Annotated in this window: 56 protein-coding genes (2 of these 56 running past the window's edge); 36 read left to right on the forward strand and 20 right to left on the reverse strand. The window is 73.5% G+C overall.

What is annotated here, in order from left to right:
- The 5 genes in view from IE172_RS24320 to IE172_RS24340 are tightly spaced (at most 57 nt apart) and all read left to right on the forward strand, a layout consistent with a single transcriptional unit that may run on beyond the window.
- Positions 1-447, forward strand: partial view of a sensor histidine kinase gene (locus IE172_RS24320; RefSeq protein WP_190099437.1) — the final stretch only. 1,164 nt of this gene lie to the left of the window's left edge; 447 of the gene's 1,611 nt are visible here — the last part of the coding sequence; its start codon lies off the left edge, out of view; the stop codon is at positions 445-447.
- Positions 444-851, forward strand: a complete 408-nt coding sequence (locus tag IE172_RS24325) for a roadblock/LC7 domain-containing protein (protein WP_190099438.1) — start codon at positions 444-446, stop codon at positions 849-851. The genes IE172_RS24320 and IE172_RS24325 overlap by 4 nt, the downstream gene beginning before the upstream one ends.
- Positions 848-1,258 (forward strand): DUF742 domain-containing protein, encoded by a 411-nt coding sequence (locus tag IE172_RS24330; RefSeq protein ID WP_190099439.1) that lies wholly within the window; start codon positions 848-850, stop codon positions 1,256-1,258. The genes IE172_RS24325 and IE172_RS24330 overlap by 4 nt, the downstream gene beginning before the upstream one ends.
- Complete coding sequence (locus IE172_RS24335) at positions 1,239-1,859, forward strand: GTP-binding protein (RefSeq protein WP_190099440.1); 621 nt, start codon at positions 1,239-1,241, stop codon at positions 1,857-1,859. Before IE172_RS24330 ends, IE172_RS24335 begins: the two co-directional genes overlap by 20 nt.
- A 57-nt stretch (positions 1,860-1,916) precedes the next feature.
- Positions 1,917-3,425: a cytochrome P450 gene (locus tag IE172_RS24340; protein WP_190099441.1), complete on the forward strand. Its 1,509-nt coding sequence runs from the start codon at positions 1,917-1,919 to the stop codon at positions 3,423-3,425.
- Here IE172_RS24340 and IE172_RS24345 read toward each other — a convergent pair.
- The 4 genes from IE172_RS24345 to IE172_RS24360 form a co-directional block, all read right to left on the reverse strand.
- Positions 3,419-4,369, reverse strand: coding sequence for an RluA family pseudouridine synthase (locus IE172_RS24345; protein WP_190099442.1), 951 nt, complete (start codon positions 4,367-4,369; stop codon positions 3,419-3,421). The two genes, IE172_RS24340 and IE172_RS24345, sit on opposite strands and share 7 nt — an antisense overlap.
- A 61-nt stretch (positions 4,370-4,430) precedes the next feature.
- Entirely contained in the window at positions 4,431-4,718 is a 288-nt protein-coding gene (locus tag IE172_RS24350; RefSeq protein WP_190099443.1) for a hypothetical protein, read from the reverse strand.
- Between the two features lie 92 nt (positions 4,719-4,810).
- A complete protein-coding gene (locus IE172_RS24355) occupies positions 4,811-5,656 on the reverse strand; it encodes a siderophore-interacting protein (protein ID WP_190099444.1) in 846 nt (281 codons plus the stop codon).
- Positions 5,657-5,758: 102 nt separating this feature from the next.
- The gene (locus IE172_RS24360) at positions 5,759-6,688 is read right to left on the reverse strand and encodes a 5'-3' exonuclease (RefSeq protein ID WP_229886325.1); all 930 of its coding nucleotides are present in this window, start codon (positions 6,686-6,688) and stop codon (positions 5,759-5,761) included.
- A 230-nt stretch (positions 6,689-6,918) separates the two neighbouring features.
- Between IE172_RS24360 and IE172_RS24365 the strand changes: the two genes are divergently transcribed.
- The 5 genes from IE172_RS24365 to IE172_RS24385 all read left to right on the forward strand — a co-directional run bounded on the left by IE172_RS24365 (position 6,919) and on the right by IE172_RS24385 (position 13,306).
- Entirely contained in the window at positions 6,919-8,010 is a 1,092-nt protein-coding gene (locus tag IE172_RS24365) for a quaternary amine ABC transporter ATP-binding protein (protein ID WP_190099446.1), read from the forward strand.
- Positions 8,003-10,621 (forward strand): ABC transporter permease/substrate binding protein, encoded by a 2,619-nt coding sequence (locus tag IE172_RS24370; RefSeq protein ID WP_190099447.1) that lies wholly within the window; start codon positions 8,003-8,005, stop codon positions 10,619-10,621. The genes IE172_RS24365 and IE172_RS24370 overlap by 8 nt, the downstream gene beginning before the upstream one ends.
- A gap of 442 nt (positions 10,622-11,063) precedes the next feature.
- Positions 11,064-11,633: a helix-turn-helix domain-containing protein gene (locus IE172_RS24375; protein ID WP_190099493.1), complete on the forward strand. Its 570-nt coding sequence runs from the start codon at positions 11,064-11,066 to the stop codon at positions 11,631-11,633.
- Positions 11,630-12,361 carry a helical backbone metal receptor gene (locus IE172_RS24380; protein ID WP_190099448.1) on the forward strand — a complete coding sequence of 244 codons (732 nt, stop codon included), beginning with the start codon at positions 11,630-11,632 and terminating at the stop codon, positions 12,359-12,361. Before IE172_RS24375 ends, IE172_RS24380 begins: the two co-directional genes overlap by 4 nt.
- Positions 12,362-12,370: 9 nt before the next feature.
- Positions 12,371-13,306, forward strand: coding sequence for a LysR family transcriptional regulator (locus tag IE172_RS24385; protein ID WP_190099449.1), 936 nt, complete (start codon positions 12,371-12,373; stop codon positions 13,304-13,306).
- Positions 13,307-13,372: 66 nt separating this feature from the next.
- Here the strand turns inward: IE172_RS24385 and IE172_RS24390 are convergent, their stop codons facing one another.
- The 3 genes from IE172_RS24390 to IE172_RS24400 all read right to left on the reverse strand — a co-directional run bounded on the left by IE172_RS24390 (position 13,373) and on the right by IE172_RS24400 (position 16,407).
- The gene (locus IE172_RS24390) at positions 13,373-14,059 is read right to left on the reverse strand and encodes a gamma-glutamyl-gamma-aminobutyrate hydrolase family protein (protein ID WP_190099450.1); all 687 of its coding nucleotides are present in this window, start codon (positions 14,057-14,059) and stop codon (positions 13,373-13,375) included.
- A gap of 5 nt (positions 14,060-14,064) precedes the next feature.
- Positions 14,065-15,525 (reverse strand): ethanolamine permease, encoded by a 1,461-nt coding sequence (gene eat / locus IE172_RS24395; RefSeq protein ID WP_190099451.1) that lies wholly within the window; start codon positions 15,523-15,525, stop codon positions 14,065-14,067.
- A 147-nt stretch (positions 15,526-15,672) separates the two neighbouring features.
- Positions 15,673-16,407, reverse strand: a complete 735-nt coding sequence (locus tag IE172_RS24400) for a FadR/GntR family transcriptional regulator (protein WP_190099452.1) — start codon at positions 16,405-16,407, stop codon at positions 15,673-15,675.
- An 85-nt stretch (positions 16,408-16,492) separates the two neighbouring features.
- Between IE172_RS24400 and IE172_RS24405 the strand changes: the two genes are divergently transcribed.
- The 4 genes from IE172_RS24405 to IE172_RS24420 are packed head-to-tail and all read left to right on the forward strand — an operon-like array spanning position 16,493 to position 20,967.
- Positions 16,493-17,863 (forward strand): glutamine synthetase family protein, encoded by a 1,371-nt coding sequence (locus IE172_RS24405; RefSeq protein ID WP_190099453.1) that lies wholly within the window; start codon positions 16,493-16,495, stop codon positions 17,861-17,863.
- A gap of 8 nt (positions 17,864-17,871) precedes the next feature.
- The gene (locus IE172_RS24410; RefSeq protein ID WP_190099454.1) at positions 17,872-19,245 is read left to right on the forward strand and encodes an aldehyde dehydrogenase family protein; all 1,374 of its coding nucleotides are present in this window, start codon (positions 17,872-17,874) and stop codon (positions 19,243-19,245) included.
- Between the two features lie 6 nt (positions 19,246-19,251).
- Positions 19,252-20,034, forward strand: coding sequence for a 3-oxoacyl-ACP reductase (locus IE172_RS24415; protein WP_190099455.1), 783 nt, complete (start codon positions 19,252-19,254; stop codon positions 20,032-20,034).
- A 27-nt stretch (positions 20,035-20,061) separates the two neighbouring features.
- Positions 20,062-20,967 carry a DUF2510 domain-containing protein gene (locus tag IE172_RS24420; RefSeq protein WP_190099494.1) on the forward strand — a complete coding sequence of 302 codons (906 nt, stop codon included), beginning with the start codon at positions 20,062-20,064 and terminating at the stop codon, positions 20,965-20,967.
- Positions 20,968-20,971: 4 nt separating this feature from the next.
- Here the strand turns inward: IE172_RS24420 and IE172_RS24425 are convergent, their stop codons facing one another.
- Positions 20,972-22,174, reverse strand: a complete 1,203-nt coding sequence (locus tag IE172_RS24425) for an amino acid deaminase/aldolase (protein ID WP_190099456.1) — start codon at positions 22,172-22,174, stop codon at positions 20,972-20,974.
- Between the two features lie 1,199 nt (positions 22,175-23,373).
- Here IE172_RS24425 and IE172_RS24430 point away from each other — a divergent pair.
- Positions 23,374-24,228: a hypothetical protein gene (locus tag IE172_RS24430; protein WP_229886321.1), complete on the forward strand. Its 855-nt coding sequence runs from the start codon at positions 23,374-23,376 to the stop codon at positions 24,226-24,228.
- The gene (mycP, locus tag IE172_RS24435; protein ID WP_190099457.1) at positions 24,225-25,406 is read left to right on the forward strand and encodes a type VII secretion-associated serine protease mycosin; all 1,182 of its coding nucleotides are present in this window, start codon (positions 24,225-24,227) and stop codon (positions 25,404-25,406) included. The genes IE172_RS24430 and mycP overlap by 4 nt, the downstream gene beginning before the upstream one ends.
- Before the next feature lie 134 nt (positions 25,407-25,540).
- Here the strand turns inward: mycP and IE172_RS24440 are convergent, their stop codons facing one another.
- Positions 25,541-26,263: a serine hydrolase gene (locus IE172_RS24440; RefSeq protein WP_190099458.1), complete on the reverse strand. Its 723-nt coding sequence runs from the start codon at positions 26,261-26,263 to the stop codon at positions 25,541-25,543.
- Between the two features lie 70 nt (positions 26,264-26,333).
- Here IE172_RS24440 and IE172_RS24445 point away from each other — a divergent pair, with 70 nt between their 5' ends.
- On the forward strand, positions 26,334-27,065 hold the full coding sequence (locus IE172_RS24445; protein WP_190099459.1) for an SseB family protein: 732 nt from the start codon (positions 26,334-26,336) through the stop codon (positions 27,063-27,065).
- 27 nt (positions 27,066-27,092) lie between these two features.
- On the opposite strand, the gene IE172_RS24450 is transcribed toward IE172_RS24445, so the two are convergent.
- A complete protein-coding gene (locus IE172_RS24450; RefSeq protein ID WP_190099460.1) occupies positions 27,093-27,470 on the reverse strand; it encodes a DUF1844 domain-containing protein in 378 nt (125 codons plus the stop codon).
- Positions 27,471-27,865: 395 nt separating this feature from the next.
- On the opposite strand from IE172_RS24450, the gene infC reads away from it, so the two are divergent.
- The 9 genes from infC to IE172_RS24495 all read left to right on the forward strand — a co-directional run bounded on the left by infC (position 27,866) and on the right by IE172_RS24495 (position 38,299).
- Positions 27,866-28,528: a translation initiation factor IF-3 gene (infC, locus tag IE172_RS24455; RefSeq protein WP_190099496.1), complete on the forward strand. Its 663-nt coding sequence runs from the start codon at positions 27,866-27,868 to the stop codon at positions 28,526-28,528.
- Positions 28,529-28,639: 111 nt separating this feature from the next.
- Positions 28,640-28,834 carry a 50S ribosomal protein L35 gene (gene rpmI, locus IE172_RS24460; protein ID WP_003977225.1) on the forward strand — a complete coding sequence of 65 codons (195 nt, stop codon included), beginning with the start codon at positions 28,640-28,642 and terminating at the stop codon, positions 28,832-28,834.
- 96 nt (positions 28,835-28,930) lie between these two features.
- Positions 28,931-29,314: a 50S ribosomal protein L20 gene (gene rplT, locus IE172_RS24465; protein ID WP_004933571.1), complete on the forward strand. Its 384-nt coding sequence runs from the start codon at positions 28,931-28,933 to the stop codon at positions 29,312-29,314.
- Positions 29,315-29,560: 246 nt separating this feature from the next.
- Complete coding sequence (locus tag IE172_RS24470) at positions 29,561-30,421, forward strand: TrmH family RNA methyltransferase (protein WP_190099461.1); 861 nt, start codon at positions 29,561-29,563, stop codon at positions 30,419-30,421.
- Positions 30,422-30,513: 92 nt separating this feature from the next.
- Complete coding sequence (locus tag IE172_RS24475) at positions 30,514-31,650, forward strand: sensor histidine kinase (RefSeq protein WP_190099462.1); 1,137 nt, start codon at positions 30,514-30,516, stop codon at positions 31,648-31,650.
- 167 nt (positions 31,651-31,817) lie between these two features.
- Positions 31,818-32,939: a phenylalanine--tRNA ligase subunit alpha gene (gene pheS, locus IE172_RS24480; RefSeq protein ID WP_190099463.1), complete on the forward strand. Its 1,122-nt coding sequence runs from the start codon at positions 31,818-31,820 to the stop codon at positions 32,937-32,939.
- The gene (pheT, locus tag IE172_RS24485) at positions 32,939-35,452 is read left to right on the forward strand and encodes a phenylalanine--tRNA ligase subunit beta (protein ID WP_190099464.1); all 2,514 of its coding nucleotides are present in this window, start codon (positions 32,939-32,941) and stop codon (positions 35,450-35,452) included. The genes pheS and pheT overlap by 1 nt, the downstream gene beginning before the upstream one ends.
- Before the next feature lie 198 nt (positions 35,453-35,650).
- Complete coding sequence (locus tag IE172_RS24490) at positions 35,651-36,703, forward strand: PP2C family protein-serine/threonine phosphatase (RefSeq protein ID WP_190099465.1); 1,053 nt, start codon at positions 35,651-35,653, stop codon at positions 36,701-36,703.
- A 255-nt stretch (positions 36,704-36,958) separates the two neighbouring features.
- Complete coding sequence (locus IE172_RS24495; protein WP_190099466.1) at positions 36,959-38,299, forward strand: NsdA family TPR-like regulatory protein; 1,341 nt, start codon at positions 36,959-36,961, stop codon at positions 38,297-38,299.
- 1 nt (position 38,300) lies between these two features.
- On the opposite strand, the gene IE172_RS24500 is transcribed toward IE172_RS24495, so the two are convergent.
- Positions 38,301-39,350 (reverse strand): porin PorA family protein, encoded by a 1,050-nt coding sequence (locus tag IE172_RS24500; protein WP_190099467.1) that lies wholly within the window; start codon positions 39,348-39,350, stop codon positions 38,301-38,303.
- Between the two features lie 340 nt (positions 39,351-39,690).
- Between IE172_RS24500 and IE172_RS24505 the strand changes: the two genes are divergently transcribed.
- Positions 39,691-40,236 carry an NUDIX hydrolase gene (locus IE172_RS24505; RefSeq protein WP_190099468.1) on the forward strand — a complete coding sequence of 182 codons (546 nt, stop codon included), beginning with the start codon at positions 39,691-39,693 and terminating at the stop codon, positions 40,234-40,236.
- A 54-nt stretch (positions 40,237-40,290) separates the two neighbouring features.
- Here IE172_RS24505 and IE172_RS24510 read toward each other — a convergent pair whose 3' ends face one another.
- Positions 40,291-41,151, reverse strand: a complete 861-nt coding sequence (locus tag IE172_RS24510) for a 3-hydroxybutyryl-CoA dehydrogenase (RefSeq protein WP_190099469.1) — start codon at positions 41,149-41,151, stop codon at positions 40,291-40,293.
- A 167-nt stretch (positions 41,152-41,318) separates the two neighbouring features.
- Here IE172_RS24510 and IE172_RS24515 point away from each other — a divergent pair, with 167 nt between their 5' ends.
- On the forward strand, positions 41,319-42,578 hold the full coding sequence (locus IE172_RS24515) for a glycoside hydrolase family 10-like protein (RefSeq protein WP_190099470.1): 1,260 nt from the start codon (positions 41,319-41,321) through the stop codon (positions 42,576-42,578).
- A 33-nt stretch (positions 42,579-42,611) separates the two neighbouring features.
- On the opposite strand, the gene IE172_RS24520 is transcribed toward IE172_RS24515, so the two are convergent.
- Both IE172_RS24520 and IE172_RS24525 read right to left on the reverse strand, forming a co-directional pair.
- A complete protein-coding gene (locus IE172_RS24520; protein WP_190099471.1) occupies positions 42,612-42,815 on the reverse strand; it encodes a DUF1918 domain-containing protein in 204 nt (67 codons plus the stop codon).
- A gap of 12 nt (positions 42,816-42,827) precedes the next feature.
- On the reverse strand, positions 42,828-43,745 hold the full coding sequence (locus tag IE172_RS24525) for a DMT family transporter (RefSeq protein WP_190099472.1): 918 nt from the start codon (positions 43,743-43,745) through the stop codon (positions 42,828-42,830).
- On the opposite strand from IE172_RS24525, the gene IE172_RS24530 reads away from it, so the two are divergent.
- The 3 genes from IE172_RS24530 to IE172_RS24540 all read left to right on the forward strand — a co-directional run bounded on the left by IE172_RS24530 (position 43,744) and on the right by IE172_RS24540 (position 46,385).
- Positions 43,744-45,180, forward strand: a complete 1,437-nt coding sequence (locus tag IE172_RS24530; RefSeq protein ID WP_190099473.1) for an aminotransferase-like domain-containing protein — start codon at positions 43,744-43,746, stop codon at positions 45,178-45,180. The genes IE172_RS24525 and IE172_RS24530 overlap by 2 nt on opposite strands.
- 40 nt (positions 45,181-45,220) lie before the next feature.
- Entirely contained in the window at positions 45,221-45,658 is a 438-nt protein-coding gene (locus IE172_RS24535; RefSeq protein ID WP_190099474.1) for a GNAT family N-acetyltransferase, read from the forward strand.
- Positions 45,659-45,791: 133 nt separating this feature from the next.
- On the forward strand, positions 45,792-46,385 hold the full coding sequence (locus tag IE172_RS24540; protein WP_190099475.1) for a histidine phosphatase family protein: 594 nt from the start codon (positions 45,792-45,794) through the stop codon (positions 46,383-46,385).
- Here the strand turns inward: IE172_RS24540 and IE172_RS24545 are convergent.
- Positions 46,367-46,807 carry a DUF6314 family protein gene (locus tag IE172_RS24545; RefSeq protein WP_190099476.1) on the reverse strand — a complete coding sequence of 147 codons (441 nt, stop codon included), beginning with the start codon at positions 46,805-46,807 and terminating at the stop codon, positions 46,367-46,369. The genes IE172_RS24540 and IE172_RS24545 overlap by 19 nt on opposite strands.
- Before the next feature lie 297 nt (positions 46,808-47,104).
- A complete protein-coding gene (locus IE172_RS24550; RefSeq protein ID WP_190099477.1) occupies positions 47,105-47,656 on the reverse strand; it encodes a DoxX family protein in 552 nt (183 codons plus the stop codon).
- Positions 47,657-47,864: 208 nt separating this feature from the next.
- On the opposite strand from IE172_RS24550, the gene argC reads away from it, so the two are divergent.
- From argC to IE172_RS24575, 5 genes are read left to right on the forward strand one after another with little or no spacing between them, the layout of a single operon-like run.
- On the forward strand, positions 47,865-48,893 hold the full coding sequence (gene argC, locus IE172_RS24555) for an N-acetyl-gamma-glutamyl-phosphate reductase (RefSeq protein WP_190099478.1): 1,029 nt from the start codon (positions 47,865-47,867) through the stop codon (positions 48,891-48,893).
- Complete coding sequence (argJ, locus tag IE172_RS24560; protein ID WP_190099479.1) at positions 48,890-50,041, forward strand: bifunctional glutamate N-acetyltransferase/amino-acid acetyltransferase ArgJ; 1,152 nt, start codon at positions 48,890-48,892, stop codon at positions 50,039-50,041. The genes argC and argJ overlap by 4 nt, the downstream gene beginning before the upstream one ends.
- Positions 50,038-50,940: an acetylglutamate kinase gene (gene argB, locus IE172_RS24565; protein WP_190099480.1), complete on the forward strand. Its 903-nt coding sequence runs from the start codon at positions 50,038-50,040 to the stop codon at positions 50,938-50,940. The genes argJ and argB overlap by 4 nt, the downstream gene beginning before the upstream one ends.
- 8 nt (positions 50,941-50,948) lie before the next feature.
- Positions 50,949-52,157 (forward strand): acetylornithine transaminase, encoded by a 1,209-nt coding sequence (locus IE172_RS24570; RefSeq protein ID WP_190099497.1) that lies wholly within the window; start codon positions 50,949-50,951, stop codon positions 52,155-52,157.
- Between the two features lie 7 nt (positions 52,158-52,164).
- Positions 52,165-52,716 (forward strand): arginine repressor, encoded by a 552-nt coding sequence (locus IE172_RS24575; RefSeq protein ID WP_190099481.1) that lies wholly within the window; start codon positions 52,165-52,167, stop codon positions 52,714-52,716.
- Positions 52,717-52,861: 145 nt separating this feature from the next.
- Here the strand turns inward: IE172_RS24575 and IE172_RS24580 are convergent, their stop codons facing one another.
- The 4 genes from IE172_RS24580 to IE172_RS24595 form a co-directional block, all read right to left on the reverse strand.
- Positions 52,862-53,599 carry an FAD:protein FMN transferase gene (locus IE172_RS24580; RefSeq protein WP_190099498.1) on the reverse strand — a complete coding sequence of 246 codons (738 nt, stop codon included), beginning with the start codon at positions 53,597-53,599 and terminating at the stop codon, positions 52,862-52,864.
- A 55-nt stretch (positions 53,600-53,654) separates the two neighbouring features.
- Positions 53,655-54,446 (reverse strand): FMN-binding protein, encoded by a 792-nt coding sequence (locus IE172_RS24585; protein ID WP_190099482.1) that lies wholly within the window; start codon positions 54,444-54,446, stop codon positions 53,655-53,657.
- 52 nt (positions 54,447-54,498) lie between these two features.
- The gene (locus IE172_RS24590; RefSeq protein ID WP_190099483.1) at positions 54,499-55,881 is read right to left on the reverse strand and encodes a ferredoxin reductase family protein; all 1,383 of its coding nucleotides are present in this window, start codon (positions 55,879-55,881) and stop codon (positions 54,499-54,501) included.
- A gap of 76 nt (positions 55,882-55,957) precedes the next feature.
- Positions 55,958-55,989 carry the 3' end of a L,D-transpeptidase family protein gene (locus IE172_RS24595; RefSeq protein WP_190099484.1) on the reverse strand. The gene runs 673 nt beyond the window's last position, so only the last 32 of its 705 coding nucleotides appear in the window; its start codon lies beyond the right edge, outside the window; its stop codon occupies positions 55,958-55,960.

The following is a 55,989-nucleotide window of genomic DNA, read 5'->3' on the forward strand; positions in this document are numbered from 1 at the left end:
CGTCCCGTCGACGCCCTCCCCGGCCCGGAGCGCGCCCCCAAGAGGCGCCGTCCCACCAGCCCCCGCATCCCCGCCACGGTCCCGCTGGAGGACGACGTCCCCGAGGTCACCGAGTGGACCGCGGGCGGACTGCCGCAGCGCCGCAGCCGGGTGAAGACCCCGCTCGCCCAGCGGTACGCCGAGCAGGCCGCCGTCGAACGGGCGAAGCGGGAGGCCAGGGAGCGGGGTGAGGAGTACCACGACATCTGGGCCACTCCCGAGCCCGAGAAGAGGAAGCGCGACGACCGCGAGCCCGGGCTGTGGGTCGACGCCTTCTGGGAGGGCCTGAAGAAGGACCTCGACCCGGGCGTCCACCCCACCGACTTCACCCGCAACCCGACCGCCTACCTGCATCTCATCAACGAACCGGCCCGCACCGAGGCCGACGACGAGGGGGACCTCAAGTGATCCAGCAACGGGCCAACTTCGACTGGATGCTCAAGGAGCTCGCCGACGGCGTACCGGGCGTCGAGATGATCGTGGTGCTCTCCGCCGACGGCCTGCGCATCGCCCGCTACGGCGGTGAGCCCGACGCCGCCGACCGGGTCGCCGCGGCCTGTGCGGGCGTACAGAGCCTCGCCGGGGCCGTCGCACAGGAACTCCCGCACGGCGACGGCGAGATGAAGATGGTGCTCATCGAGATCGACGAGGGCTACTTCTACCTCATGGCGGCCGGCGCCAACGCCTATCTCGCGGTGCTGTCCGACATGACGTGCGAACCCGGCCGGATGGGCGGCATGATGCGCGACCTCGTCGTCCGCATCGGCGCCCATCTCACCAGTCCGCCGCGACGCGACGGGCAGACCGTATGACTCCTCCGCGACGCCACAGGCGCACCCCCCAGGACGGCCCGCCTCCCCGTCCGGCCGCACCGGCCGGGAAGCAGGGAGCGGGCGGCAACCCCGAGCGGCTGTACGTGGTCGCCGGTCCGGACGGCGAGCGGGCGGACATCGACCTGGTGACGCTGATCGTCGCCCGCTCCCCGGACCCTCCGCCCTCCGCCACCCCCGAGCAGGCGGCGCTGCTCCGGCTCTGCGCCGCCCCCCTGTCCGTGGCCGAACTGTCGGCCTACCTCAGCCTGCCGTTCGGCGTGGTGACCGTGCTGCTCACCGAGATGCTGACGGCGGAACTGGTCCAGGCGCGCTCCTCTGCCGTCCGCGAGGCGCTGCCCGACCGTTCCCTTCTCGAAGCGGTGATGCATGGACTTCAAAGGCTCTGAGACCGTCCCCGGACCCCGGGCCGAGGACCGGTTGCCGCACACGGCCGAAGCCGCGGTGAAGATCGTCGTCGTGGGCGGTTTCGGGGTCGGCAAGACGACCATGGTCGGCTCGGTCAGCGAGATCAAACCGCTGACCACCGAGGAGACCATGACGCAGGCCGGCATCGGGGTCGACGACGACTTCGGCTCGGCGTCCAAGACGGCCACCACCGTGGCCATGGACTTCGGCCGCATCAAGATCACGGACCAGCTGGTGCTGTACCTGTTCGGCACCCCGGGCCAGGAGCGGTTCTGGTTCCTGTGGAACGGGCTGTTCGAGGGGGCACTCGGCGCGGTCGTCCTGGTCGACACCCGTCGCCTCGAAGTCAGCTTCGACGTCATGGGGCGCCTGGAGGAACGCGGCGTGCCGTTCGTCGTCGCCGTCAACTCCTTCCCGGACGGACCGCGTTACCCCATCGCCGACCTGCGGTCCGCCCTCGACCTGTCCGAGCGCGTCCCCATCGTGGAGTGCGACGTGCGCCGCCGGGCCTCCAGCCGGGACGTCCTGATGACCCTGATGCGGTTCCTGCACTCCCTCGCCATGACGGGCTCGCGCACCTGAACCCCAGGACCCCTGCCGCCCCCCAGCCTCCTGCCGCATCCCTCCGGAGCGACCACTGTGACGCCTGAACCCCACTCCCTGACGGAAGAATCCCCGACCGGCCCGGACGGCTCCCGGCCGGAGCCGCCCCCCGGCTGTCCCGCGCACGGGCCGGGCCCCGGCGGTCTCGCCCGGCTGCACGAGTCGCGGGACCTGCGGAAGCTGTACGAGGACCTGCGCGCCGAACACGGTCCGGTGGCGCCCGTCCTGCTCCACGACGACGTGCCGATGTGGGTGGTCCTCGGACATGCCGAGAGCCAGCACCTGGTGCGCACCCCCGCGCAGTACTGCAAGGACAGCCGCATCTGGTCCCCGCTCGGTGCGGGCCTGGTCAAGCCCGACCACCCGCTGATGCCGCACATCGCCTGGCAGCCGATGTGCGCGCACGCCGAGGGCGACGAGCACAAGCGGCTGCGCGGCGCCATCGACGCCGCCGTGGCGGCGACCGACTTCCGCGGACTGCGCCGGCACGTCAACCGCAGCGTCCAGCGGGTCGTCAACCGCTTCTGCGAGGCGGGCGAGGCCGACCTGGTGAGCCAGTACGCCGAGCACCTGCCGATGGCCGTCATGTGTCACGTCCTCGGCATGCCCGACGAGTACAACGACCGGATCGTCGAGGCCGCCCGCGACATGCTCAGGGGCACCGAGACCGCCATCGCCAGCAACGCGTACATCATGGGGGCCCTGGAACGCCTCACCGCCCGGCGCCGTGCCGAGCCGCTGGACGACTTCACCGGCCGTCTCATCGCCCACCCGGCCGGGCTGACCGACGAGGAGGTCAGCCAGCACCTCAGAGTGGTGCTGATCGCCGCCTGCGAGGCCACCGCCAACCTCCTCGCCAACGTGCTGCGCCAGGTGCTGATCGACCCGCGCTTCCGCTCCCAGCTCAACGGCGGCCAGATGACCGTCCCCCAGGCGGTGGAGCAACTGCTCTGGGACGAGCCCCCGTTCAGCACCATCTTCGCCTACTTCGCCAAACAGGAGACGGAGCTCGGCGGCCGGCGCATCCGCAAGGGAGACGGACTGCTGTTCGCGCCCGCGCCGGCCAACGTCGATCCACGCGTACGCCCCGACCCGACCGCCGACATGCGGGGCAACCGCTCGCACCTCGCCTTCGGCGGCGGCCCGCACGAGTGCCCCGGCCAGGACATCGGCCGGACCATCGCCGAAGTCGGCGTCGACGCCCTGCTCATGCGGCTGCCCGACGTGGAACTCAGCGTCGGTGAGGAGGAGCTGGCCTTCACCGAGTCCATCGCGTCGCGCCATCTCGTGGCCCTGCCCGTCCACTTCACGCCCCGGCCGCAGCAGGAGGTGACGCGAAGGCCGAGCCACGAGAACGACGCGCCCCCGCAGCAGGACTGGCACATCGGCGGGGGCCGGCCGAGGACGCCGGCGGTCGCCGGGCCGGAGCCCGCCGCGACACCCGTGGAGCCGCCCGTGCCGGTGCCGCCGCCCCCGCCGGTACCCGAGCCCACCCCGCCGCGGAACGCGTGGCAGCGCTTCCTGCGCTGGTGGCACGGCTACTGACCGGCCGCCCACTCCTCCGGCGAGGTCCAGGCGGCGAGGCTCCGGCCGCTGGTGAACCGGTGCTCCACGCCCGTCACCGGATCGGTGAACTCCAGTGCCCGCGCGAGGAGCTGCAGCGGGCGCCGGAAGTCACCCGCCGGGACCGGGCCGGTCACCACGGGATAGAGCGGATCACCGAGGATCGGCACACCGAGGGCGTTCATGTGGACCCGCAGCTGGTGGGTCTGCCCGGTGAGGGGCACCAGCCGGTACCGGCCGAGACCGTCCGGGCGGTGGCCGGCCGGCTCGACGCGGGTCACCGCGTTCGGTTCGCCCTCGACCTCCTCGGCGGTCAGCACCCCGCGTTCCTTCACGATCCTGCTGCGCACGGTCCGGGGGAGTTCCAGCGCCGGGTCGTACGGGGCGACGGCCTCGTACTCCTTGTGCACCCGCCGGTCGCGGAACAGCGTCTGGTAGGCGCCGCGCTCCGCGGGCCGCACCGTGAACAGCACCAGACCCGCGGTGAGCCGGTCGAGGCGGTGCGCGGCGCCCAGCTCCGGGACGCCCAGCTCATGGCGGAGCCGTGCGAGCGCGGTCTGGGCGACATGGCTGCCGCGCGGTGTGGTGGCCAGGAAGTGGGGCTTGTCGACGACGACGATGTGCTCGTCCCGGTGGACGACCTCCAGCGGGAAGGGCACCGGCACCTCGTCGGGCAGCTCCCGGTGGAACCAGAGGAACATGCCGGGCACGTACGGCGTCCCGGCGGACACGGGACGCCCGTCCGCGCCCACGATCAGCCCCGCGGCGAACATCTCGTCGACCACGCCGGGACCGGCCGTCAGCCGCTGCACCAGATGCTCCCCCACGGTGGCCCACTGCTCCCCGGCGGGCAGCCGCAGCCGCACGGGGTCCACCCCGTGGCGCTGCGGCAACGGAGGGGGCGGCACCGACCGTCTGCGTCTCACACCGGCCAAGCCTACGGTCGCCGGGCGACGCGGACGCCCCCCGGTTCCCGCCGCGGTCGCCTCAGCCGTCCGCCTCACCCTCCTCCTCGAGGCGTACCGCCCGGGTCAGTTCCGCCTCGATCTCGAGGAGCGGCCGGCCCTGGGCGCGGGCGTAGTCGGTCACCGCGACGCGGACGTCACGGGCGAGGTCGCGCCACGCCCGCCAGGCCGTCTCCCACGTCGCCCGCTGCTGCGCGCTCCACTGGGCGCGCGTGCGCGGGTCGTAGGCCTCCCGCAGGTGCCGTACCCGGTTGTGTGCCTCGTCCGCCGCGCGCTGCTTGGCCACGAGTTCGTCGAAGGTGTGTGCCACGCGCCCGGATCCTGGGCCAGTGACCCGCCTCCCGGCCGGTCGCCACGCCGCCCGGGGCCGCGCGGCACGCCCCGGTTCACCCGGCCGGAGGGTCAGGCGGAGGCGCGGGCGCTTTCCTGCTCCGCCTCGATGCGCGCGTTCCAGTCCTGCTTGGAGGCCTGCCAGCCGTCCTCGTTGTGGCCGAGCCGCCAGTACCCGGAGATCGAGAGGTCCTCGCGCGCGATCCCGCGCTCCACCCGCAGCAGCCCGCGCAGTTCCTTCACGAAGTGGGCCTCGCCGTGCACGAAGGCGTGCACCCGGCCCTCGGGGAAGTCGAGGGCGCGCACCGCCTCCACCAGCGCCTCGCCGACCCGGCGGCCACCGCGGTGCAGCCACCGCACCTCCACGTCGGAGTCGATCTTCTGCTCCTCCTCGGGGCCGGAGACCTCCACGAAGGCGAAGGCCCTGGCCCCGCGCGGCAGCGACTCCAGCGAGCGGGCGATCGCGGGCAGCGCGCTCTCGTCACCGACGAGGAGATGCCAGTCGGCGGCCGGATCCGGGGCGTAGGCGCCGCCGGGGCCGAGGAACCGCACCGGCTCGCCCGGCCGGACGGCCGTCGCCCAGGGGCCCGCGAGTCCCGCGTCGCCGTGGACGACGAAGTCGAGGGTGATCTGCCGGTGCTCGGCGTCCCACTGCCGCACGGTGTACGTGCGGGTCACCGGCCACTGGTCGCGCGGGAACTCCTCGCGGATGCGCTCGAGGTCGAAGGGCTCCGGGTAGGTCACTCCCGCGGGCGGGAAGAGCAGCTTGACGTAGTGATCGGTGCAGGTGTCCGCCGCGAGGCCGGCGAGGCCCTCACCGCCGAGCACCACGCGCTGCATGTGCGGGGTCAGCCGCTCGGTGCGGATCACCTCGGCGGTGCGCGGGGTGCGGGTCGCGCGTACCGGTCGCTCTGCCATGAGGTGCCTCCCAGCTTCCACGGTTAGGTAAACCTAAGTTAACACCTTGATCGGGGTCGGCGGAGGGAACGGGTCACCGCACGGCCCGGCCCGGTGTGCGCCTCACGACGACAGCGTCGTCAGCAGCCGCTGCAGCGAGCCGCCCAGCCCCCAGCGGGCGGCCAGCGACTCCACCGCGGCCGGGTCGCGCGGCGCGCGCGGAAGGGCCGTGTCGACGTCCGGCAACGGGACGTCGTCGGCGACCCGGACCACCTTGGGAGCGACCGCCAGGTACGGCCGCGCCGCGTCGAGGCGCCCCCGCTGTGTCGGTGTCAGCCTGGTCCGCGGGTCGTCCACGGCCGCCAGGATCCCGGACAGGTCGCCGAACTGGGCCAGCAGCTTGGCCGCCGTCTTCTCCCCGACACCCGGCACGCCCGGCAGTCCGTCGCTCGGATCGCCGCGCAGCAGCGCCAGATCCGCGTACCCCTTGCCGTCCACCCCATACTTCTCGCGCAGCGTCGCCTCGTCGGTGATCTGGAGCGTGCCCACGCCCTTCAGCGGATACAGCACCCGCACCCCGCGCGCGTCGTCCACGAGCTGGTACAGGTCGCGGTCACCGGTGACGATGTCGACCGGTCCGCCCGCCCGGGCGGCGAACGTCCCGATCACGTCGTCCGCCTCGTACCCCGCGACCCCCACCCGGGCGATGCCCACCGCGTCGAGCACGGCCTCGATGACCGGCACCTGCGGCGACAGCGTGTCGGGTACCTCCTCCTCGTCCGGACCCTGGGCGCGCTCCTCGGCGACCCGGTGCGCCTTGTAGGAGGGGATCAGCTCCACCCGCCACTGCGGACGCCAGTCGGCGTCCATGCAGGCCACCAGGTGATCCGGCCGGTGGTCCTTCACCAGGCGGTCGATGAAGTCGAGCAGTCCGCGCACGGCGTTCACCGGCGAGCCGTCCGGAGCCCGCACGGACTCCGGGACGCCGAAGAAGGCACGGAAGTACAGGGAGGCGGTGTCGAGGAGCATCAGTCGTCCGGTCACGTCCCGCATCATGCCGCACCCCACCGACAGCGACCGGCAGGAAGCGTGTCCGTGCGCGATGCGCAACGGGTTGCGTCCTGCGCTCCAGGTGTGAAGCAGCACACGAAGGTGTTTGCCCCGGACGAAAGCGGGGAGGCGCGGGCCCGGAGCGATACCGGTTACAGATTCAACTGTCAGGGCCGCGTGAGCCGCCCGCCGGGCATCGCTCCTGTCCTTTGCCGTCGAGACAAGAGGTACGCGTGTCATCAAGGCTTGAGGCCGAGCATCTGTTCAAGGTGTTCGGCAGACGACCGGACCAGGCGGTCGAACGACTGCGCCAGAGAGAAGCCGACCGGGAGGAGCTGCGCGCCGACGGCGTCACCGCGGCCGTCATCGACGCCTCGTTCACGGTGGAGCCGGGCGAGATCTTCGTCGTCATGGGCCTGTCCGGCTCGGGCAAGTCCACCCTCCTGCGGATGCTGAACGGCCTGCTGGAGCCGACCGCCGGACACGTACGTTTCGACGGCCAGGACCTGACCGCGCTGCCCGACCGGGAACTGCGCCAGGTCCGCTCCAGGAAGATCAGCATGGTCTTCCAGCACTTCGCGCTGTTCCCGCACCGCAGCGTCCGCGACAACGCCGCCTACGGTCTTGAAGTGCAGGGCGTGCCCCGCGCCGAGCGCGAACGCCGCGCCGACGAGGCGCTCGCCCTGTGCGGCCTGGCCGGCTGGGAGAAGTCGTGGCCCGACGAGCTGTCCGGCGGTATGCAGCAGCGCGTGGGCCTGGCCCGCGCCCTCGCCACCGACGCCGACCTGCTGCTGATGGACGAGTCCTTCAGCGCCCTCGACCCGCTGATCCGCCGCGACATGCAGGACCAGCTGATCGAACTGCAGAAGAAGCTGAAGAAGACGATCGTCTTCATCACCCACGACCTCAACGAGGCCATGCGCCTGGGCGACCGGATCGCGGTGATGCGTGACGGCCGCATCGTGCAGATCGGCACCGCGCAGGACATCCTGATCCGCCCCGCCAACGACTACGTCGCCTCCTTCACCCAGGACGTCGACCGCTCCCGCGTCCTGACCGCCGGGGCCGTGATGGACCGCGAGGTGCGGGGCGACGAGGCCGACTGCGGCTGCGAGACCGCCAGGCCCGACACGCCGTTCACCGACCTGTGCGCGATCAGCGCGCGCGTCCCCCACCCGGTGGCGGTGCTCGACCGGGAGGACGCCCTCGTCGGCGTCGTGCCCAGACAGCGCCTCGTCGGGTTCCTGGGCGACGAGGAGTCCGACCCCGGCGTCTGCGACACCCCCCGGGACAAGGGCGGCGAGAAGGTGATGGCCCGTGCCTAGGATTCCGCTCGGCGACTGGGTCAACAGCACCGTCGACTGGCTGCTCGACAACGTCACCTGGCTGTTCGACTTCTTCAAGGCCGTCTTCACCGGCGCCTACGACGGGGTCAACGCCGTCCTGCAGGCGCCCGAACCGCTGATCCTCTGCGGCATCTTCGCGGTGATCGCCTTCTGGCTGCGCGGCACCTTCGCCGGTGTCCTCACCTTCGTGGGCTTCGCCTTCCTCGACTCCATGGAGTTGTGGGAGGACTCGATGGTGACGCTGGCCCTGGTCATCGTCGCCACCGTGATCGCCCTGGTCATATCGGTGCCGGTGGGCATCTGGGCGGCCCGCTCCGACCGGGTCAGCGCCTTCGTCCGGCCGATCCTCGACTTCATGCAGACGCTCCCGGCGATGATCTACCTCATCCCGGCGATCCTGTTCTTCGGGACCGGCCCCGCCCCGGGCATCGTCGCCACCCTGATCTTCGCGCTCGCCCCGGGCGTGCGCATGACCGAGCTGGGCATCCGCCAGGTCGACAAGGAACTGGTCGAGGCCGCCGAGGCGTTCGGCACCACGCCCCGCAACACCCTGATGCGCGTCCAGCTGCCGCTGGCCCTGCCCACGGTGATGGCGGGCGTCAACCAGGTCATCATGCTCGGGCTGTCCATGGCGGCGATCGCCGGCATGGTCGGTACCGGCGGCCTCGGCGGCGCCGTGATCGAGGCCATCGGCCAGCTGAACATCGGCCTGGGCGCCGAGTCCGGTCTCGCCATCGTCATCCTGGCGATCTACCTGGACCGCATGACCAGCGCCCTGGGCACGCACGTCTCCCCGCTCGGCCGGCGCGCCGCCGCCAAGGCGCGGGCCGCGCAGGGACTGAGGATCTGGTCCTACCGGCCCCGTCCGCAGGTCGCCGTGATCGGCATCGTCGTCCTCGCCCTGGTCGGCGGCGGCATGGGACTGTTCGGCGGCGGCGCCGGCTCCACCGGTACCACCGCCGGCGACCGGAAGGTCGGCGACGGCAAGAAGATCAGCATCGGCTACATCCCCTGGGACGAGGGCGTCGCCTCCACCTTCCTGTGGAAGGAGATCCTCGAACAGCGCGGCTTCGAGGTCGAGGCCAAGCAGCTCGACGCCGGGCCGCTCTACACCGCGCTCGCCCAGGGCGACGTCGACTTCCAGACCGACGCCTGGCTGCCCACCACGCACGCGGAGTACTGGAAGAAGTACGGCAAGCAGCTCGAGGACCTCGGCACCTGGTACGAGGAGACGACGCTGGAGCTGTCCGTTCCGGCGTACATGGAGGACATCGACTCGCTGGAGGACCTGAAGGGCAAGGCCTCCACCTTCGGCGGGAAGATCACCGGCATCGAGTCCAGCGCCGGCATGATGGGCCTGCTGAAGAGCAAGGTCCTCGGGGACTACGGCCTGGACAAGGAGTACAAGGTCGTCGACAGCTCCACCCCGGCGATGCTGGCCGAGCTCAAGCGCGCCTACAGCAAGAAGGAACCGGTCGTCGTCACGCTCTGGTCGCCGCACTGGGCGTACAGCGACTACGAGCTGAAGAAGCTGAAGGACCCCAAGGGTTCCTGGGGCGAGGGCGACGCCGTGCACCTGGTGTCCCGCAAGGGCTTCGCCGGTGAGAACCCGGTCGTCGGCCAGTGGCTGAAGGACTTCTCGATGACCGAGAAGGAACTCACCGGCCTGGAGGCCGAGATCAACAAGGCGGGCAAGGGCCGGCAGCAGGACGCCGTCCGCGCCTGGCTCGCGGAGAACCCGGGCGTCGTCGACAGGCTGGCGCCGGTCGGCTCCGGTTCCGGGGACACCCCCGCCGAGGCGAAGCGGGCCCTGGACGTGGCGTGGTTCCCCTGGGAGGAGGACGTCGCCATCACCTACCTGTGGAAGAACGTCCTGGAGCGGCGCGGCTACAAGCTGAACCTCAAGCAGATGGAGGTCGGCCCGGTCTACACCGGCCTCGCCTCCGGGGACCTCGACCTCAACTTCGACGCCTGGCTCCCGCACTCGCAGAAGAACTTCTACGAGCCGAACAAGGACAAGCTCACCGACCTCGGCACGTGGTACGAACCGGTCTCGCTGGAGATCTCCGTGCCCTCCTACGTCAAGGACGTCAAGTCCCTGGCGGACCTCAAGGGCAAGGCCGACCTGTTCGACGGGCGGATCATCGGCATCGAACCGGGCACCGGCCAGATGGACATCCTCAAGAACAAGGTCCTGCCGGCCTACGGACTGGACGAGGAGTACGAGGTCGTCGACGGTTCCTCGCCGGCGATGCTGGCCGAGCTCAAGCGGGCCTACGCCAAGAAGGAGCCCGTCGCGGTCACCCTCTGGTCGCCGCACTGGTCGTACAGCGAGTACGAGCTGACCAAGCTCGAGGACCCGAAGCGCGCCTGGGGCGAGAACAACACCATCCACACCATCGCGAGCAAGAAGTTCCCCGAGCAGTACCCGCAGCTCACGAAGTGGATCAAGGGCTTCACGATGAGCGAGGACGAGCTCGGCACCCTGGAGAAGGAGATCAAGGACCGGGGCCAGGGCAAGGAGGAGGAAGCCGTCGCCGCCTGGCTCGAGGAGCACCCGGACGTCGTGGGGCGGATGACCCCGCGATAGCCGACCGCGACGCGGGGGACGCGCGCCCCCGTGGTCACCCGCCGTACCGGCCGCCCCGGGGGGCGGGCCCGGATCCGCCCCCGACGGAGCGGCCGGGCCCGCCCCTCGGGCGTGCCCGGACCGCCGTGACGACGGTAGGAATCCGGCCAACCGCAGAGCGTGACGCCCTCCCCGGACCTTCCGGGCCCTCCTGGTGACCTTCCGCCGGGCGCGGGTGACAATGGCGGGGAACACCCCCATTTCGTGTACACGGGGAACCGAGGGGCCCGCCGGGCGGCTGGCGCGAACTGTGAGGTCGGCACCGGCCGCGCGGGACGCCGACGCGACAGGCGCCTGAAACGGTTCGCCGAACATGCGTAGGGTGCAGACAACTCACCAGGAGGAGTGCGCCGCGACGGTGGCGCACGGGTGCGGGACGATCGGCGAGGAGGGAGCCGGAGCGATGGGCGACCACAAAGAACAGCCGTTGCGGGTGGGCGCGGCCGTACGGCGCCGCCGCCGCACGCTGGAGCTCACCCTCGCCGTCGTGGCCGAGCGCAGCGGCCTGTCGGTCCCGTTCCTGAGCCAGATCGAGAACGAGCGGGCCCGTCCCAGCCAGAGCTCCCTGGAGAAGGTCGCCGACGCCCTGCGCACCACCGCGGTGGAACTCCTCGCCGCCGCCGACCCGGCCTGCAGCGTGGACGTGGTCCGCGCCGAGGGTGCCGTGCCGTGGGTGGAACCCCGGGTGCGGTCCCTGGTGCGCGGTCACCATCAGATGCACGCCTCGGAGTTCACCGGCGACCATGACGCGGGCCGTGAACTGCAGTACCGCAACGACCAGTTGATGTACGTGGCCGACGGCGCCGTGGAGATCGAGGCGGAGGGCCGCGCCTACCGTCTGGGCCGCGGCGACACCCTGTACCTGACCGGAGGCGTCCGGCACCGCTGGCGGGCCACGGTCCCGGAGACCCGGCTGCTGGTCGTCGCGGTCGCCGAGGACATCGAGGCGCTGCGGGACAAGCCGCAGCGATGAGCCGTCCCCGGGTCGTCTCCCTGGTCCCCTCGCTCACGGAGGCGGTGGCGCGCTCCGCCCCCGGCTCGCTGGTCGGCGCCACCGACTGGTGCACGCACCCGGCCGGACTGGACGTCGTGCGCGTCGGCGGCACGAAGAACCCGCGGGTGGACCGGATCGCCGCCCTCGCCCCCGACCTGGTGATCGCCAACGAGGAGGAGAACCGCGAGCCGGACCTGGCGGCCTTGCGGGCGGCCGGCCTCGACGTGCTGGTGACGGAGGTGCGGACGCTGCCGGGGGCCTTCGGCGAGCTGGACCGGGTGCTCACCGCGTGCGGGGTGCCGGCACGGCCCCGGTGGCTGGACGAGGCGGAGGCCGCCTGGGACGCCCTGCCCCCGCCCCGGGAGCACCTGACGGCGGTCGTGCCGATCTGGCGGCGCCCGTGGATGGTGCTGGGCCGGGACACCTTCGCCGGCGACGTGCTCGCCAGGCTCGGCGTCCGCTCTCTGCACGCCACCCACCCCGAGCGCTACCCGCGCGTCCCGCTCGACGCACTGCGCGCGGCACGGCCCGACCTCGTCGTGCTCCCCGACGAGCCGTACCGCTTCACCGCCGACGACGGCCCCGAGGCCTTCCCCGGACTGCCCTGCGCGCTCGTCGGCGGCCGGCACCTCACCTGGTACGGGCCGTCACTGGCCGAGGCGCCGACCGCGCTGAACCGGGCCCTGAAGGCGGCGCACACCCCATAAGCTGGTCTTATGAGCGGCACGCACGACCACACCGACGATCGTCACAGGAGCGCCGGATCCCTGGCCCACCGGGTACCGGACCTCGGAGGACTGGAGCTGCTGCTGGCGGTGGCGCGGCTGGGAAGCCTGGGCGGTGCCGCGCGGGAGCTGGGCATCACCCAGCCCGCGGCGAGCAGCCGCGTGCGGTCGATGGAACGGCAGCTGGGGGTGGCCCTGGTCGACCGCTCGCCGAGGGGATCACGGCTGACCGACGCCGGCGCGCTGGTCACCGACTGGGCGCGGCGGATCGTCGAGGCGGCGGAGGCGTTCGACGCGGGCGCGCAGGCGCTGCGGGACCGCCGGGACTCACGGCTGCGGGTGGCGGCCAGCATGACGATCGCCGAGTACCTGCTGCCGGGGTGGCTGCTCGCGCTGCGCGCGGAGCGGCCGGACACGGCGGTGTCGCTGCTCGCGGGGAACTCGGCGGCGGTGGCGGAGCGGCTGGTGTCGGGAGAGGCCGACATTGGGTTCGTGGAGGGACTGACGGTACCGGCGGGGCTGGACTCCGCGGTGATCGCCCACGACCGGTTGATCGTGGTCGCGGCGCCGTCGCACGCGTGGGCCCGCAGGCGTCGGCCGCTGGCCGCGGAGGAGCTGGCGGCCACCCCGCTGATCCTGCGCGAGGAGGGGTCGGGGACGCGGCAGGTGCTGGACGCGGCGCTGGGCGGGCTGGCGCGACCGCTGATCGAGGTGTCCTCGACGACCGCGGTGAAGGCGGCGGTGGTGGGCGGGGCGGGACCCGCGGTGCTGAGCGAGCTGGCGGTGGGGGAGGAGCTGGCGATGCGGCGGCTGGTGCGGATCCCCGTGGACGGGGCGGCGCTGACCCGCGATCTGCGGGCGGTGTGGCGGGCGGGGCACCTGCCCGCCGGGCCGGCGCGGGATCTGCTGTCGCTGACACGGGGGTGAGGGCCGCGGCCCCGCGGAGGCACACCCGCGCACGGTGGCGGAGACCGGGGAAGGGGCCGGCAGCGGTCACGCGGCCGCCGAGGCGATCAGGGCCCGCACGACACGGAGGTCCTCCGCCATCTCCGGGTGCCACTGGACGCCCAGGGTCCAGGGCCCCGTGGTGAGTTCGACGGCCTCGATCGTGCCGTCCTCCGCGTAGGCCGAGGGGATCAGGTTCCGGCCCAGGCGGTCGACCGCCTGGTGGTGGTAGGCCGGTACGTCGGTCTGCTCCGGGACGGCGGCGGCGTAGAGCGTGCCGGGGACCGGCTTCACCGGATGGCGGCCGAAGGTGCCCGGCACCCCCGTGTGCCCCTCGACGTGCTGGACGAGCGTGCCGCCGAGGGCGACGTTCAGCAGCTGCATGCCCCGGCAGATGCCCAGCAGCGGGATCCCCCGCTCCAGCGCCGCCCCGATCAGGGCCAGCTCCCAGGCGTCCCGGGCCCGGTCGGGCGGCCCGGTGCGCGGGTCGGGGACGGCACCGTAGTGCACGGGCTCCACGTCCGGGCCGCCCGAGACGACCAGGCCGTCGAGCCGCGCCACGGTGTCCGCCGCCCGCTCCGGCGCGTCCGGCGGGAGCATCACGGCCAGTCCGCCCGCCCGTTGCACCAGCAGCGGGTAGCCGGCCGGCAGCAGCGCGGCGTCGAGCCGCCACACCCCCCAGGCCACACCGGCCTCCGCGTACGTGCTGATGCCGATGAAGGGGCGGGCCGCCATGGGGGTCACCTTTCCTCGATCCGTTCCCGGGACAACTCTGCCTCGGCCGCCGCCAGCGCCGCGAACTCCTCCTCCGGCGCCTTCGCCACCAGATGCCTGCGGCTGTACAGGCCGAAGTACGCCAGCGCCACGACGTACACCGCCAGCGCGATGAAGGCGGCCGTCACATCCACCAGGAACGTCGCCACCAGTGCCGCGCAGGCCAGCACCAGGGCCACCGACGAGGTGAGCACACCGCCGGGCGTCCGGTACGGCCGCTCCAGCTCCGGCTCCCGGCGGCGCAGCACGATGTGGGACAGCGACATCAGCGCGTACGAGATCGTCGCGCCGAAGACGGCGATGTTCAGCATGCGGGCCCCGTCGCCGGTCCCGGCGGCCAGCGCGAAGCCGATCGCTCCCGGCACGAGCAGACCGAGGTACGGTGCCCGGCGGCTGCTGGTGAGGGACAGGAACCTCGGCAGGTAGCCCGCGCGGGACAGGGCGAACAGCTGGCGCGAACCGGCGTAGATCAGCGAGAAGAACGACGCGACCAGCCCCGCGAGGCCCGCGTAGTTCACGATCCGGCTCAGCACCGTCGCCTCGCCGTCCGGCTGGAGGGCCTCCACCAGCGGATTGCCCGCGTCCTGGACGGCGGCCGAACCCCGCGCACCGGCCGCCGCGAAGAAGGTCACCACGGCCAGCACCACCAGGATGCCCATCGACCAGCGGATCGCCTTCGGCAGCGTACGGGCCGGCTCCCTGGTCTCCTCGGCGGCCAGCGGCACGCCCTCCACGCCCAGGAAGAACCACATGCCGAACGGGAACGCCGCCCAGATGCCCAGCAGCCCCATCGGCAGCCACGAACTCGCGCCGAACGCCGAGGAGTCCACCGGGATGTCGTCGAGGGACGAGGCGTCGAACTCGGGCAGCGCGGCCAGCGCGAAGACCACCAGCGCCGCCACCGCGATGCCCGTGACGACGAAGCTGAACCGCAGCGCCTCGCCCACGCCCCACAGATGGATGCCGATGAAGACGGCGAAGCACGCCAGGTACACCGGCCAGCCGGACTCCAGGCCGAACAGGCCCAGCGACTCGACGTAGTCGCCGATGAAGATGGAGATCGCGGCGGGCGCGAGGACGTACTCGATGAGGATCGCGGTCCCGGTGAGGAACCCGCCCCACGGTCCGAGCGCCCGGCGGGCGAAGCCGTAGCCGCCGCCCGCCGTGGGCAGGATCGAGGACAGCTCGGCGAGGGCGAAGACCATGCAGGCGTACATGGCGCCCATCAGCACCATGGCGATCGCCAGGCCGCCGAAGCCGCCCTCGGCCAGACCGAAGTTCCAGCCCGAGTAGTCGCCGGAGACGACGTAGGCGACACCGAGGCCGGTCAGCAGCAGCCAGCCCGCGCTGCCGCGGCGCAGCCTCCTGCGCTCCAGGTAGTCGTCCGCCTCACCGGCGGTCTCACGGGACGAAGACGGAAGGCTCACGGTGCGGCTCCCCAGGGGCGAGGGCGAGGAAGGCGGGCAATGGAACACATCCAGACCTTTGTGGGCCCATACCTTCGTGGCGCGAGCACCGTGAGCGCAACCCCCGTGCGTCAAGCCCCGGTAAACCGTCCGCCCGGGGTCACGGCCTCACGCCAGGAACCCGCGCAGCAGTGCCGCCGTCCCCTCGCAGTGCTCGCGCATCACGTCCCGCGCCCCGTCCGCGTCCCCCTCCAGCACCGCCTCGACCAGCGCCGCGTGCTGGCGCTGTGAGTGCTCCAGATTGCGCACCAGCAGCGGGATGCAGTCCAGCAGGTCGTTCACCGAGGCCCGGACGGCCGCGTACTGCGCGGTCAGCGTCGGTGACCCGCACAGCTCCGCCAGCGTGAGGTGGAACAGCGTGTCGAGGCGCCGGTAGTCGGCCAGCGGGGCCTCCTGCGTGCCGGCCAGCGCCTCGCGCAGCCGCCTCGCCCGCCCGTCCGTCAGCCCGTGCGCCGCGCACAGGCCGGCCGCGCCCACCTCCAGCACCTCCCGGAACCGCAGCACGTCCTCGATGTCCACCCCGGCGATCCGCCGCCGCAACTCCTCCTCGCCCGTGTCGGTGGGGCGGGGCAGCACGAACGTGCCGCCGTACCGGCCGCGCCGCGACTCCACCAGGCCCTGCTCCTGGAGCACCTTCAGCACCTCTCGCAGCGTCACCCGGCTGATCCCCAGCCGCTCCGCCAGCTCCCGCTCGGCAGGCAGTCGCTCCCCGCCCGCCACCAGGCCCAGCCGCACCACCTGGAGGATCTGCTCCAGCGCCTCCTCGAAACCGTTGCCCGCGCGGACCTGCCGCAACACCGGCGCCAGCCGGTCCCCGACCGCGCCGACCACATCCTCGGACATCCCGCCGCGCCCCCTTCCCAAGCAATGGTCCTCAGCAATACCTTATGGCTCCCGGCTCGACCGCAGAAGCCCGAGGAGGCCCTCCGTGGCAGACCGCACACCCCCGCTCGCCGTCGAGGAGCTGCACACCCTCGTCGCCGCCGGCGAGATCGACACCGTCGTGCTCGCCTTCCCCGACATGCAGGGGCGGCTCCAGGGCAAGCGCTTCGCGGCGCGCTTCTTCCTCGACGAGGTGCTCCGGCACGGCACCGAGGGCTGCAACTACCTGCTCGCCGTCGACGCCGACATGAACACCGTCGACGGCTACGCCATGTCCTCCTGGGAGAGCGGCTACGGCGACTTCGCCATGTACCCCGACCTCGACACCCTGCGCCGGGTGCCCTGGAACGAGGGCACCGCCCTGGTCGTCGCCGACCTCGCCTGGGCCGACGGCACCCCGGTCGCCGCCGCCCCCCGGCAGATCCTGCGCCGCCAGCTGGACCGTCTCGCCGCCCTCGGCTACACCGCGCAGGCCGGCACCGAGCTGGAGTTCATCGTCTTCAAGGACACCTACGAACAGGCCTGGGACGCCGGCTACCGCCAACTCACCCCCGCCAACCAGTACAACGTCGACTACTCGGTGCTCGGCACCGGCCGCGTCGAGCCCCTGCTGCGCCGCATCCGCAACGAGATGGCCGCCGCCGGACTCACCGTCGAGTCCGCCAAGGGCGAGTGCAACCCCGGCCAGCACGAGATCGTTTTCCGCTACGACGAGGCCCTGGTCACCTGCGACCAGCACGCCGTCTACAAGACCGGCGCCAAGGAGATCGCCGCCCAGGAGGGCGTCTCCCTCACCTTCATGGCCAAGTACGACGAGCGCGAGGGCAATTCCTGCCACATCCACCTCTCCCTCGCCGACGCCGCGGGCGACAGCGCCATGCCGGGCTCCGCCGAGGAACCGGACTCCATGTCCGCGGTGATGCGCCACTTCCTCGCCGGGCAACTCGCCGCGCTCCGCGAGTTCTCCCTCCTCTACGCCCCGCACATCAACTCCTACAAGCGGTTCCAGCCCGGCTCCTTCGCCCCGACCGCCGTCGCCTGGGGCCGCGACAACCGCACCTGCGCCCTGCGCGTGGTGGGCCACGGCCGCTCCCTGCGCTTCGAGAACCGGCTGCCCGGAGGCGACGTCAACCCGCACCTCGCCGTCGCCGGCATGGTCGCCGCCGGCCTGTACGGCATCGACCAGAAGCTGGAACTGCCCGAGCCCTGCACCGGCAACGCCTACACGGCCGACTACGAGCACGTCCCCACCACCCTGCGCGAGGCCGCCGAACTGTGGGAGACCAGCGCCATCGCGAAGGCCGCCTTCGGCGAGGAGGTCGTCGCGCACTACCGCAACATGGCGCGCGTCGAGACCGACGCATTCGACGCCGCGGTCACCGACTGGGAACTGCGCCGCTCCTTCGAACGCATGTGAGGCACTCCGTGTCCGACCGGCCCACCGAGCTCCAGGTCCGCAACCCCGCCACCGAGGAGGTCATCGCCACCGTCCCGGCCGCAGGCCCCGCCGACGTCGACGCCGCCGTCAGGCGCGCCGCCCGCGCGCAGACGCGATGGGCAGCCCTCGCACCCGGTGACCGAGCCCGCCTGCTGCGCCGGTTCGCCGCCACGGTCGACGGACACCTGGAGGAACTGGCCCGTCTGGAGGTCCGCGAGGCCGGCCACACCCTCGGCAACGCCCGCTGGGAGGCCGGCAACGTCCGCGACCTGCTCGACTACGCGGCCGGGGGAGTGGAACGGCTGACCGGCCGCCAGATCCCGGTCCCGGGCGGGATCGACGTCACCTTCCTCGAACCCCTCGGCGTCGTCGGCGTCATCGCGCCCTGGAACTTCCCGATGCCGATCGCGGCCTGGGGCGCCGCCCCCGCCCTCGCCGCGGGCAACGCGGTGCTCCTCAAACCCGCCGAGACCACCCCCCTCACCGCCCTGCGCCTGGCCGGACTGGCCCTGACGGCGGGCCTGCCCGAGGGTCTCTTCCAGGTGCTCCCCGGACACGGCCCCGTCACCGGGAACGCCCTCGTCGAGCACCCCGGCGTCGCCAAGATCGTGTTCACCGGATCGACGGCCGTCGGCAAGCAGGTGTGGGCCAGGGGCGCGGACCGCCTCGCACGCGTCACCCTGGAACTCGGCGGCAAGAGCCCCAACATCGTCTTCGCCGACGCCGACCTGGAGGCCGCCGCGGCCGCCACCCCCATGTCCTTCCTCGACAACGCCGGACAGGACTGCTGCGCCCGCACCCGCATCCTCGTCGAGCGCTCCGTCCACGACCGGTTCCTGGAACTGCTCGCCCCCGCGATCGAGGCGGTCCGGGTGGGCGACCCGGCCGACGAGAGCGTGGACATGGGCCCGCTGATCTCCCGCGCCCAGCTGGACCGCGTCCGCTCCTACGGCACCGACGCCCTCGACGGCATCCGCGGCAAGGCACCCGGGGGCCCCGGCCACTGGTTCCCGCCGACCGTCCTCACCGGCGTGGACCCCCGGGCGCGGGTCGCCGTCGAGGAGGTCTTCGGCCCCGTCGCCGTCGTCCTCCCCTTCGACGACGAGGCCGACGCCGTACGCCTGGCCAACGCCACCGAGTACGGCCTCTCCGGCTCCCTGTGGACCCGTGACGTCGGCCGTGCCCTGCGCGTCTCCCGGGCCGTCCGCGCCGGGAACCTGTCGGTCAACTCCCACTCCAGCGTCCGCTACTGGACCCCCTTCGGCGGCTTCAAGCAGTCCGGTGTCGGCCGCGAGCTCGGCCCGGACGCGCTGGCCGCCTTCACCGAGACCAAGAACGTCTTCATCAGCACGGAGGCCTGAGCGCACATGAGCGAAGAGAACATCTGCCGCCGGCTGACCGGCCGCACCGCCGTCGTCACCGGGGCCGGCAGCGGCATCGGCCTCGCCACGGCCCGCCGGCTCGCCGCCGAGGGCGCCCACGTCGTCTGCGGCGACGTGGACGAGACCCGCGGGAAGGCCGCCGCCGAGGAGACCGGCGGCATCTTCGTCGCCGTCGACGTCACCGACCCCGAGCAGGTCGAGGCCCTCTTCCGGACCGCCCACGACACCTACGGCAGCGTCGACATCGCCTTCAACAACGCCGGGATCTCCCCGCCCGACGACGACTCCATCCTGGAGACCGGCCTCGACGCCTGGAAACGCGTCCAGGAGGTCAACCTCACCTCCGTCTACCTGTGCTGCAAGGCCGCCATCCCGTACATGCGGCGCCAGGGCAAGGGCTCCATCATCAACACCGCGTCCTTCGTGGCCCGGATGGGCGCGGCGACCTCGCAGATCTCCTACACCGCCTCCAAGGGCGGCGTTCTCGCCATGTCCCGCGAACTCGGCGTGCAGTTCGCCCGCGAGGGCATCCGCGTCAACGCCCTGTGCCCCGGGCCGGTCAACACCCCGCTGCTGCGCGAGCTGTTCGCCAAGGACCCCGAGCGCGCGGCCCGCCGTCTCGTCCACGTCCCGCTCGGCCGCTTCGCCGAGGCCGAGGAGATCGCCGCCGCCGTCGCCTTCCTGGCCAGCGACGACTCCTCCTTCGTCAACGCCACCGACTTCCTGGTGGACGGCGGGATCTCGGGGGCGTACGTCACGCCCCTCTAGCGAGAGCCCTACAGTGCCGGGATGAGCATGACGCCCCCGCCCGGCTGGTACCGCGATCCGCATGCCCCGCACCTGGAACGCTGGTGGGACGGCACGGCCTGGACCGGGCACCGGCGTACGCCCGGGGCTCCCGCCGCGCCGCCGGCCCCGTCCGCGGGCGGCACGGGCGGTACCGGCCGGTCCAGGGCGGTCGCCCTGACCACCGCGGGGGCCGTGCTCGTCGCCGCCGTCGTCACCGGCGCGGTGGTCCTCGGCGGGCAGGACGACGACGGCCCGGGAACGCGAACCGCCCCCACCACCGGCACCGCCGCCCCGGCCGGCCCGCCCTCCCCGTCTCCGTCCACGCCGCAGCCGCCGGCCGACCCGAACGTGGTCGAGGACGAGCTCAACGGCATCACCTTCCCGCTCCTCGACGGCTGGGTCAGACCCCGGCACGTCGCCGACGAGGACGTCGTCATGACCACCGACGGCACCTACGACTGCCCCGGCGAGGGCTCCGTCTGCCGCCACGGCCTCGTCCTCTCCCGCACCGTGACCGAGCGCGACACGGCCTCGCCCGAGGCGCTCGCCGAAGAGGACATCTCCGACGCGGCCGACGCCGCCTTCGACGAGGACGCCCTCGGCCGGCGCCCGTACGGGGGCCTGGAGTCCCACGAGGTCGTGAAGTCCGGCCCGGTCGCGGTGGCGGGCCGCGCCGGATACCTGGTGCGCTGGCGCGTCACCACCGCCGAGGGCCCCGGCGGCTACGTGCAGTCGATGGTGTTCCCCTCCAGCGTGGGCACCGAGGCACCCGTCCTCGTCCGGTACGTCTTCGACGCGGGGGAGGACGGCCCGCCGCCGGCCGACATGGACCGCATCACCAAGGGCATCCGCCCGGTCACCGACGGGGCCGCCGGCGGCGGGGTCGGCAGCAGCATCGGCCCGCCGGACTGAACCGTCACAGGAACGTGTGACCCTCACCCCGGTACGTCGGCACCGTCGACGTCACCGCGTCGCCCTCCACCAGGTGCAGCGCGTCGAACCGCTCGCACAGCTCGCCCGCCTTGGCGTGCCGGAACCACACCCGGTCGCCGATCAGCAGGTCGTCGGCGGGGGAGCCCAGCAGCGGGGTCTGCACCTCGCCGGGCCCCTCCCGGGCGTCGTAGCGCAGACCCTCGGGCAGATACGGCACCGGCAGCCGGTCGGCGCCGGGAGCGCCGGACGCCGGATAGCCCCCGCCGAGCACCGTCACCACGCCGACGCCCGGCCGCCGCACGACGGGCAGGGCGAAGAGCGCCGCCGGACGCCCGCTGAACGACGTGTAGTTGTCGAACAGCCGCGGCACGTACAGCCCCGAACCGGCCGCGATCTCCGTGACCGCGTCCTCCGCGGCGGTGTGCTGCACACTGCCCGTGCCGCCGCCGTTGACGAACTCCAGATCCGGCACGACCTCACGGACCGCCCGCACCACCGCCGCCCGCCGCTCGGCGAGCTCCCGGCGGGCGGCGGACTGCATCAGCCGCACCACCCCGGACCGCAGCGGCCGCCCGGCCAACGCGTCGCCCACGCCCGCCACATGACCCTCGTACGCCATGATGCCCACGACCCTGAAGCCGGGCCGCCGGGACACCGCGCGCGCCAGCTCGGCGACCTCGGCGGGGGAGTGCAGCGGGGAACGCCGGGCGCCGATCCGCATCCGCCCGCCGAGCAGCCTGAGCGACGTGTCCAGCTCCAGGCACACCCGTACGACCTCCTCGCCGCCCGCGCGGGACGCGTCGATCAGGTCCAGCTGCGCCGGATCGTCGACCATGACCGTGACGGCGGCGGCCAGCTCGGGGTCGGCGGCCAGCTCGGCGTAGCCGGCCCGGTCGGCGGACGGATAGGCGAGGAGGACGTCGCCGAAACCGGAGCGGGCCAGCCACAGGGACTCGGCGAGCGTGAACGACATGACACCCGCGAAACCGTCCCGCGCCAGCACCCGTTCCAGCAGCGCACGACAGCGTACGGACTTGCTGGCGACCCGGACCGGCTTGCCCCCGGCCCTGCGGACCAGGTCGTCCGCGTTGGCGTCGAAGGCGTCCAGGTCCACGATCGCGAGAGGGGCTTCGAGCGGGGCGGTGGCCCTGTCGTAACGGGCCCGGTCAGCGGCGCGCGCAGTCATGACCGCAGCCTGCCAGACAGGATTACCGCAGGGTAGGGGGACGTTCCGGGCAGATGCCGCGGGCCTGCGGACTGGTTCCCGTCCGGCGCGCATCACGCCGTAGAGTGACGCGCACGCACGGCGGATCGGGGCCGGGCCCGGTGGTCCGGGCGGGATGACGCGCCGTCCGTGCGGGTATCTGTGCCCGGGACGAGTCCGTGCCGGGCCCCTGGCAGCGAGAACGCCGGCCCGCGCAGGCAGGAACGGCCCGGGCACGAGGAAACGGGGGGTGCATGAGCACGGAAGCGCGCCGCGCCTCCCTCCCTCCGCGCCCCGCCGTGCCCCCGCGTCCCGCTCATCCCCCGGCCCAACAGGGCAGGACCTCCGGCGGCCCGGGAGCCTTCGACACCCGCGAGCCGGCCCACGACGCCGGCACACCCCCCGGCGTACCGGCACCCGCCCCCCGGGGCGGCACCGCCGGCCCCGGCGAGCGGACCGGCACCGGGCCGACACCCCCGCCGTCCTCCGGCACCGGACCGGACGGGCACGACGGCACCACCCCCGCGACCGCTCCGCACCGGGCCCCGCGTGGGCCGGGCGGCACCAGGGCGGGTGGACCCACTGCGGCCCGAACCCCAAGTGCGTCCGGCGGGCCGGGTGTTGCGGCGGACTCGTCCACCGGCGACGCGTCCGGCACCGGTCCGCAGGGACGCCCTGGGGGCCTCGACGCGGCGCCCGCGCACGGCGATCGTCGTACCGACGACGCGGCCACCGGCCGTCGGGCACCCGCTTCCGACGCGTCCCGGCGGGGCCCGCGAGGCTTCGGAGCCGGCGCGCAGGACCCCGTGGGGCCCCCGCCGCCGCGTGCCTCCGCCCGGTTCCCCGACGCCCCGCCGACCGTCGGCCGCGGCCTGCGCTCCCCGGACGCCCCACCCGCTGTACCGCCCCGCTCCCCGGACGCCCCGCCCGGCGTACCGCCGCAGCCCACCCACCGGCCCGCCGCGCGAGGCGCCGGCGCTCCCGCGGAGACCGCGTCGGAGACCACCACCCGCCTGCGCCCCGTCCCCGCGCATCCCACCGGCCGGCCGGGCCCGACACCCCCGGCACCGCCCGGTCCGCGACCGGACCACGGCGGACCACGCGGTGCCGCCCCAGCCGCCGGCCCCGGCGAGCCGCGCCGCGGCGGCGCCCCGGACCCCGCGCTGTCCTGGAGCGCGCCCATGGCGCCGGGCGGTGCGCCCGGGCCCGGACGGGCCACCGTCGTGTCGTTCGGCGAGCCGGAGGGATACGACGAGCATGCGCGGCCACGGCCGCTCGGACGCCGCAGCCGGTCACAGACCGTGGCCGCGGCGGCCTGCCTCGTCCTCGGGGCGGGGCTCATCACCGGTGCCGCCACCGGCGGTTGGCTCGCGGACGGCTCCGAGGGGCCCGCCGCCCGGAACGGCTTCACCGCCGCCGGCGCCCTCTGGCACAACGTGCCCGTCGACCAGCTGTTCCCGCCCGCCCTCCAGGGCAAGGGCGCCGGCCCCGGCAACGCCGACCGCACCTGGACGCGCATCGCCGTGGCACCCGACAGCGGCTGCAAGGGCGCCTTCGACCCCCTGTTGCGCAAGGTCCTCGACCCCGTCGGCTGCGCCCGCCTGCTGCGCGCCACCTACACCGACGCCACCCAGAGCCATGTCACCACCGTCGGCCTGCTGTTCACCGAGGCCGACGCCGCCGGCATGAGCGCCCTCGCCCGCCGCTTCGACACCGAACGCCTGGACCGCCGCACCGATCTGATGCCCCTGCCGTACGCCGCGAAGGGCACCGCCGCGGCGGGCTTCGGCCCCGGACAGCGTGCCTCCTGGGCGATCTCCGTCCTCACCGACGCCCCCGTCGTCGTCTACGCCGTCACCGGCTGGGCCGACGGCCGGACCGTCGACCCCCCGCAGCCCGCCGGGGACGCCATGGAGTCCGGGGCCGGCACCGGCCCCGCCCAGGCGGGCCTCGGCCACGAGGCGCAGGGACTCGCCGACCGCATCGAGCGCGGGCTGCGCAAGAAGGCGGGCACCGCGACGGAGCGGCCGTCATGAGCCCCCTTCCCGGCAGACGGCCCGCTGCGGCCCTCGGCGCCCTCCTCGCCGCGACGCTCGTCCTCCTGCCCGCCACCCCCGCGCACGCCGACGGCATCCGGGCCCGGCAGTGGGGCCTGGAGGCCATGCGCACCGAGCAGGCGTGGCAGACCACCAAGGGCGCGGGCGTCACCGTCGCCGTCCTGGACACCGGCGTCGAGACCGACCATCCCGACCTCGACGGCAACGTGCTCCCGGGCAAGGACCTCGTCGGCTTCGGGGCGCGCGAGGGCGACCGCGCCTGGGCCCGCCACGGCACCGCCATGGCCGGCATCATCGCCGGTCACGGCCACGGACCCGGCAACGCCGAGGGCGTCATGGGCGTCGCGCCCGAGGCGAGGATCCTCCCCGTCCGGGTGATCCTGGAGGACGGCGACCCGGCCCGCGCCAAGGCCCGCAGCACCCGCGGCAACGCCCTCGCCGAAGGCATCCGCTGGGCCGCCGACAACGGCGCCGACATCATCAACCTCTCCCTCGGCGACGACTCCGCCTCTGCCCACCCCGAACCCGGCGAGGACGAGGCCATCCAGTACGCCCTGCGCAAGGGCGTGGTCGTGGTCGCCTCCGCCGGGAACGGCGGCGAGAAGGGCGACCGCATCTCCTACCCGGCCGCCTACCCCGGCGTCATCGCCGTGACCGCGGTCGACCGCTACGGCACCCGCGCCCCGTTCTCCACCCGGCGCTGGTACGCGACGGTCAGCGCCCCCGGGGTCGACGTGATCATCGCCGACCCCGATCACAAGTACTACGAGGGCTGGGGCACCAGCGCCGCCGCCGCGTTCGTCTCCGGCGCCGTCGCCCTGGTCGAGGCGGCCCACCCGGGCCTGGCCCCGGCCCAGATCAAGCGTCTGCTGGCGGACACCGCCCGCAACGCCCCCGACGGCGGCCGCGACGACTCCCGCGGTTTCGGCTTCGTCGACCCGGCCGCCGCGATCGAGGCAGCGGCCCGTCTGGAGCCGGACGGCCTGCGGTCGGCCGCCTACGGCGAGAAGTACTTCGGCCCCGGCCCGGACACCGACGACCCCGACGACGGCACCGCCGACTGGGCGGCCCCCCTGGCGGGCGGCGCCGGTGGCGTCCTGCTGGTCGCCACGGTCGTCCTGTGGCGCGGCCGCCGCCCGGAGCGACAGGCCCCGTGACCGCCGCACAGCCCGAGCCGGCGGACCGGTCCGGTGCCGCGGGCGTGCGGGGGTGGCCGCCCGCACCCCTCCGTGCGGAGTGACGGGACCCGTCGTCGCCGTGCGTTCCGAGCCGGCGGGCCGACAGGGAGGGTTCAGTGCCCCGGGCGCGGGGGGCGCCCGGCCCCCGCGGCACGGGGGCCGGGGCCCTCCGCCGCGGCGACGGCCGTCCGCACCGCCTCCTCCATCCGGGCCACGCCCCGCTCCTTCGTCGCGTTGCCGTCGGAGAGTGCCGCCACCAGGTACGCGCGCCCGCCGGCCGTGACGCGGCCGACGCTGTTCACCACCCACAGGCCCGTGGCGTCACGCGGCAGCCAGCCGTTCTTCACGCCCCACCCGGTGCCGGCGTCCGCCAAGGACGGCACGCCCCACGCCTGTTCCGGGACGACCCGCCCCATCAGGTCCCGCGCATACGCCCGCGAGGCCGCGCCCAGCACCGAGTCCGCGCCGAACACCTGCCGCAGCAGCACCAGCCGGTCCACGGCCGTGGTCCGGGTCAGGCCCCACAGCGGGCCGTCGCCGCCCTCGGTCTCCGTCAGCCCCAGCCGGGCGTTGGCGGCGTCGAGCCCCGCCGCCCGCCCGAGGTCGTCCCACAGGGCCGACGCCGCGTCGTTGTCGCTGCGCACGATCATCGCCGCCGCGCACGACCGCTCCGCCCGGCCGAGTTCCCGTCCCGCGTCCTGGGCCCGCAGCAGCACCGCCGCCAGGAGGTCGAGCTTCACGACGCTGGCCGTGACGAACACCCCGTCGCCGTACGAGACGGTCTCACCGGAGTCCACGTCCAGCACCGCCACGGACACCCGCGACCCGTCCGCCACCGCCGTCTCCCTCCACCGAACCCCAAGCCGCGTCCGAGCCTGTCACGGTTCGCCGATAGGCTGGGTGTCCGTGGCGAACAAGAACATCCCCGACTCCCCGTTCCGCGACGACGACGGCACCGCCGACCCCCGGCTGAGCGCCGCCCTCGCCGCCTGGGCCGAGGACGGCAACGCCGTCGGCCCCGTCCTCCAGGCGCTCAAGGGCGCGCGGCTCCTCGTCCCCGTCGTCGCCCTGCTCGGCGAGGTCGAGGAGGACGAGAACGGGCTGCGGCGCGAGAAGACCAGCGACATGGCCGTGCCCACCCTCAAGGCCGGCGGCCGCACCGCACTGCCCGCCTTCACGTCCACCGAGTCGCTCGCCCGCTGGGACCCGGCGGCCCGCCCCGTCGCCGTACCGCTGCACCAGGCGCTGCAGGCGGCCGCGCACGAGAAGGCGGACACCCTGCTCCTGGACATGTCGGGACCGGTGCCCTTCGAACTGACCGGCCCCGCACTGCTCGCGCTCGCCGAGGGCCGCACCAGCACCGATCCGCTCACCGATCCGGCCGTCGTCGACGCCGTACGGACCGCCGTGGCCGCGGAACCCGCCGTGCTGCGCGCCCACCTCGGGCCCGGACCGGCCGACGGCACCCTCGCCCTCGTCCTCGACCCGGCCGTCCCCGCCGCCGAGGCGGCCCGTGCCGTCGCCCAGCGGCTCGCCGCCGACGAGACACTGAGGGCCCGCCTGGTGCGCGGCCTCGACCTGGCAGTCCTGCCGGCCGAGGCGACGCCGCCGGGCGAGCCCCTGTACGTACGTCCCTGAGACGTCCCCCGGACGTCCCGCGGCGGGTCAGCCGTAGACCGCGCCCGTGTACTTCTCGCCCGGCCCCTTGCCCGGCTCGTCCGCCACCAGCGAGGCCTCGCGGAAGGCCAGCTGGAGCGACTTCAGGCCGTCGCGCAGCGGGGCCGCGTGGAAGGAGCTGATCTCGGTCGCCGAGGCGTCCAGCAGACCGGCGAGCGCGTGCACCAGCTTGCGCGCCTCGTCCAGGTCCTTGAACGTGTCGCCCTCCTCGGTCAGACCGAGCTTCACGGCGGCGGCGCTCATCAGGTTGACGGCGACCGTCACGATCACCTCGACCGCCGGGACCTCGGCGATGTCGCGGGCCATGGCGTCGAAGTCGGGGTTGCCGGGGGTCTCGGGGGTGTCCGAGGGGGAGGTCTCACTCATGCCCCACACGATAGGCGCAGCCGGAGGCGCCCCTGACGCCAGGAGGCGGGAGCCGGCCGGTTGGTGCACCCCACCGGGAGCTGCTAACCTTGTGTAACGACCGGTCGGACCCGTATGCCTCGCGGCTCGCGAGTCCGGCCCACAAGTGGAGGCTCCGAACTCCCACCTGTCGCCCTCAGGGTGGCGGGTCACCGGTCAGGCGGTCCCGTCCCCGAGGCGGGGGATCCGCCCGATGACGCGCCCCGCGGTCCCCGTGGCGGTGTTCCGGTAGTTCCAGGAGCCCCGCCCGTGATCGTCCGGGGCGTTTTGCTTGCTCCGGCGCGGTCAGGTCCAACGAACACAGACGTTACGCGGCTGTCCGCCAGACCGTCGCGTGGTGCTACCGAGGAGGATCCATCAGCGCCGAGCCCCGCATCAACGACCGGATTCGCGTTCCCGAGGTGCGACTTGTCGGTCCCAGCGGCGAGCAGGTCGGGATTGTTCCGCTTGCCAAGGCCCTGGAGCTTGCGCAGGAGTACGACCTCGACCTCGTCGAGGTCGCGGCGAACGCCCGTCCGCCCGTGTGCAAGCTCATGGACTACGGGAAGTTCAAGTACGAGTCGGCCATGAAGGCCCGTGAGGCGCGCAAGAACCAGGCGCACACGGTCATCAAGGAGATGAAGCTCCGGCCGAAGATCGACCCGCACGACTACGACACCAAGAAGGGTCACGTCGTCCGGTTCCTCAAGCAGGGCGACAAGGTCAAGATCACGATCATGTTCCGCGGTCGCGAGCAGTCCCGGCCGGAGCTCGGCTACCGACTGCTGCAGCGCCTCGCGGAGGACGTGGCCGACCTCGGGTTCGTGGAGTCGAACCCGAAGCAGGACGGCCGCAACATGATCATGGTCCTCGGTCCGCACAAGAAGAAGACCGAGGCGATGGCCGAGGCCCGCCAGGCGCAGGAAGCCCGCAAGGCGGACGCCAAGGCCAACCCCGGCAAGTCGCAGAACGCCGCGGAGACCGAGGCCGATGCGCAGACCGAGGCCGCCCCGGCGGCCGAGGAGCCTGCCGACGCGTGACTCCCCGGGGCGCGAGCCCCAGGAAGCAACCGAAACAAGTACGACGCTCCAACCGTGCCCGGTTTTCGTGACCGGGCACCGGAGCGCCACCGACGAGGAGAGAACGGCGCTATGCCGAAGAACAAGTCGCACAGCGGTGCCAGCAAGCGCTTCAAGATCACCGGCTCCGGCAAGGTGCTCCGCGAGCGCGCCGGCAAGCGCCACCTGCTCGAGCACAAGTCGTCCCGCGTGACGCGTCGCCTCACCGGCAACGCCGAGATGGCCCCGGGCGACGCCGCGAAGATCAAGAAGCTTCTCGGCAAGTGAGGTCGGGCGCCCAGCGCCTGATCCACCGACACCGGGACCCAATCGTTTCCGGGCCGTGTGGCGACAACCACGGCCCCGCTACAAGGAGTTAAACAAGTGGCACGCGTCAAGCGGGCAGTCAACGCCCACAAGAAGCGCCGGGCGATCCTCGAGCAGGCCTCCGGCTACCGCGGTCAGCGTTCGCGCCTGTACCGCAAGGCCAAGGAGCAGGTCACCCACTCGCTGGTCTACAACTACAACGACCGCAAGAAGCGCAAGGGTGACTTCCGCCAGCTGTGGATCCAGCGCATCAACGCCGCTGCCCGCGCCAACGGCATCACGTACAACCGCTTCATCCAGGGTCTGAAGGCCGCGAACGTCGAGGTCGACCGCAAGATCCTGGCCGAGCTGGCCGTCAACGACGCCACCGCCTTCGCGGCGCTCGTCGAGGTCGCGCAGAAGGCGCTGCCGGCGGACGTGAACGCCCCCAAGGCGGCGTGAAGCACTGCGTTGGCTCGAAGCCGACGTGAATTCAGGACCCGCAGGCTCCAGGGCTTGCGGGTCCTGCTGTTGCCGTTCGGCGGCGGGTTCTCCGGCTGCGGGCCCTTCGTGGCCGGTCGTGCGGTTCCCCGCGCCCCCGGGGTGCCGCGGTGCGGCCCGACAGCGGCACCACGCCCACGCCGGGACCCCCCCTGCCGCCACCGCCCCGCACCGCACACCGCGATTCCCCCGAAGGTGAACACGACCATGGCCCCCGTCAGCCCTGAGCTGATCTCCCCCCGCTCCTCCCGCGTCGCCGCCGCCCGGCGGCTCGCCAAGCGGAACTTCCGGGGGAAGGAACGGCTGTTCCTCGCCGAGGGGCCGCAGGCCGTGCGGGAGGCCGCCACGCACCGAGCCGGGGACGGCGCCCCGCTCGTCGAGCTGTTCGCCACCGTCGAGGCGGCCGAGCGCTACGCCGACATCATCGGCGCGGCCCGCGACGCCGGGGCCCGGGTGCACCTCGCCTCCGAGGACGTCATCGCCGACATCTCCACCACCGTCACCCCGCAGGGGCTCGTCGGAGTGTGCCGGTTCCTGGACACGCCGTTCGCGGAGATCCTCGCCGCCCGGCCCCGCCTCGTCGCCGTCCTCGCCCACGTGCGCGACCCCGGCAACGCCGGCACCGTGCTGCGCTGCGCCGACGCCGCGGGAGCCGAAGCCGTCGTCCTCACCGACGCCTCCGTGGACCTCTACAACCCCAAAGCGGTACGCGCCTCCGTCGGTTCCCTGTTCCACCTGCCCGTCGCCGTCGGCGTCCCCGTCGAACAGGCCGTGACCGGCCTGCGGGACGCCGGCGTACGGCTGCTCGCGGCCGACGGAGCCGGCGACCGGGACCTCGACGACGAGCTCGACAAGGGCACCATGGGCGGCCCCACCGCCTGGGTCTTCGGCAACGAGGCATGGGGCCTGCCCGAGGAGACCCGCGCCCTCACCGACGCCGTCGTGCGCGTCCCGATCCACGGAAAAGCCGAAAGCCTGAACCTCGCCACCGCCGCCGCCGTATGTCTCTACGCGTCGGCGCGTGCACAGCGCGCCGTCGGAGGGTGCCGCTCCGTCACCGACAGCTAGTAGGCTGACCAGCTCGGGGACCCTCCCCCAAGCTCTCGGCCGGTCCCGAGCACGGGGCGCCCCGAGGAAGTTCCGAGAGGTGGGGTACGGGGATGAGCGTCGGCACGAGCAGCGCACCGGGAGCACAGCGGGTCGCGCGCCCGCCCGCGCCCCGGCCCGGTGACCTCGCCGAACTCGGCATCGACCCCGACCAGCTGCCCGACGGACTCGTGGTCGCCGACGAGCACGGCCGGGTGATCTGCTTCAACGCCGCCGCCGCCCGCATCACCGCCGTCCCCGCCGAGCGGGCCCTCGGCCGCCCGCTGGAGACGGCGCTGCCGTTAGAGGACCTGGAGGGCCGCCGCTGGTGGCAGCTCACCGACCCCTACGGCGGCCTCGCCATCCGGGTGCGCCAGCCCGAACGCAACCTCCTGCTCCCCGGCGGCCGCGAGGTCCTCGTCTCCGCCCGCTACGTCCGCACCCGCCCCACCGGCCCCGTCCGCCGCGTCGTCGTCACCCTGCGCGACACCGAGGCCCGCCGCCGCACCGAGCGCAGCCACGCCGAGCTGATCGCCACCGTCGCCCACGAACTGCGCTCCCCGCTCACCTCCGTCAAGGGCTTCACCGCCACCCTGCTCGCCAAGTGGGAGCGGTTCACCGACGACCAGAAGCGGCTGATGCTGGAGACCGTCGACGCCGACGCCGACCGCGTCACCCGGCTCATCGCCGAGCTGCTCGACATATCCCGCATCGACTCCGGGCGGCTGGAGGTGCGCCGCCAGCCCGTCGACATCGGTGCCGCCGTCGGACGCCACATCCAGGCCCACGTGGCCGCCGGGCAGCCGGCCGACCGGTTCCTGCTGCGGGTGCAGCACCCGCTGCCCGACCTGTGGGCCGACCCCGACAAGGTCGACCAGGTGCTGAGCAACCTGCTGGAAAATGCCGTGCGTCACGGCGAGGGAACCGTCACCATCGACATCACGCCCTCGGCGTCCCCCCGTGAACGGGAGGACGCCGGAACGTCGGTCACGGTGAGCGACGAAGGGCCCGGCATTCCGGAGGAGTCCATGAACCGCGTCTTCACCCGCTTCTGGCGGGGCAGCAAGCGCGGCGGGACGGGCCTCGGGCTGTACATCGTCAAGGGCATCGTCGAGGCCCACGGCGGCACCATCACGGTCGGACGCGCCCCCGGCGGCGGCGCCCGGTTCCGATTTACGCTGCCCGTGGCGGCACCGGCGTATCTCACCTGAGACGTCCGACGGCCCCCACGGGCGCATTCGCGTTCCCCCACCCCGTTAGACTCGGCTTTTGGCACCTTTGCGTCCCGAGGACGAAAGACCAGGCGAACCACACGCGGGATTCGTCCACGTGTCGATGACGGGGACCATCAGCCAGACAACCGGAAGCACGGGAAGAGATGTCGGCACCGAATAAGTCGTACGACCCTGTCGAGGTCGAGGCGTTGAAACCGGAAGAGATCGAGCGCATGCGGGACGAGGCGCTCGCCGCCTTCGCCGCCGCGGACTCCCTCGACGCGCTCCAGGAGGCGAAGGTCGCCCACACCGGCGGCACCTCCCCGCTGGCGCTGGCCAACCGCGAGATCGGCGCGCTGCCGCCGCACGCGAAGGCCGACGCCGGCAAGCGCGTCGGCCAGGCGCGCGGTGCCGTGAACAAGGGACTCGCCGCCCGCCAGGCCGAGCTCGAGGCCGAGCGCGACGCGCGCGTCCTGGTCGAGGAGGCCGTGGACGTCACGCTGCCCCACGACCGCGTACCGGCCGGCGCCCGGCACCCGCTCACCACGCTCTCCGAGCGCATCGAGGACGTCTTCGTGGCCATGGGCTACGAGGTCGCCGAGGGCCCCGAGGTCGAGACCGAGTGGTTCAACTTCGACGCCCTGAACATCGGCCCGGACCACCCGGCCCGCGGCGAGGCCGACACCTTCTTCGTCGAGGGACCGGAGGGCGGCACCGAGTCCGGTGTCGTGCTGCGCACCCACACCTCGCCCGTGCAGGTCCGTTCCCTGCTCGACCGCGAGCTGCCGGTCTACGTGATCTGCCCCGGCCGCGTGTACCGCACCGACGAGCTGGACGCCACGCACACCCCCGTCTTCCACCAGGTCGAGCTGCTCGCCGTGGACGAGGGCCTGACCATGGCGGACCTCAAGGGCACCCTGGACCACATGGTCCAGTCGCTGTTCGGCGCGGAGATGAAGACCCGGCTGCGGCCGAACTTCTTCCCCTTCACCGAGCCGAGCGCCGAGATGGACATGCTCTGCTACGTCTGCAAGGGCGCGTCCGTCGGCAACCCGGACCGGCCCTGCCGCACCTGCTCCAGCGAGGGCTGGATCGAGCTCGGCGGCTGCGGCATGGTCAACCCGCGGGTGCTCACCGCCTGCGGCGTCGACCCCGAGAAGTACAGCGGCTTCGCCTTCGGGTTCGGCATCGAGCGGATGCTGATGTTCCGCCACAACGTCGATGACATGCGAGACATGGTCGAGGGTGACGTCCGGTTCACCCGGCCGTTCGGGATGGAGATCTGATGCGGATCCCGCTTTCCTGGCTGCGGGAGTACGTCGACCTGCCGGCGACGGAGACCGGCCGTGACGTACAGGCCAAGCTCATTTCGGCCGGTCTCGAGGTCGAGACCGTCGAGCACCTCGGTGCCGACCTCAAGGGCCCCCTCGTCGTCGGCCAGGTGCTGACCATCGAGGAGCTGGAGGGCTTCAAGAAGCCGATCCGCTTCTGCACCGTGGACGTCGGACAGGCCAACGGCACCGGTGAGCCCCAGGAGATCGTCTGCGGCGCCCGCAACTTCGCCGTCGGCGACAAGGTCGTCGTGGTCCTCCCCGGCGCCACGCTCCCCGGCGGCTTCTCGATCAGCGCCCGCAAGACCTACGGCAAGACGTCCCACGGCATGATCTGCTCCAGTGACGAGCTGGGCATGGGTGACGACGGCACCCACGGCATCATCGTGCTGCCGCCGGAGACCGAGGTCGGCAAGGACGCCATCGAGCTGCTCGAACTGGTCGACGAGGTCCTGGACATCGCCGTCACCGCCAACCGCGGCGACTGCCTGTCCCTCCGCGGCGTCGCCCGCGAGACCGCCATCGCCTACGGCCTGCCGCTGCGCGACCCGGCCCTGCTCGACGTGCCCGGGCCGAACGCCTTCGGCTACCCGGTGAAGGTCTCCGACCCGGCCGGCTGCGACCGCTTCACCGCCCGCACGGTGACCGGCCTCAGCCCTGAGGCGCGCTCCCCGATCTGGCTGAAGCGCCGGCTGCAGAAGGTCGGCATGCGCCCGATCTCCCTCGCCGTCGACGTCACCAACTACGTGATGATGGAGCTCGGCCAGCCGCTGCACGCCTACGACCGGAACCTGGTCCAGGGCACCATCGGCGTCCGCCGCGCCGAGGAGGGCGAGAAGATCGTCACCCTCGACGGCGTCGAGCGGAAACTGCACGCCGAGGACCTGGTCATCACCGACGAGCGCGGCCCCATCGGCCTCGCCGGCGTGATGGGCGGGGCCGACACGGAGATCGCCGACCACGACGACCTCGAGAAGTCGACCGGTGACGTGGTCATCGAGGCCGCCCACTTCGACCAGGTGACCATCGCGCGCACCGCCCGCCGCCACAAGCTGTCCTCCGAGGCGTCCCGCCGCTTCGAGCGCGGTGTGGACCCGCAGGCCGCCGCCGCTGCCGCGCAGCGCACCGTCGACCTGCTGGTGCTGCTCGCCGGGGGCACCGCCGAGGCGGGCGTCACCGAGGTCGTCGCCCCGAGCGCGCCGCACACCATCACCGTCGCGGCCGACCACCCCGACAGGGTCGCGGGGGTGACCTACGGCCGGGAGACCGTCGTGCGCCGCCTCCAGGAGGTGGGCTGTGACGTGTACGGGCAGGACGAGCTGATCGTCACGGTGCCGTCCTGGCGGCCCGACCTGACCGACGCAAACGACCTGGCCGAAGAGGTCATCCGGCTGGAGGGCTACGAGAACCTGCCCGCCACGCTGCCCAGGCCGCCGGCCGGCCGGGGCCTGACCGCCCGTCAGCGGCTGCACCGCCGGGTCGGCCGCGCGCTCGCCGGGGCCGGTTACGTCGAGGCGCCGAACTACCCGTTCGTCAGCGAGCAGGTCTTCGACCAGCTCAGCCTGGAGGCCGACGACCCGGCCCGCCGCGTGGTCAGGCTCGTCAACCCGCTCAGCGACGAGGAGCCCGCGCTGCGGACCACGCTGCTGCCGGGTCTGCTCGGCGCGCTGCGCCGCAACGACGGCCGGGGTTCGCACGACCTCGCGCTGTTCGAGACCGGCCTCGTCTTCCTGCCGGGAGACGAGCGCAGGGCCGCCGCGAACCTGTCCGTCGACCGCCGTCCGAGCGAGGACGACATCGCCGCGCTGAACGCCGCGCTGCCCGACCAGCCCCGGCACGTCGCCGTCGTGCTGGCCGGTGCCCGTGAGCAGGCCGGCTGGTGGGGCAAGGGCCGCCCGGCCGACTGGGCCGACGCGGTCGAGGCCGCCCGGACCGTCGCCCGCGAGGCCGGTGCCGAACTGGGCATCCGCAAGGGCCAGTACGGGCCCTGGCACCCCGGCCGCTGCGCCGAGCTGACCGTCACCGTCGACGGCGCCGAGCGGGTCGTCGGCCACGCCGGTGAGCTGCACCCGCGCGTGGTGAAGGCCCTGGGCCTGCCCGCGCGCAGCTGCGCGATGGAGCTGGACCTGGACACCGTGGAGCGGGTCGGCGCGGGCACCCCGCAGGCACCGGGCATCTCCACCTTCCCGGTCGCCACGCAGGACGTCGCGCTGGTCGTCGACGCGTTCGTGCCCGCCGCGGAGGTCGAGGCCGCCCTGCGGGAGGGCGCCGGTCCGCTGCTGGAGTCCATCCGCCTGTTCGACGTGTACGAGAACGCCGAGCAGCTGGGCGAGGGCCGCAAGTCGCTGGCGTACGCGCTGCGCTTCCGCGCGACCGACCGCACCCTGACCGTCGACGAGGCGTCGGCGGCCCGCGAGGCGGCGGTGGCGGTCGCGGGCGACCGTACCGGAGCGGTCCTGCGGGGCTGAGTTCCGCCAGGTCATCGACCGTGGGGGGCGTGCGCGTGCGCGCACGCCCCCCACGGTCGTGTGGGCTTGCCGGTCACCTCACTCGTTCGAGTGACTATCCGGGGTGATACGTCAGGTTCAGGCCATATGGTCGACAGAATCGGACCGGCCTCTCGGGGCCGGTCTGCGCTGTCCGGGCCTATATGGGGGGCCATCGGCATGATCCGCTTCAAGCCTGGGGCTTCCCGCTGGGTGCCGCCCCGGTTCCTCTCACGGGCGTTCACCCTCTCGGTGCCCGTGGCCTGGGGTGCCACCGCGGTCGCCTACCGGATGACCTGCCCGCTCGCCCGGGACGACGCCCTCGGCGCGCGCCTGGTCAGCAGCGCCGTGCTGTGCACGGTCGTCACCGGCCTCGTGATGCACGTGCGGGGCGGACTGCTGCGCGAAGTGCGGCGGGCCCGCGCGGTCGCGGAGGCGGCCCAGGACGCTCTGCTGAGGCCGCCGCCGCCGCGGGTCGACGGGCTGGCCGTCGCCGCGGTCCACCTGCCCGCCGACCGGGAGGCCCGGATCGGCGGCGACCTGTACGAGGTGATCGCCACCGAGCACGGTGTGCGGGCGCTCATCGGTGACGTCCGGGGGCACGGAGCCGGTGCCCTGCGGACCGTGGCCGCCGTCCTCGGCAGCTTCCGCGAGGCCGCCCACGACGAGGCCGAACTGGCCGGTGTGCTGCGCCGGCTGGAGCGGGCGATGGCCCGGCACCTGCGGGAGCGGGTCGCCGCCGAGTCCGACCCGGCGGTGGCGGAGGAATTCGTCACCGTCCTGCTGCTGGAGATCCTCCCGGACGGGGAGGTACGAGCGCTGAACTGCGGACACCCCTGGCCGTACCGGCTGACCGGGGCACGGGCCGAACCGCTCGCCCGTGCCGATCCGCTGCCGCCGCTCGGCCCGTTCCCGCTGCCCGCCGAACTGCCCGCCCTCCCCTGCGGACGCCTGCTGCCCGGCGACGCGCTCGTGCTGCACACGGACGGGGCCGAGGAGGCCCGCGACCGCGAGGGCCGCTTCTTCCCGCTCCAGGACGTCCTCACCGAGGTCGCCCGCACCCGCCGGCCGACACCCCCCGGGGCGGTCCTGCGCTCGGTCCTCACCGCCCTGCTCCGGCACTCCGTCGACCCGCCGAAGGACGACGTGGCCCTGCTGGTCCTCAGCGACGAACGCACCATCCGCCGCCCCGCCCCGGACCTCCACGAGAGGGCGCGCCTGCGCGCACGGTAGGGACACCGAGGGCCGGCGGGCCGTCCGCCCGCCACGGAGTGTCGGGCAGGCAGCCGGGCGGACGGCGAGGATACGGGCCGCCGCACTGTACGAGGGGGAGCCGGCGGCCCGGCCGGCCTCTTTCGAGGCAACACAGTCAACCGGCCGGGCACGCTCCGCGACAGCGCGCGCACACCGCGGATGCGGGCACTTCGTTCACACCCCGTGTGAGCGGCCGGCCACTAGTCTGTCCGCACCGAGCCAACGGGGGCCCGCATGCAGCCCAACACTCTGCTCGACGCGATCCTGGACGAGGCCGGCGTCTCGCACGCCGGGCTGGCCGCCCACGTCAACCAGGCAGGACGGGCGCGCGGCCTGTCCCTGAGGTACGAGCACACCGCCGTCGCGCGGTGGCTGAAGGGGCAGCGGCCCCGTGGCCAGGTGCCCGACCTGATCTGCGAGGTGCTCGCCGCCCGGCTGCGCCGCCCGGTCACCCTCGACGACATCGGTCTCGGCGTGCCCGGCGAACCGGCCGCCCCGCACACCGGCTCGCTCCACGGGTTCGTCGAACGGGCCCCCGCGCTGTGGCGCTCCGACCAGCAGTGCCGCCCGCACCTGCGGGACGCCCCCGCCGTCACCGGCACGCCCGCCGTGATGCCCGTGTGGGAGTGGGAGAACCCGCCCGAGGACGTCGATGTCTCCCGCGGCGGCCGGCACCGGGTCACCCCCGCCGACCTCGACCTGCTGCGCGCCGCCCGCACCCACTACGAGCAGCTGTACCGCAAGGCGGGCGGGGTGGCGACCCGCGCCCGGATCGTCGGATTCCTCAACAGCGAGGCCGCCCCCTTGCTGCGCGGCGGCTGCACCGACGCCACCGGCCGGCAGCTGCACCGGGCCACCGGCGGCCTGGTCGCGATCGCCGGCATCTGCGCGTACGACTCCGACGCGCACGGACTCGCCCAGCGCTACTTCCACCAGGCGCTCCGGCTGGCGAAGGCCAGCGGGGACCAGGGGCTCGGCGCCTACGTCATCGCGCTGCTCGTCAACCAGTCGCTGTTCACGCGGGAGTACCGGCAGGCCGTCGCCTTCGCCGAGGCCGCGCTGCGCGCCGCCGGCACCCGCATCACCCCGGCCCTCGCCTCCGACCTGTACGCGATGCAGGCCAAGGCGTACGCACACCTGGGTGACGGCACGAGCGCGCTGTCCCGCATCCGGCGGGCCGAGCAGTCCGCCGAACGCATCCGGCGCGGACACGAACCCGACGAGACCGGTTACGTCCAGCCCGGCCTGGTCAACGTCCAGGTGGCGGAGGCGCTGCTGAGCCTCGGCGAGCTGGCGGCGGCCGGGGAGCACGCCGCGGCCGCCGTGGACACCCCCGCGCACGACCGGGGCCGGGTGCACCGGCTGGCCCTGCTGAGCACCGTCGAACTGCGCCAGGGCAACGCCGACCGGGCGGTGGCCCTCGCGGTGCAGATGGCCGAACAGGCCCGGGGGATGGAGTCGCGGCGGCTGCGCGACAGGCTCCGCGCGGTGCGGGAGCACCTCGTGCGCAGCGGCTGCGCCGGCACCGCCGAGGCGGCCGAACGCATCGACGGCGCCCTGCGCGTACCGCTGTGACCTACCGGCGCTGCGGCGTCCGCGGCTCGGCGGACGGTTCCGCGCCGGGCCGGCGCTCGCCCTCACCGGCCCGGCGGCGGGCGCCGCGGAGTGCGAGGAGCGCCAGGACCAGGCCGAGGACGAGCAGGCCGAGCGGTGCGCCGGTGCTCAGCAGCCACAACAGGCGCGCGGTGCCGGCGGCCTCGTCGGCCTGCTTCTCCACCGACGCCTCGGCTCCCCGGACGCTGACGTCGGTCACGGGGAAGAGCGTCACCGGTCCGTGCTCGCCCGCCGTCCGGGCGAGCACCGTCTGGTGCAGCGCGCCGTCCAGGGACAGACCGGTGTCCGCGTCGACCCACGCGCGCCGCTCGGTGGTGGAGGTGTAGGTGAGCGCCACGGTCTCCGGCAGGGCCGCCAGCACGGCCGCGTCCGGGCGCCGGTCCGCGGGCAGGGCGGCGGCGAGCCCCGCCACGACCTGCCGGGGCAGCGCGGGGGGCAGCGCCTTGGTGGTGGCGGGGTCGGCGAGCGCCCCGTCGGCCTTGACGACGTACACGTACGCCTCGCGGCCGGACACGGTCTCCGTCCGGTCGTAGCGGGCGGGCACCGCCTTCCGTGTGCCGGTGTCCCAGAAGCGGTAGTCGCGCCGCTCGGGCTCCAGGGGCCAGGAGATGACCAGGCCCTCGTGCTTCCCGGCGCCGGAGCCCGCGGGGGCCGGACGTTCCGTCAGGTCGCGGCGGTCCACCGCCCAGACGTCCTCGGAGGAGTTCAGCCTGGTTCCGTCGCGCCCGCGCAGGACGACGCCGTCCGCGACGACGGCGGTCCGGCCGCTGGTGTCCCGCACCTCGACGCTCCGGTCCAGGATCACCGGCAGGTCCGCGAGGAACGCCTCGGAGAGGTCACCGGTCTCCAGCGCCGGCGGATTCAGCAGGGTGGCGCTGCCCTCGAAGCGGAACGTGGTCCTGGTGTCGTCGGGCACCTGGTGCAGTGCGGGGTAGACCGAGAACCGCGTGAGGGCCGAGGCGGCCACCAGGACCACGGCCGATCCGGTCAGAATCCAGCTGCTCTTGCGCATGGCCTCTCCTTGGTGCGGTGTCCGGCCCGCACCCGCGGGCCGCCCGCTGCTTAGCGAGCGCTAGGTCAAGGTAGGAGCGGCGGCTGACACCGTCAACACCTGTGAAACAAGGGGAATGACGGTCTTCCAGATGCTTAGCGAGCGTTAGGTCAGTGGCGCGGCGACGGGCTGGAGCCCTGCTCGTCCCTGTTCATCCGGGACACCGCAGCCCAGGGCCGTCATGGCCGCCGTGCGCCGCCGCCGCGCCCCACCGCTGCGCCGTGGGCGGCGACCGTACGCCTGCTGCGGGCGCGGTCGGTGCTGCGATATTGCCACTCACTCGTCGGAAGGTGGCAGAACCGTGCAATGGACGAAACGGAACGAACAGCCTGTGTACGCAAACCGCTGGTTCAGCGTCAGTCTCGCGGATGTCGAACTCCCGGACGGCCGGCACCTCGACCACTTCCTCATACGGCTGCGCCCCGTCGCCGTCGCCACGGTGGTGAACGAGAACAACGAGGTCCTGCTGCTGTGGCGGCACCGCTTCATCACCGACAGCTGGGGCTGGGAACTCGCGGCCGGCGTCGTCGAGGACGGCGAGGACATCGCCGGGGCCGCGGCGCGGGAACTGGAGGAGGAGACCGGCTGGCGGCCGGGCCCCCTGCACCATCTCATGAGCGTGGAGCCGTCCAACGGCCTCACCGACGCCCGGCACCACGTCTACTGGGCCGACGAGGGCGAGTACGTCGGACACCCGGTGGACGACTTCGAGTCGGAACGCCGCGAGTGGGTGTCCCTGAAACTCGTCCCCGACATGGTCGCCCGCGGAGAGGTCCCGGCCACCACCATGGCCGCCGCGTTACTCCTGCTCCACCACCTCAGGCTCGGCCCGGACGGCAGGCCATGACGCGCGGGGGCCCGGCACCGTCACGGTGCCGGGCCCCCGGGGCGTTCCGCGGCCTCAGGCGTAGGAGTAGAAACCGGAGCCGCTCTTGCGGCCCAGCCGGCCCGCGTCGACCATGCGCTGGAGCAGCGGGGGAGCGGCGTACAGGGGCTCCTTGTACTCCTCGTACATCGAGTACGCGACCGACGCCACCGTGTCCAGACCGATCAGGTCGGACAGCTTCAGCGGGCCCATCGGGTGCGCGCAGCCCATCTCCATGCCGTTGTCGATGTCCTCACGGCTGGCAATGCCCGACTCGAACATCCGGATCGCGGAGAGCAGGTACGGGATCAGCAGCGCGTTCACCACGAAACCGGAGCGGTCCTGGGCGCGGATCGCGTGCTTGCCCAGCACCTTTTCGGTGAAGACCTGGGCGCGGCTCAGCGTCCCCTCGGACGTGGTGAGCGCCGGGATCAGCTCGACCAGCTTCTGCACCGGGGCCGGGTTGAAGAAGTGGATGCCGATGACGTGGTCCGGCCGGGAGGTGGCGACCGCCAGCTTCACCAGGGGGATGGAGGAGGTGTTGGAGGCCAGGATCGCGTCCGGCCGGGTCACGACCTGGTCCAGCACCTGGAAGATCTCGGTCTTGACCTGCTCGTTCTCGACGACGGCCTCGATCACGAGGTCACGGTCGGCGAACTCGCCGAGGTCGGTGGTGAAGCTCAGCCGGGCCTGGGTGGCCTCCAGCTCCTCCGCGGAGATCTTGCCGCGCTCGGCCGCCTTCGACAGGGAGCTGAACAGCCGGGTACGGCCGAATTCCAGGGCTTCGCCGGTGGTCTCGGCGACCTTCACGTCCAGGCCGGCACGGGCGCACACCTCGGCGATACCCGCGCCCATCTGGCCGCAGCCCACCACTCCGACGCGTTCGATGTCGGTCACATCGTCCCTTTCGCTTCTGCTTACGGCTGTGGCAGGGTGCCGGGTCCCGGGTCCTGCTCCGTTCGTGCACGTTACTCCGAAGTATCGATGATCGATCGCGGGGGTGGGGCATCCTGGGCCGCGGACCGTGCCCGACCAGCCGGTTCGACGAGCTACGAGGGAGTGCGATGGGGCGGGTGTCACGCAGGGGCTTCGCGGCGCTGGCGCTGGCCGGGCTGGCGGCCGTGCCCCGGGCGTCCGCGGCCCCGGGGCAGGCACCGGACCGGACCGGCGGCCGAGGAGGAGGCGGCGGCGCGGCGGCCGGTGAGATGCGCGGCATGTGGGTGGCCACCGTCACCAACCGGGACTGGCCGTCCCGGCCGGGTCTGAGCGCCGCCCGGCAGCGCGCCGAGCTGACCGCCCTCCTCGACGCGGCCGTGCGCGCCCGGCTCAACACCGTGATCTTCCAGGTGCGGCCCACGGCCGACGCCCTGTGGCCCTCGCCCCACGAGCCCTGGTCGCAGTACCTCACCGGCGCCCAGGGCGGGGACCCCGGCTGGGACCCGCTCGGCACGGCCGTCGAGGAGGCCCACGCCCGCGGACTGGAGCTGCACGCCTGGTTCAACCCCTACCGCGTGGCCCTGCACGCCGACCCCGCCCGGCTGGCCGCCTCGCACCCGGCGCGCCGCAACCCCGGCTGGGTGGTGACGTACGGGGGCAAGCTCTACTACGACCCGGGGCTGCCCGAGGTCCGCGCCTTCGTCCGGGAGGCCATGCTGGACGCGGTGCGCCGCTATCCCGTCGACGCGGTCCACTTCGACGACTACTTCTACCCCTACCCGGTGGCCGGCCAGACCTTCGACGACGACCGCGCCTACGACACCCACGGCGGCGCCTTCCCCGACCGTGCGGCCTGGCGGCGGGACAACGTCGACCGGCTGGTGCGGGAGACGGCCGCCGGGATCAGGGCGATCCGGCCCGGCACCCGCTTCGGCATCAGCCCGTTCGGCGTGTGGCGCAACGCGGAGACGGACGAGCGGGGCTCGCGTACCCGCGCGGGTGTGCAGACGTACGACGACCTGCACGCGGACACGCGCACCTGGGCGCGGGAGAACTGGATCGACTACGTCTGCCCGCAGCTCTACTGGAACATCGGCTTCGCCCCCGCCGACTACGCCGAGCTGCTGCGCTGGTGGTCCGGCGTCGTCGAGGGCTCCGGAACCCGCCTGTACGCGGGGGAGGCGCTGTACAAGGCGGGCGACTCCGCGCAGCCGGCGGCCTGGCAGGATCCCGCCGAGCTGTCCCGCCACCTCACGCTGGCGCGCGAGCACCCGCGGGTGGGCGGGCACGTCTTCTTCGCCGCGCGTGAGGTGACGGCCGACCGGATCGGGGCGATGGCGCGGGTCGTCGCCGACCACTACCGCAAGCCGGCGAAGCCGCCGCGCTGATCCGCCGCGGCGGTTTCGCCCCCCGCGGCGGCTCTACCGCTGCCGGGTGGTCGTGGTCCGGTGCCGGATCTCGGTGTCGGGGCCGGGTGAGCACACGCCCTCGTGTCCGTCCTCGAAGCGGACGCGGTAGGGCGGGGTCCCCGCCTCGCCCATCACTTCGACGATCTCACCGACCTTGTCGTGCTGGCCGACCACCCTGCCGTGCTGGACAAGCTGGTCACCCGTGGTTGCGCGCATCGGGGCCTCCTCTCAACCGCGTGCCCGCTGGGTGACGGCGATGCACACCAGCACCGCCGCGGCCGTCAGCGGGGCGGCCACCGTCAGGTGCTCGTTCAGCAGCAGCACCGACCACACCAGTGTGAGCAGCGGCTGGGCGAGCTGCAACTGGCTGGCCTTGGGGATGCCGATGGCGGCCATGCCCCGGTACCAGACGATCAGCCCGAGGAACTGCGAACCCGCCGCCACCCACAGCAGACCGGTCACGCTGTGCGCGGTCAGCCGCACGGGCTCCGCGCCCAGCGCGAACGCGGCGGCGGGCAGGGTGAGCGGAAGGCACATCACCAGCGCCCAGCCGATCACCTGCCAGCCCGGCATCACCCGGGCCAGCCTGCCGCCCTCGGTGTATCCGGCCGCGCACACCAGCAGCGCCGCGAAGAGGTACAGGTCGGCCGTGGTCAGCGCGCCGCCGCTCTGCTGCACGGTGAACGCCAGCACGGCGGCCGCTCCGGCGAGGGCCGCCGTCCAGAAGGTGCGCGAGGGGCGGGATCCGACCCGCAGCGCGGACAGCAGGGCCGTGGTCAGCGGGAGCAGTCCGACCACGACGGCAGCGTGGGCGGTGGTCGAGGTCCCGAGCGCCAGGGTCGTGAGCAGCGGGAAGCCGACCACGACCCCGCCGCCGACCACCGCCAGCCCCGTCCAGTGCCGGCGTTCCGGCAGGGGAACGCGCAGCGCGAGCAGACAGCCGCCGGCGATCAGCGCCGCGAGCACACTGCGCACGGCCACCAGTGACCAGGGCCCGAAGCCTTCGAGACCCCAGGCGGTGGCCGGGAAGGTGAGGGAGAAGGCGACGACGCCGAGGGCGGCCTGCAGGGTGCCGAGACCGCGGCCGTCCCGCCGGGCGGGAACTGCTATCGCCGACGAGGCGGTAGCGCTACTCTGTGCTCTCATGCATGAGCGTAGCAGTGTGGGTGAACTGGCGGAACAGCTGCGGAGGGAGCTCGACCGCTACTCTCCGGGCGGAAAGCTCCCCTCCAGTCGCTCCCTGGTGGAGCGGTACCGGGTGAGCCCCGTGACCGTCTCCCGTGCGCTGGCGGTGCTCGCCGCCGAGGGCCTGGTGGTCACCCGGCCCGGCTCCGGTGCCTTCCGCGCCCAGCGCGGCGCCCCGGCCGCCCCCGCGGGCGACACGTCCTGGCAGGAGGTCGCCCTCAGTGCCGACGGCGCCGCCGACCTCGTGCCGCGCTCGGTGGACGCCTCCGGGGTGCTGGTCTCGCTGGCCGCGCCGCCGCCGGGGGTGATCGAGTTCAACGGCGGCTACCTGCACCCCTCCCTCCAGCCGGAGCGGGCCATGGCGACGGCACTCTCCCGGGCCGGACGCCGGCCGGGTGCCTGGGGGCGGCCCCCGATGGAAGGGCTGGCGGAGCTGCGGGAGTGGTTCGCGCGGAGCATCGGCGGACCGGTCACGGCGGCCGGGGTGCTGGTCACGGCGGGGGGACAGTCCGCGCTGACCACCGCCCTGCGCGCGCTCGCCCCGCCGGGCGCGCCCGTGCTCGTCGAGTCACCCACCTACCCCGGCATGCTGGCCATCGCCCGCGCGGCCGGCCTGCGCCCGGTCCCCGTCCCGGTGGACGCGGACGGCGTACGGCCCGCGCTGCTCGCCGACGCGTTCCGGGCGACCGGTGCCCGGGTCTTCGTCTGCCAGCCGCTGTTCCAGAACCCCACCGGCGCCGTGCTCGCCCCCGAGCGGCGCGGCGAGGTGCTGCGCATCGCCCGCGAGGCCGGGGCGTTCGTCGTCGAGGACGACTTCGTGCGCAGGCTGGTGCACGAGGACGCGGGCCCCCTGCCGCGGCCGCTCGCCGCCGACGATCCCGACGGGGTGGTGGTGCACGTCTGCTCGCTCACCAAGGCCACCTCGCCCAGTTTCCGGGTGAGCGCCCTGGCCGCGCACGGGCCGGTGCTGGAGCGGCTGCGGGCGATCCAGGTCGTCGACACCTTCTTCGTGCCCCGTCCGCTCCAGGAGGCGACGCTGGAACTCGTCGGCTCGCCCGCGTGGCCGCGCCATCTGCGCGCGGTCTCCGCCGCGCTGCGGGCCCGCCGCGACGCCATGACCGCCGCGCTCCGCCTGCGGCTGCCCGAACTCGCCCTGCCGCACGTCCCGTCCGGCGGCTACCACCTGTGGCTGCGGCTGCCCGAGGGCACCACGGAACCCGCCCTGACCACCGCCGCCCTGCGCGCGGGCGTCGCCGTCACCCCGGGCCGGCCCTACTTCGCCGCCGAACCCCCGGCCGGTCACCTCCGCCTGAGTTTCGCGGCGGTGGCCGGCGCCGGTGAGATCGCGGAAGGCGTGCGGCGCCTGCGCACCGCCTGCGACGACCTGCCGGGATAAGTGTTCGACGCCGCCCGCCGGGCCTGGCACCATCCCCGGCATGACCGACACCCCGCGCCTGCCCGAGGGCTACGAGATCTCCACCGACCCCGCCAGGATCGACGCGGCCCGGGTGCACGGGTGGCTGTCGACCGACGCCTACTGGGCCCTGGGCCGCTCCCGGGAGAAGCAGGACGGAGCGATCGGCGGCTCCCTCAACTTCGGCGTCTACGACTCCCTCTCGGGGGAGCAGGTGGCGTACGCCAGGGTCGTCACCGACCGGGCCACCTTCGCCTGGCTGTGCGACGTGTACGTCGACCCGTCGGTGCGGGGCAAGGGAGTCGGCACCGCCCTCGTCGCGGCCGTACGCGAGGAGGTGGGGTCCTACGGCGTGAAGCGCGCCATGCTGGCCACCCACGACGCGCACGGTGTCTACGCCAAGCTGGGGTTCCGCCCGCTGGAGCGGCCCGACCACTGGATGGTGCTCCCCTTCGAGTGAGGGGACGGACCTGCCCGGCCCACGGACCCGCCCGGCCGGCCCCGCGCCCACACCGAGTGAGGGGGAATGTGCGCACGGTGACGGCGGGACGGCACCCCTTGACCAGCCGACCCCGGCGACTGACGATCGCGGCATGGCACTTCGGGTCACGTTCGTCGCCGCCGCGGGGAGCTCCTCGGTGCTCGCCGAGCGCTTCGAGGACGTCCGTCCGCTGGACCAGGCCGGATGGAACGAGGTGCAACGGGCCGCGCCCGAACTGCTGCCGCTCGCGGCGGCCGATCTGCGCTACTGCTCCCCGGCCCCGCGCAGCCGCGCCACCGGGGAGGGGCTGGGATACGCGCCGCTGGTGCAGCTCGCCCTGCGCGACTGCGACATGGGCCGCTGGCGGGGACTGACCCTGGGCGAGGCGATGGCCAGGGAACCGGGAGCCGTGGACGCCTGGCTCGCCGACCCGCGGGCGACACCGTACGGCGGGGAGTCGCTCCTGGACTTCATCGGCCGGGTGGGCGGCTGGCTCGACACCCGGCCGGCCGACGGCGACTGCACGGTCGTCGCCGTGGCCGAGCCCTCCGTGATCCGGGCTGCCCTGGTGTACGTGCTCAAGGCGCCGCCCGCCACGTACTGGAGCATCGACGTGCGCTCGCTGTCCACGATCAGCGTGGCCGGCCGGGCGGGCCGCTGGAGCCTGCGTGTGGAAGGGGCCGGCGCTCAGCCCACGCGCGCGTAGTCCGTGCCGAGTTCGAGATCCTTGGCGGGGCCGCGCACCCGCCAGAGAGTCCGCCAGTGGCCGGCGTCGCGCACGGTGAACTCGCCCCGGTAGAGATCCGCCGCGCAGGGGTGATCGGCGACGTACCGGCCGGTGACGAGGTCCAGGTCGTGGAACGGGCGTCCGTCGGCGAACCGTACGTCCGCCGTGCCTCCCGGGCCGGGCAGGAAGCGCAGGGTCCGGGCGGCGGGCCGGGTGACGCCCCGCCAGGTGAAATCGCCGGACTCCTCGTGCAGCAGGCCACCGCCCTCCAGCGGGCCGAAAACGACCGCCCCGGCGAAGTGCCCGCGATCCCCGCTCGCGAGGTCCCGCACGGTCCGCCGCACCCGCCAGCGGCCGCTCAGGTAGGGCAGCACCTCCGGCACCGGCCAGAACTCGCCCATCACGCCCCCTTCCCGCGTCTCTCCGCCGTCGCACGACCCAGGGACGTGCTCCTGCCTCCTCCCTATCTTGCCGTTCGAGGTGCTGACCAGTGGCCGACATCGCGAACGCATCGGTGTCCCTCTCCCGGGAGAGCCGCCGAGTGCCATGTCACGCACCGCCCGCGGAAACGCGCCCGCCTCGGACCCGGTCTCACCGCGACCGCGCTCCCGTCAAGCAGCGGCAGGGGGCCGGGCGGGGGCCGCCGTCACGGAGACGGCGGCCCGCACCCCGCGCGGACCGGGCAAGCGCCCGTCGGGTCAGTGGCGCAGCAGCAGGGTGACGCCGGCCACCACCGCGCCGAGCACGACCGCGGCGACGCCGTACGCGAGGCGGTGCGTGCGCAGCCGGGGAAGCATCCGGTCCACCGCGATCCGGCCGGGGCCGGTCAGGGCGAGCGCCACCGCGGCCAGGGCGATGAGGAGTTCGTACTCCACGCCCTCCGGGGCGAAGAAGCCGCCGCCCCACTTCACGGCGATCGCGTTGACCAGCGTGCCGGCGACGGCCGCCGCGGCGAGCGGGGTGAACAGGCCGAGCGCGAGGCCCAGCCCGCCGAGGGTCTCGGTGAGCCCGGCCACCACGGCGAACGCCTCGGGCGAGGGGTAGCCGAGGGACGCGAAGAACATCCCGGTGCCCTCGACGCCGCCCCCGCCGAACCAGCCGAACAGCTTCTGGGCGCCGTGCGCGGCCATGGTCAGACCGAGCGCGAGGCGCAGGACCAGCAGGCCGATGTCGTAGGCGCGGGTGGGGACGGCGGGGGCGTCCGGACCGGATGCCGCGGTGGAGCGGGACAGGGTGGTGGGACTGGCCATGGGGGGACTCCTCGGAAGGGGACGGCGGGACGGTGGGGGTGCCGGCGCGGCAGTGCGCGACGACCCGTCCCGGCAAACTTGAAGCTTCAAGCTAAACCAGTCGGCAGCTTACTTCAACTTTCAATCAGTGGGCGGGTGCTCGACCGGGCCCGACGTTGCATAAACCTGCATGCATACGTATAGTCATGCCATCAAGGAGGAGGTTGTCGTGAGCGTACGGGTGGCTGTGGCCGGAGCCAGCGGATATGCGGGTGGGGAGCTTCTGCGCCTGCTGCTGGCACACCCCGGAGTGGAGATCGGCGCGCTGACCGGGAACTCCAACGCCGGGCAGCGGCTCGGGAGCCTGCAGCCGCACCTGGCGCCGCTCGCCGAGCGGGTACTGGAGGCGACCACGGCCGACATGCTCGCCGGACACGACGTCGTCTTCCTCGCCCTGCCGCACGGGCAGTCGGCCGCCGTCGCCCAGCAGCTCGGGCCCGAGGTGCTCGTGATCGACGTGGGCGCCGACCACCGGCTCACCGACGCCGCCGACTGGGAACGCTTCTACGGCTCCCCGCACGCCGGCACCTGGCCCTACGGCCTTCCCGAACTGCCGGGCGCCCGCGCCGCGCTGGAGGGGTCCAAGCGCATCGCGGTGCCCGGTTGCTACCCGACCGCCGTCTCGCTGGCCCTCGTCCCGGCCTACGCGGCGGGGCTCGCCGAGACGGAGGCGGTGATCGTCGCCGCCTCCGGCACTTCCGGCGCGGGCAAGGCGGCCAAGCCGCACCTGCTGGGCAGCGAGGTCATGGGTTCGATGTCGCCCTACGGCGTCGGCGGCACCCACCGGCACACCCCCGAGATGATCCAGAACCTTAGCGCCGCGGCGGGGGAGCGGGTCTCCGTCTCCTTCACGCCGACCCTCGCGCCCATGCCCCGCGGCATCCTCGCCACCTGCAGTGCCAAGGCACGGCCCCAGGTCACCGCCGAGTCCGTCCGGGCCGCCTACCGGAAGGCGTTCGCCGACGAACCCTTCGTCCGACTGCTCCCCGAGGGCCAGTGGCCCGCCACCGCGTCCGTCCACGGCTCCAACGCCGTGCAGATCCAGGTGGCGTACGACGAGGCCGCGGGACGGATCATCGCGATCAGCGCCATCGACAACCTGACCAAGGGCACCGCGGGCGGTGCCGTCCAGAGCATGAACATCGCCCTGGGTCTCGACGAGACCACGGGACTGACGACGATCGGAGTTGCGCCGTGAGTGTGACGGCAGCAAAGGGATTCACGGCGGCGGGCATCGCCGCCGGGATCAAGGAGAACGGCAACCCCGACCTGGCCCTCGTGGTCAACAACGGACCCCGCCGCGCCGCCGCCGGCGTCTTCACCTCCAACCGCGTCAAGGCCGCACCCGTGCTCTGGTCCGAGCAGGTCCTCAAGAGCGGCCGCCTGTCCGCCGTCGTCCTCAACTCCGGTGGCGCCAACGCCTGCACCGGACCCAAGGGCTTCCAGGACACCCACGCCACCGCCGAGAGGGCCGCCGAGGTGCTCGGCACCGGCGCGGGCGAGATCGCCGTCTGCTCCACCGGGCTCATCGGCGTCCTGCTCCCCATGGACAAGCTGCTCCCGGGCGTCGGGGCCGCCGCCGCCCAGCTGTCCGAGCACGGCGGCGAGAAGGCCGCCATCGCCATCAAGACCACCGACAGCGTCCACAAGACGTCCGTCGTGACCAAGGACGGATGGACCGTCGGCGGCATGGCCAAGGGCGCCGGCATGCTCGCCCCCGGCCTCGCCACCATGCTGGTCGTCCTCACCACCGACGCCGACCTCGGCTCCGAGGTGCTCGACCGGGCCCTGCGCGACGCCACCCGGGTCACCTTCGACCGCGTCGACTCCGACGGCTGCATGTCCACCAACGACACCGTGCTGCTGCTCGCCTCCGGCGCCTCCGGGATCACCCCCGGCCACGAGGAGTTCGCCGAGGCCGTACGGGCCGTCTGCGACGACCTGGGCAAGCAGCTCATCCGCGACGCCGAGGGCGCCAGCAAGGACATCAAGGTCGAGGTGGTGGGCGCCGCCACCGAGGACGACGCCGTCGAGGTGGGCCGCTCCATCGCCCGCAACAACCTCCTCAAGTGCGCCCTCCACGGCGAGGACCCCAACTGGGGCCGCGTCCTCTCCGCGATCGGCACCACGAAGGCCGCCTTCCGGCCCGACGAACTCAACGTCGCCATCAACGGCGTCTGGGTGTGCAAGAACGGCGGCGTCGGCGAGGACCGCGACCAGGTCGACATGCGCTACCGCGAGGTGCACATCGTCGCCGACCTCGCCGCCGGTGACGCCACCGCCACCATCTGGACCAACGACCTCACCGCCGACTACGTCCACGAGAACAGCGCGTACTCGTCATGAGCGGCACCAGGAAGCACACCGCGCTGCCCAAGGCGCAGATCCTCGTCGAGGCGCTGCCCTGGCTGACCCGGCACCACGGCAAGACCGTCGTCATCAAGTTCGGCGGCAACGCCATGGTCGACGAGGAGCTGAAGGCCGCCTTCGCCCAGGACGTCGTCTTCCTGCGGCACGCCGGCCTCAAGCCGGTCGTCGTGCACGGCGGCGGCCCGCAGATCAGCCGGGCCCTGGAGACCCACGGCATCGTCAGCGAGTTCAAGGCGGGCCTGCGCGTCACCACCGAGGACGCCATGGACGTCGTACGCATGGTGCTCGCCGGGCAGGTGCAGCGGGAGCTGGTCGGGCTGCTCAACCGGCACGGACCGCTCGCCGTCGGCCTCACCGGCGAGGACGCCCACACCCTGACCGCCACCAAGCACCAGCCCCGGATCGACGGAGAGCTGATCGACATCGGCCGGGTCGGCGAGATCACCGAGATCGACACGGGCGCCATCGAGGCACTGCTCGCCGACGGCCGCATCCCGGTCGTCTCCTCCATCGCCCGCTCCCAGGACGATCACCATGTCTACAACGTCAATGCTGATACGGCGGCTGCGGCACTCGCTGCTGCACTGGGCGCCGAAACCCTCATGGTCCTCACGGACGTCGAGGGACTCTACGAGGACTGGCCGCACAGCGACGAGGTGATCAGCCGTCTCACCGCGTCCCAGCTCGAGAAGCTCCTGCCGGAGCTGTCCTCGGGCATGGTGCCGAAGATGGAGGGCTGCCTGCACGCCGTGCGCAACGGAGTCACCACCGCCCGCGTCATCGACGGCCGGGTCCAGCACTCGATCCTGCTGGAGATCTTCACGGACGAGGGCATCGGCACGATGGTCGTGCCCGACGAACAGGGGGAGTCGTGAGCAACGCCGTGAACAACCGGGAACTGACCACGCGGTGGCAGGGCGCGCTCATGAACAACTACGGCACCCCGCGCCTGCCGCTGGTACGCGGCGAGGGCGCGCGGGTGTGGGACGCCGACGGCAGGGAGTACGCCGACTTCGTGGGCGGCATCGCCGTCAACGCCCTCGGCCACGCCCACCCGGCGGTCGTCGAGGCCGTGAGCCGGCAGATCGCCTCCCTCGGCCACGTCTCCAACCTGTTCGTCGCCGAACCGCCCGTCGCGCTCGCCGAACGGCTCGTCCAGCTCTTCGGCCGCGAGGGCAGGGTCTTCTTCTGCAACTCGGGCGCCGAGGCCAACGAGGCCGCCCTCAAGATCGGCCGGCTGACCGGGCGGACCCACATGGTCGCCACCGACGGCGGCTTCCACGGCCGCACCATGGGCGCCCTCGCGCTCACCGGGCAGCCCGGGAAGCGGGAGCCGTTCCTGCCGCTGCCCGGCGACGTCACCCACGTGCCGTACGGCGACGCTCAGGCGCTGGCCGCCGCCGTCACCGACGAGACGGCCCTGGTGATCATCGAGCCCGTGCAGGGGGAGAACGGGGTCGTGGTCCCCCCGCCCGGATACCTGAAGGCGGCTCGCGCGATCACGGCGGCCACGGGCGCGCTGCTCGTCCTGGACGAGGTGCAGACCGGGATCGGCCGGACCGGGAACTGGTTCGAGTACCAGGCGCACGACGGCGTGCTCCCGGACGTCGTCACGCTGGCGAAGGGGCTCGGCGGCGGACTGCCGCTCGGCGCCACCGTCGCCTTCGGCCGCGCCGCCGAGCTGCTGCGGCCCGGCCAGCACGGGACGACCTTCGGCGGCAACCCCGTCGCCTGCGCCGCCGGACTCGCCGTTCTCGACACCATCGAGAGCGAGGGACTGCTGGAGAACGTCAAGCAGCAGGGCGAGAGACTGCGCGGCGGAATCGAGGCGTCCGGCCACGCCCTGGTCGACCACGTCCGGGGCGCGGGCCTCCTGCTGGGTATCGTGCTCACCGAGCCGCTCGCGCCCCAGGTGCAACAGGCGGCTCAGGACGCCGGATTCCTCGTGAACGCGCCGGCCCCCGATGTCGTTCGGCTCATGCCGCCGCTGACCCTCGGGGACGACGCGGTGGACGCCTTCCTCGGGGCGCTGCCCGGCATCCTGGACGAGGCCGGTACGGCGGCGGGTGGGGCAGGACGATCCGGAGAATGAGACGACGATGAGCCAGCAGCAGGACCAGGACCAGGACCAGGGTCAGCAGGCCGGCCCCGCCGTACCGCAGACGCGCACCGCACGTCACCGCCGGATCGTGGACATCCTCAACCGGCAGCCGGTGCGGTCGCAGAGCCAGCTGGCGAAACTCCTCGCCGACGACGGTCTGAGCGTCACCCAGGCGACGCTCTCCCGGGACCTGGACGAGCTGAACGCGGTGAAGATCCGCAACACCGACGGCGACCTGATCTACGCGGTACCGAGCGAGGGCGGATTCCGCACCCCCCGGGCGCCGCTGGGCGGCTCCGCCAAGGAGGAGCGGATGCGGCGGCTCTCGCAGGAGCTGCTGATCTCCGCGGAGGCGTCCGCGAACCTCGTCGTCCTGCGGACCCCGCCGGGGGCGGCGCAGTTCCTGGCGTCGGCGATCGACCAGGCGGAACTGCACGACATCCTCGGCACGATCGCCGGCGACGACACGTTGCTGCTGATCAGCAGGGAGCCGACGGGAGGGCAGGCCCTGGCGGACCACCTGCTGCGCCTGGCACAGAACGGCCACTGACCGCTCCGCGGGGGGCGGGGGGCGGGGGCCGGGTGCGGCGTCTGCGGGCCGTCGGGGGCCGGTCGCGCGGTTCCCGCGCCCCTGGGGTGACGGCAGCTCCGCCGGCCGAGCGGTTCGCCGCCCCCTCACCCGGGCGAGGCGCAGCTCAGCCCAGCCACCCGGCCAGGCCCCCGGTGCACCGCACCTCGTCACCCGCGGTGATCAGCAGCCCTTCGACCCCCGGCAGCGACTCCAGCCACCGCAGGCCCTCCCGCGACCCCATCGCGAACGCCGCCGTGGCCCAGCAGTCCGCCCACGTCAGCCGCGGCGCCACCACCGTCACCGCCACCAGGTCGGTCACCGCCGGCCGTCCCGTGCGCGGGTCGACGATGTGGTCCCCCCGCTCGGCGGTGCCGGACGTCGCGACGGCCACCTCGTCCGCACCGGCCGCGGAGACCACGGCGGCGAGCCCGCCCGGCCGCAGCGGATCCGAGACCCCCACCCGCCAGGGCCGTCCCGCCCCCGGCGCACCCAGCAACTGCACGTCCCCGCCGCCGTTGACGCTGACCCCCGACGCCCCCGCGGCGGCGAGCCGCCGCGCGGCCCGCTCGGTGGCCCACCCCTTGACGATCCCGGTGGGGTCCAGCCGGCCCCGGTGGCGCGCGCTGAACCAGCCCTCGCTCACCCGCTCCGCCTCCGCCGCCAGTGCCAGCACCTCGGCGACCTCCGGATCGCACTCCTCGACGCCCAGCTCCCCGCGCGCCAGCCGGGAGATCTGGCTGTCCTCGCGGTACGTGCTGAACACCTCGTCGACCCGGTGCAGCCCCGCGACCGCCTCCCGCACCGCCGCGCGCACCGTGTCCGGTTCCCCGCCGCGGACGTCGAGGGAGAAGACGGTCCCCATCGTCTCCTCCGCATGACGCACCGCGGCGGGAGCCTCGGCCGGTCCGGCCACCGTGTCAGCCACCGGCCTTGTCCAGCGCCGACTGGAGGGACTGTTTGTACCCGGCGCTGGTGTACGTGGCTCCCGACACCGCGTCGATGTCCGCGCTGCCGGCCGTCACCGCGGCCTGGTTGAGCTTCGGCACGGCGTTGGAGGTGATCTGATCGCTCTGGCCGCCCTTGGGCGTCCGGACCGCCTCCGCCTTGGTGATCTTCCCGCCGCTGACGGTGATCCGGACCTGCACCGGCCCGTACTGCGTCTGCGCCGCGTCCCCGGTGACCGTCCGCGCCCGGTCCTCACCGGCGTCACTGCCGCCACCCGCGCCGCCACCGTCACCCGTGCCGCCGCCCGGGCCCCCGGCCGCCCGTGCCTTGTCCAGCGCCGACTGCAGCGACTTCTTGTACCCGGTGCTGGTGTACGTGGCTCCCGAGACCGTGTCGATGTCCGCGCTGCCGGCCGTCACGGCCGCCCGGTTGAGCTTCGGCACGGAACGGGAGGTGACCTGGTCGCTCTGGCCGCCCTTGGGCGCCTGCACCGCCTCCGCCCGGGTGATCCTGCCGCCGCTCACCGTCAGCCGTACCTGCACCGCGCCGTACTGGGTGCTCACCGCGTCCCCGGTGACCGTGCCGTCCCCGATGGGCTGCGCACCGCCCTGCGGGGACTGGGCCGCCGCGGGCGGGGCCGCGCCGCCCGCCGCCTGGGCCGCGCCCGGATCGGACGCCGGCTTGAGCGACAGCAGCAGCACGATGCCGGACACGGTGGCGGCGGTCGCGAGCACGGCGCGCCGGACGGGGTGACTCTTCCTCATCGCTTCTCAAGCTCCTGACGGGTGTGGATGACCCGGTTCGATGGCCCGTCGCTCACATCTCGAACGACTCGTGATGGATACGGCGGGCGGGGACCCCGGCGCCGCGCAGTGCTTCGTACACCGACTGTGCGAAACCGGGCGGCCCGCACATGAAGACGTCGTGGCGGTCGACGTCCGGGATCTTCCGCCGCAGGCTGTCGGCCGAGATGTCCGGGCGCTCCCCGTCGGGGCTGTTCACCGCGTACATCAGGCGTGCGCCGCGCTCATCGGCGATCTTGGCCAGCTCGCCCCAGAGCGCCAGGTCCTGCGTGCTGTTGGCCCGGTAGAGCAGCGTGATGTCACCGGCGGCGCCGGGAAGCGTCTCGAACAGGGCCCGCATCGGCGTGATGCCCACCCCGCCGGCCACCAGCAGCACCTTGCCCCGGCTGCGGCGCTGCGCGGTCAGCGCCCCGTACGGGCCCTCCGCCCACACCCGCGTGCCGGGCTCCAGCTCGCGCAGCCGGGAGGTGTGGTCGCCGATGGCCTTCACGGTGATCCGCAGCATGTCGGGGCGGGGCGCCGCCGACAGCGAGTACGGGTGGGAGCTGAAGCGCATCCCGGGTGCCAGGAACCGCCAGCGGAAGAACTGCCCGGCCTCCGCGCCCATCCGGTGCAGCCTGCGCCCGCTGATCAGCACGGACACGATGCCCGGCGTCTCCTCGATGACCGCCGCGACCCGCATCCGGTGCCGCAGGTTGAGCCGCACCGGGGTGATGATCCGGTACCACAGGACCAGCGCGGTCACCACGCCGTACAGCCCGTACCAGAAGGTCTTCGCGGCCGGCTCGACGGCGAACTCGTTGCCGGTGGTGATCTGGTGCCAGAACGTCAGGAACACCGCCGCGTACGTCAGCAGGTGCACGTGGTACCAGCCGTCGTAGGGCAGCCGGCGCCGGACCGGGCCGATGGAGAGGAACGCGATCACGAACAGCAGGCCGGTGCCGGTCGCGGCCTTGCCCATGTCCGGCAGCGTGCTGATGGACGTGACGGTCTGCTGCACGATGTCGCCGAGGCTCCGGCCGGCCTGGCGGGCGTATCCCCACATGATGAGGAAGACGTGCGCGACGACCAGGCTGACGGTGTACCGGCCGCTCATCGCGTGCCAGCGGGCGACCCGGTCCGACCCCACCCGGCGTTCCAGCGCGGGTACCCGCGCCATCTGGAGCACCACCAGCGCCATCAGATAGCCGCCGAGCAGACCGGTGATCCGGCCGGCGGCGATGATCTTCTGGGTGGTGTCCGCGAGCGAGGGCGTACTGGACCACCACAGCCACAGCACGGCCACCGCGCCCGCGCCCACGGCGAGCAGCAGGGGCACGGCGGGGGAGCGGCGGGGACGGATGCGGCGCATCGTCTGTCGGCGTGCGGCACGGCCGCCGGCGAGCGTGGTGGTCACGGTTCCTCCGTGGGGACTTGACCCTTGGCCCACACATACGTGCCGTCACGCGGCGGCGTTCAGAGGAGATCCGGGTTCAGTACCGGGTGATCGCCGTGGGCCCGCTCG

Origin of the sequence: Streptomyces griseoflavus, from assembly GCF_014649995.1 — a bacterium.
Lineage (GTDB): Bacteria > Actinomycetota > Actinomycetes > Streptomycetales > Streptomycetaceae > Streptomyces > Streptomyces griseoflavus.

Bases quoted from the DNA above. Each gene is read 5' to 3' on its own strand.
- IE172_RS24330 (WP_190099439.1), top strand. From the start codon at position 848: ATGACTCCTCCGCGACGCCACAGGCGCACCCCCCAGGACGGCCCGCCT.
- IE172_RS24335 (WP_190099440.1), top strand. From the start codon at position 1,239: ATGGACTTCAAAGGCTCTGAGACCGTCCCCGGACCCCGGGCCGAGGAC.
- IE172_RS24355 (WP_190099444.1), bottom strand. From the start codon at position 5,656: ATGGCAGAGCGACCGGTACGCGCGACCCGCACCCCGCGCACCGCCGAG.
- IE172_RS24360 (WP_229886325.1), bottom strand. From the start codon at position 6,688: ATGCGGGACGTGACCGGACGACTGATGCTCCTCGACACCGCCTCCCTG.
- IE172_RS24375 (WP_190099493.1), top strand. From the start codon at position 11,064: ATGGGCGACCACAAAGAACAGCCGTTGCGGGTGGGCGCGGCCGTACGG.
- IE172_RS24380 (WP_190099448.1), top strand. From the start codon at position 11,630: ATGAGCCGTCCCCGGGTCGTCTCCCTGGTCCCCTCGCTCACGGAGGCG.
- IE172_RS24385 (WP_190099449.1), top strand. From the start codon at position 12,371: ATGAGCGGCACGCACGACCACACCGACGATCGTCACAGGAGCGCCGGA.
- IE172_RS24390 (WP_190099450.1), bottom strand. From the start codon at position 14,059: ATGGCGGCCCGCCCCTTCATCGGCATCAGCACGTACGCGGAGGCCGGT.
- IE172_RS24400 (WP_190099452.1), bottom strand. From the start codon at position 16,407: ATGTCCGAGGATGTGGTCGGCGCGGTCGGGGACCGGCTGGCGCCGGTG.
- IE172_RS24415 (WP_190099455.1), top strand. From the start codon at position 19,252: ATGAGCGAAGAGAACATCTGCCGCCGGCTGACCGGCCGCACCGCCGTC.
- IE172_RS24420 (WP_190099494.1), top strand. From the start codon at position 20,062: ATGACGCCCCCGCCCGGCTGGTACCGCGATCCGCATGCCCCGCACCTG.
- IE172_RS24425 (WP_190099456.1), bottom strand. From the start codon at position 22,174: ATGACTGCGCGCGCCGCTGACCGGGCCCGTTACGACAGGGCCACCGCC.
- IE172_RS24430 (WP_229886321.1), top strand. From the start codon at position 23,374: ATGGCGCCGGGCGGTGCGCCCGGGCCCGGACGGGCCACCGTCGTGTCG.
- mycP (WP_190099457.1), top strand. From the start codon at position 24,225: ATGAGCCCCCTTCCCGGCAGACGGCCCGCTGCGGCCCTCGGCGCCCTC.
- IE172_RS24450 (WP_190099460.1), bottom strand. From the start codon at position 27,470: ATGAGTGAGACCTCCCCCTCGGACACCCCCGAGACCCCCGGCAACCCC.
- rpmI (WP_003977225.1), top strand. From the start codon at position 28,640: ATGCCGAAGAACAAGTCGCACAGCGGTGCCAGCAAGCGCTTCAAGATC.
- IE172_RS24470 (WP_190099461.1), top strand. From the start codon at position 29,561: ATGGCCCCCGTCAGCCCTGAGCTGATCTCCCCCCGCTCCTCCCGCGTC.
- IE172_RS24475 (WP_190099462.1), top strand. From the start codon at position 30,514: ATGAGCGTCGGCACGAGCAGCGCACCGGGAGCACAGCGGGTCGCGCGC.
- pheS (WP_190099463.1), top strand. From the start codon at position 31,818: ATGTCGGCACCGAATAAGTCGTACGACCCTGTCGAGGTCGAGGCGTTG.
- pheT (WP_190099464.1), top strand. From the start codon at position 32,939: ATGCGGATCCCGCTTTCCTGGCTGCGGGAGTACGTCGACCTGCCGGCG.
- IE172_RS24490 (WP_190099465.1), top strand. From the start codon at position 35,651: ATGATCCGCTTCAAGCCTGGGGCTTCCCGCTGGGTGCCGCCCCGGTTC.
- IE172_RS24495 (WP_190099466.1), top strand. From the start codon at position 36,959: ATGCAGCCCAACACTCTGCTCGACGCGATCCTGGACGAGGCCGGCGTC.
- IE172_RS24500 (WP_190099467.1), bottom strand. From the start codon at position 39,350: ATGCGCAAGAGCAGCTGGATTCTGACCGGATCGGCCGTGGTCCTGGTG.
- IE172_RS24515 (WP_190099470.1), top strand. From the start codon at position 41,319: ATGGGGCGGGTGTCACGCAGGGGCTTCGCGGCGCTGGCGCTGGCCGGG.
- IE172_RS24520 (WP_190099471.1), bottom strand. From the start codon at position 42,815: ATGCGCGCAACCACGGGTGACCAGCTTGTCCAGCACGGCAGGGTGGTC.
- IE172_RS24530 (WP_190099473.1), top strand. From the start codon at position 43,744: ATGCATGAGCGTAGCAGTGTGGGTGAACTGGCGGAACAGCTGCGGAGG.
- IE172_RS24525 (WP_190099472.1), bottom strand. From the start codon at position 43,745: ATGAGAGCACAGAGTAGCGCTACCGCCTCGTCGGCGATAGCAGTTCCC.
- IE172_RS24535 (WP_190099474.1), top strand. From the start codon at position 45,221: ATGACCGACACCCCGCGCCTGCCCGAGGGCTACGAGATCTCCACCGAC.
- IE172_RS24540 (WP_190099475.1), top strand. From the start codon at position 45,792: ATGGCACTTCGGGTCACGTTCGTCGCCGCCGCGGGGAGCTCCTCGGTG.
- IE172_RS24545 (WP_190099476.1), bottom strand. From the start codon at position 46,807: ATGGGCGAGTTCTGGCCGGTGCCGGAGGTGCTGCCCTACCTGAGCGGC.
- IE172_RS24550 (WP_190099477.1), bottom strand. From the start codon at position 47,656: ATGGCCAGTCCCACCACCCTGTCCCGCTCCACCGCGGCATCCGGTCCG.
- argB (WP_190099480.1), top strand. From the start codon at position 50,038: ATGAGCGGCACCAGGAAGCACACCGCGCTGCCCAAGGCGCAGATCCTC.
- IE172_RS24575 (WP_190099481.1), top strand. From the start codon at position 52,165: ATGAGCCAGCAGCAGGACCAGGACCAGGACCAGGGTCAGCAGGCCGGC.
- IE172_RS24580 (WP_190099498.1), bottom strand. From the start codon at position 53,599: ATGGGGACCGTCTTCTCCCTCGACGTCCGCGGCGGGGAACCGGACACG.
- IE172_RS24585 (WP_190099482.1), bottom strand. From the start codon at position 54,446: ATGAGGAAGAGTCACCCCGTCCGGCGCGCCGTGCTCGCGACCGCCGCC.